We start from the raw sequence: 56,929 nt of genomic DNA, 5'->3' as shown, positions 1-56,929 counted from the left end.
CATCAATGCACTCCAACTCAACCCCCGCGCGTCGTGGACGCAGTTGTCCTCGGTACTCGACATGGATTCGACGACGATCGCCCGCCGGTGGCGTCGCCTCGTCTCGAACGGTCATTCGTGGGTCAACGCGGTCGCAATCGGTCGAACCCACATATTCGGCTATCTCCTGATCAGGACGACTCAGGATGCGGTTGCCGACGTGGGGGAGCGGTTACGTGAGCTGGCTTGCGCTTATCTGTTGGCCAGGACGGAAGGTGAGTACGAGTACTTCGTCGGAGTTGTGGCCGCCGACCAGAAGAGTTTGGACGCCTTGGTGTGTGAGCACCTTGCTGCCGATCCTGGAATCTTGTCGATCAGAAGCCGGGTCGGGGTGAAGGTGTACCGAGACGGCTTCAGTTGGGAGCCGGGCGCTCTGGGGCAAGCAGGTCGCGCTCAGCTGGCAACCGCTGCGGCGCCGGCAGATCCGACAGTGTTCCGTGAGTCCGACGGTGCCCTGTTGGAGGCGCTCGGCCGTGACGGACGTGCCAGCTATGCGCGTCTCGCCGCGATTTGTGGAACGAACGAGACTGCGATTCGACGGCGCTTGGCCCAGTTGACTGCATCGCGACAGTTGATTTTCCGCTGCGATGTCTCGCAACAGGCTGTCGGTTCACCGTTCGAAGTGATCTTCGATGTCGCTGTGGACGGTTCCACCGACGAACTCGGCAATCTTGTGTCGAGTTGGCCGGAGATCAGATTGTTGGTGGCGACTACCGGAACAGCGAACATGTTGATCAGCGTGTGGCTGAGCAGCCTCGCGCAGAGTCTTGTCGTCGAGGATCGACTCCGCCGAATCGGTAGTGTGCGGATCCTCGATCGACGTGTCTCGCTGTACCCGATGAAGCGGTTCGGGCAGCTACTCGGACCGAGCGGAGTGGCGGAAGGTCATGTCCCGGTCGCAATTTGGGGCGCCGGCGACGTTATTCGTTGAGCGTCAGTCGATCGGCGTCCGATTGTCGTCGACGAGGTGTGTATCGGAGTCGGTCGCACGGGAGCGCTTCCAGATCATCCGAGCCAGCGCACCCAGTACGGACACTGCCAGGACAACGCCACCGCCGATGATGCCGGCCGACGAGTCGGGGAAGATGCCCTCGAGCAGCAGCCAGACACCGAAGACGAAGAACAGCACCGCGGCGCCGATCTTGATGAATCCGTCCGGGAGGTGCTTGCCCAGTACCGAGCCGACGATGATGGCGAGAGCGTCGGCCGCCACCATGCCTACCGTCGACCCGATCCAGACGCCGATCCAGTCGTTGTCTGTCGCAAGGGTGATGGTGGCGAGCATGGTCTTGTCGCCGAGTTCTGCCAGGAAGAAGGCCGACGCGACGGCGATGAAGGCGGATCGCGTGACGCGACCGGCCTTGTTCTGCTCGTCGTCGGTGAGATCGTCACCGCGCAGGGTCCAGAGGCCGAAGATCAGGAACGCGATACCGCCGACGATGGAAATTGCCGCGGTGGGGAGTGCGACGCCCAGGTAGTGGCCAACGGCGACCGAGACAAGGTGAACAAGGGTGGTGGCGACGGTGATTCCGCCGAGGACGACCCACCAGCGATATCGCAAGGCAAACGTCATTGCCATCAGTTGCGACTTGTCGCCGAGTTCCGCGACGAAAATGACGCCGAAACTCAAAAGTATTGCGGCAAGCAAGGTTTACTCCTCCGGTCGGTGTAGGTCGGAGGAAAAATGCGAGCCTCCGGCCTGGGCAGGCGCATAGTGCGCTTGTCCGGCCGAAGGTCTCGCCCACCGAGGCCACAGGACCTTCGGTTCGCCAGGCCGGGTGCTTCGCGATCCGCACCAGGCGGAGCGCGTCGAACCAGTATGTCGACACAGGCGATTGGGGGCTACTCCCCTTCGTTGCTCCCCACGTTAGCGCGCCTGAAACGAATTGGCAAAGCGCACAGCAAGTTTGGGAGTCCGAACTTATCGCTTACCGCGGCCGTCACGAAGCGAGGAGCATGGCCAAAACAGCGGTGTCGGGATCGCTGATCAAATCGATGCCGACGCGGCTGATCATGGAGACGACCGTGCCGTCCGGCTCCGCCTCCACCCAGGCCGCACGATGCTCCAAGCCCAGGTAGGGAAGTCCTGGCAGTAGTACGCACCCCGACGCGCTTCCTTCGCATTCCGGCAGGCTGGGGGTAGTTTCCGACGGCGGGTGCAGCATGATCAGTGCCGGCGGCTGATGGTCGGAGAAACGGCCGGGTGTCAGTGCAAAATCGCCGAGCACCGGACCTTCGGCAACCACCAGACCGACAGTGCCGGGTTGCGGATCCTCGGGAACGTCCTCACGCACTCCGAAGACCGTCGTCGTCGGCAACAATCCCGGCATCGAGGCCACTCGGACAGCCAGGGCGAGAAGCTGCGCCCACTCCTGGGTGGTGTCCGGCCAACGGCCGGAAATGACGAAACCCTGCAAAGACCCAGCGGCTTGGAACGGAGAAATGCCTATTGCTTCGTTTCTGTTCATTTCTGTTCCTCCCTCGGTGCTGGGGCAAATCTCGGTCTGACGCGCATGCGTCGGTCCGGCACACCTCGTTGGGTAATCGAAATATGCACCTATTCGGTACTGGCACACAAGACAGGGAGAGTGCCAGCCAGGTTTGCGCTGGTGAGAGCGGTGGTATGCGCAGGCATGACTCTGTCGAAGAACCGTTCTCGGCTAGAAGACCTGGCAACGCAGGCGTGGATCTTCGGGTATCCCCTGTTGATTGCGGCGGTATCGCGTGACGTCATGACGGCGACGCCGACCCCGGTGGCGATGAAAGCCCCGCTCAACCAGTTCGCTTATGCGCGTACGACGCCCGACGCGAGCTTCACCGATGTCGTCTCGCCGAACGCGGACACTCTCTACTCGTCGGGGTGGCTGGACGTCTCGACGGAACCGCAGGTGCTCTCGCTGCCGGACTTCGGCACCAGGTACTGGTTGGTCCCCATCCTCGACGCGTGGAGCGACGTCTTCACGGTGCCGGGATCTCGGACGGTAGGACGCACCGGGGGGCCGTACCTGGTGGCCGGACCGAATTGGAAAGGCAACGTGCCCAAGGGTTTGACGCTGCTGCGGTCTCCGACGGCGATGAATTGGATAGTCGCCCGCTACGCGACGTCAGGGGGAACAGACCTGGCCGAAGTGCACAGCCTGCAGGACCGGACGCGACTCACACCACTGTCGGAATGGACGGGTGACCCGCAGGACTACACGCCCGGAGAAGTTCCGGTGAACTCTGCTGTCGACACGCGCACACCGCCGGTGGACCAGGTGGCCGCAATGGACGGCGAGGCCTTCTTCACCACGCTCGACGCACTTCTCGACGACAATCCTCCGCGTCCGGAGGATACCGAGATGATGAAACAGCTGTCCGACATCGGAATCGGCTCCTCGCTGCCCTGGAAGTCGCGCCCGCAAGAGGTGCGTGATGCCCTCGACCGGGCTGCGAGGACCGGAATGGACGTGCTGAGCGAGATCGCCAAGGAGGCGGAAGGCAATCCGAAGAACGGCTGGACGATGCACCGCGGCTTGGGGCATTACGGGACTCATTACGCTCAGCGGGCTCTGATCGTCTGGCTCGGTTTCGGGGCCAACCTCGACGCAGATGCCGTGTACCCGCACGCCACCACCGACGTCGACGGTAAGCCTCTGACCGGTGAGAAGAAGTACGTACTTCATTTCGAGAAGGACGAGCTCCCGCCGGTCGAGGGATTTTGGTCGCTCACGATGATGAACGAGCGACAGTACTTCGTGGACAACCCGATCGATCGATATGCCATCGGCGATCGAAGTGATCTGGTGTTCGCCGACGACGGCTCGTTGGACATCTATCTCCAGCACGAGTCGCCTGGTGGCGAGAAGGAGCGGAACTGGCTGCCGGCTCCGTCCGGTGACTTCAACGTCTTTCTGCGCCTGTACTGGCCGAAGGCTGCAGTGCTTTCGGGATCGTGGACTGCGCCCGGTATTCGGGAAGCAAGTATTCGGGAAGCAGGCTGAAAGTCCCCTCGCTTCGTACCCGAAGAGCACAACTCGGTATCAGCCGCGCGTTTCGATGGGCGGAAAGGTCACGATAGCCATACGATCTGTCGGTATTGCCCTGTTTGAAAAGCTGTTGAATCGGTCAGAGACACCCGCTTGCTTCGGAGGCTACTGATGGTCACGCAGAATCCGTTCGTGCAGTACGGCAAAGAGATCTGGTGGATGATCCTGATCCGCGGAATCTTCGGCGTGATCTTCGGAATCATCGCGCTCGTGTGGCCGGGAATTACCGTGGTGGCCTTGGTTTTCCTGTTCGGTATCTACTCCATTGTCGACGGCTTGATCACGCTCGTTCGAGCCATCCGGGACCGCGAACACCTGAGTTCGTGGGGATGGTGGGTGTTCACCGGCGTCGTTTCGGTGGGAGCCGGTATCGTCGCGCTGGTCTGGCCAGGCATCACGGCGCTGGTACTTCTGTACATAATTGCCTTCTACGCCATCATGTTCGGAATCTTCGGAATTGTCGGCGCCTTCAAGATGAAAGCGCTGCCCGGATCCAGTTGGGGATGGCTGCTCGCCGCGTCGGTGCTCGCGGTCATCTTCGGCATCATCCTTCTGATCGCACCAGGCGAAGGCATCATCAGCCTCATCTGGCTGTTGGGTTGGTACGCAATCTTGTTCGGCCTCTTCATGATCGTGGGCGCATTCCAGATCAGAAGCCGGGCAAAGGAAGCCGGTGTTCTCTAGGAAGGGCAAGCCGGCCGCCGCGGCTCCCGCTCCGATCCCCACGCTTTCCGGTAGTGAGAACTGGTCGATCCCGCGCGGTCTGATCGTCCTGCTCGGTCTCGCGGCCACCGTGGTTGCCGTCGGCGGAATGAAGGTGTTCGGCGGCATCCTCGGACCGGTATTCCTGGCCCTCGTGCTGACGATTGCCGTTCAGCCCATTCAAGATTGGTCACAGCGCCGAGGGTGGCCCAAGTGGGTCGGGATGCTCGGCTCACTGGTCACCGTGTACCTGATTCTGCTCGGGTTGGCGGCGTCGTTGATCGTGTCGACGGCCCAGTTGGCGACAATCCTGCCTCAATACTCCGAGGAGATGACCAACCTCCTCAACGAGGGCCGCGACAAGTTGGCCGACTTCGGAGTCAGCACCGAACAGATCCAAAGCACACTCAGCAGTATCGATCTCACGAAGGTCGTGGGCGTACTCGAAAGTGGGCTGGAGGGTCTGCTCGGCATTCTGTCGGATCTGGTGTTCATCCTCGCGCTGTTGCTGTTCATGGCTTTCGACGGCATGAGTATCCGCTCACGGTTGAATGTGCTGTCCGAGCAACGTCCCGAAATCTCCTACGCGCTCTCCACCTTTGCCGCCGGCACTCGCAAATATCTGGTCGTCTCGACGGTCTTCGGCCTCATCGTGGCGGTACTCGACGGTGGCGCGCTGTGGCTGATGGGCATTCAGCTGCCCGTCCTGTGGGCGTTGCTGTCCTTCATCACCAACTACATCCCCAACATCGGGTTTGTCATCGGCGTCATCCCACCGGCGCTCCTGGGACTCCTGCAGGGCGGGCCGTGGCTGATGCTGTGGGTGATCGTCGTCTACTCCGTCATCAACTTCGTGATCCAGTCCATCATCCAACCCAAGTTCGTCGGCGACGCCGTGGGGCTGTCGGTGACGATGACCTTCCTCTCGCTTGTCTTCTGGGCGTGGGTTCTCGGAGCACTCGGAGCATTGCTGGCGATTCCGCTCTCGTTGCTGGTGAAGGCCGTCCTGCTCGACATCGACCCGGCCACACGCTGGGCGGACATCCTGATCAGTGGTCCTCGAACCGAACCGGATGAAGACCCGAAAGAAGAAGCGAAACCGACCCCGGCGCCCACCTAGAACTTCTCAGTGTTTCTACAAGTTGTTGCTTTATCGTCTCGCCCATGAGCGCCGAGAACACCACCGAGAACTCCCACCGCCAGCCGTCACGCCTCGGTCGACGGCTGGCAGTGGGTGGTGTGGCCGCGATTGTCGCGGCTGCGGTGGCGGGGATCGGGTTCGTGATCTTCGCGGGCGGTGCCGATTCCTCGAACACCGTCGCGATCGTGAACGCCGACGCGGGAACCACGCTCGACGGCAAGGAACTTCGGGCCGGCGACACCCTGGTGGACACGTTGGGCAAGAACGAAGACTTCGACTTCCAGGTGGTCGACAACCCCGGCGGGAACTACTTCGCGACGTTGACGGTGCCGGAAGACTTCAGCGAAACCGTCGCGTCGATGTTCGGCACTGATCCCCGCCAAGCCAGTGTCGAACTGGCGGTGAATGGCTCGGACTCGGAGAAGTCCGCCGAGTTGACTCGGGCCGTATCGGCGCAGGTCGGCGCGGACGGAATCAAGGGTTTGCTGGCTCAGACTTCGGCCGCGCGGCGCTCGATCGATCAAAACCTCACCACCGCACAGATTCTGGTCGCCGGCACCAATGAGGCCGGAAAGTCCATCGATCAGGTGAAGGCAGGCGCAGGCACTCTGCTGCCGTATCTCGAGACCGCACGCTCGGGAGCGTTGGAGTTGATGAGCGTGGCGGACCAGGTATCCGGCGTGGTCGATCAGGCGTCGGGGTCGGCGGAAGAGCTGGCCACGCGCGCTGACTCACTGGGCCTGACGCTGGGGGAGGCGTCGTCGTCGACCGCGGAATTGAAGACACGGATCGACACGTTGCAAACTGCGTTGAACGGCCTTCCGATCCCGCCCGACGTGACAGCGCAACTGGCCGGTGTGAGTTCGGATCTCGGTGCGCTGAATGCGCAATTGGGCACCGTTCCGGCACTGTTGGGTGGCTCGGTCGGACCCGATACGGAGCTCGGTGATCTAGTCCGCACCGCTGTCGGGCAGCTGCAAGGCGCGAGCGATCAACTGAGCAGTGCTGCCGGACAATTGAACGACGGACTCATCCCCATCGCCGATCAGGCACCGCAGATGCTCGGCGACGTGACCGATCAGATCACCCAGGGATTCACGACGCTGCAAGGGATCGCCAAGTCATTGGTCACGGGCCTCGACGGCGCAAAATCCGGTATTCCGGCGATGACCACTCCGCAGCAGGTTCAGTTGACCTCGGTGCTGTCGGATCCGGTGGCCGTGAATCAGACCAGCGCGAACAGTGGTGACTCCGGAACTCGCACACTGGCATTGGTCTTCGGAGCCACGACGGTCCTGCTCGGTGGCGCTCTGCTGACGCGAACGGCGGCGCCCCTGGTGAGGCGCCGCCGTTCGCAAGAAGAGCTGTGACTAGACGATCAGACCTGCGGTCTGGGTACGTGCACGGTCGAAGCGAGCCGAAACGTCGTTCCAGTTGACGATGTTCCAGAATGCCTTGACGTAGTCGCCCTTGACGTTCTGGTAGTCGAGGTAGAAAGCGTGCTCCCACATGTCGAGGAGCAGCAGCGGCGTGAGGCCGATGGAGATGTTGCCCTGCTGATCGTAGAGCTGGACGATGATCAGACGCTGTCCGATCGAGTCCCACGCGAGGATGGACCAGCCGGAGCCCTGGATGGCGTTGGCGTTCGCGGAGAAGTGAGCGCGGAAGAGATCGAACGAACCGAAGTTGTCGTCGATCGCTGCGGCGAGCTCGCCTTCGGGCTTGTCGCCACCGTCAGCGCTGAGGTTGTTCCAGAAAACGGTGTGGTTGGTGTGGCCACCGAGGTGGAACGCCAGGTTCTTCTCGAGCAGGTTAGCCTGCGCTGCGATGGTGTCGTTCTCACGAGCCTCGGCCAGCTTCTCGAGTGCAGCGTTGGCGCCGGCAACGTAAGCCGCGTGGTGCTTGTCGTGATGCAGCTCCATGATCTTGCCCGAGATGTGCGGCTCGAGGGCTGCGTAGTCGTAGGGGAGTTCCGGCAGCGTGTAAACAGACACGAGGGTCCCTTCTTTGCGGGCTGGTGAGCCCTGGTGCTTTAGAGTGCGTCGATCACCGGTCACGGCGTGACGTCACTCGCGTGTGTGCAAATCATTCTTCGGGTTTCCACCCAATAACATTCGTACACCGTCCGCAACAGTCCGGCTCAGGTAGTAATCACCAAAGAATAAAGTTTGGTTAACCGAACTTAGTCGGATCTAAGGGTAAGCTAATATGCGCAAATTCGTCGTAAAGGTAAACGGAACCTTAAACTTGCGCGATGCCCGCACCAGTTTTCCTCCCGGAATCACCAGAGGCGGCCGCGCCTCGGGTGAATCTTCCGGGCGCTGACCTGCTGCGAGCACTGGCGGTTGCCGCCGTGATCTACTCCCACATCTCTTTTTACGTCATCGACGATCTCGGCTCGGGCTGGTGGGTGATCGACGTCGTTTACGGCGTTCTGATCGAGCCCGCCGAACTCAACCAGCACCTCTCTTTTGTCGGCGTCGCGGTATTCATGATGCTGACCGGCGCTCTGGTGACGCGGTCCGCGATTCGTGACGGCCCCGGAAAGTTCTTGACCAACCGATTCAGCCGCCTGCTGCCCGCATTCTGGGTGGCAACCGCGATTGCCATTCTTCTGGTCCGCCTCGGAATCAACGGAATGTTCAGCGGTCAGGAAGGTATTTCCGATACCGAAGCGTTGATGAGCTTTTTTCTCGGCGGATTCTTTCTCAAGCCCGAGGTAGCGGTTCTCGGAGTGACCTGGACGCTCACCGTCCAGTTCCTCTTCTATCTCGCCTGCGTCGCGGCTCGACCGATATTGCGTCTGCGTCCAATCGTCATGCCGCTCGCCGGCGGAGCACTGTGCTCACTGGTGCTGCTCTACAACGTCTACGCGCCGTTGCCGTACACCGTGCCGATGCTGTCCAAGATCGCCGCGACGCTGCCGGCTGTCTTCCTCGGTCAGATCATGTACCTCGCGTGGGCCAAGCTCGCTCCCGGCCGCTGGCTGATCGTTGCCGTCCTCGTTCAGATGCATGTCATCATCGTGGCGACCCAGTTCCGCGTCTACTGGGCCGGCGAGCACTACCTGTGGACCATTTCGGTAGTCGCCGCAGCGGTAGTTCTCATCGGCCGCTACGACGGTGTCCCGACGCGCTGGTCAGTCGTGAAATGGCTTTCGACGCGCAGTTACATCATCTATCTCGTGCACACCCTGATCCTGTACCGCGTTGTCGAGAACACCGTTTTGCACGTCGGACCGACGCTGGCGTTCGCGCTGTTCCTTCTGGCAACGGCCGCGGTAGCAGAAATCGGCTACCGGTGGGTGGAGCTGCCCGGCGCCCGCGCGGTCACGGCGTGGCGAAACAGCCGCTCACGCGTAGCATCGAAGCATGAGCTGGTACGACGACATTCTGGGACGAGCGTCCGCAAAATCCACGCTGATCGCGCCTGAGGACGCCCTGCCCGGGCGAGAGCAGAAAATGCCGGTACCTACCGCGCACTACGTCAACGGGCATCCGTTGACGCCGCCGTTTCCGGCCGAACTGCAGACCGTCGTCGTCGGGATGGGTTGTTTCTGGGGCGCCGAGAAGGAGTTCTGGCAGCTTCCCGGTGTGTACACAACCGCTGCGGGTTATGCGGGAGGCTTCACCCCCAACCCGACGTACGAAGAAACGTGCTCCGGACGTACGGGTCACACCGAAGTGGTGCTGGTGGTCTTCGATCCCGCAGTGATCGCCTACGAGCAGATCCTGGCGCACTTCTGGGAGAACCACGATCCGACGCAGGGGATGCGTCAGGGTAACGACCAGGGCTCGCAGTACCGTTCGGCGATCTTCACGACGTCCGCCGAGCAGGAAGAAATCGCTCATGCGTCGGCCGTCGCTTTCGGTGAACGACTTGCCGAAGCCGGATACGGCGCGATCACCACCGAAATCGGTCCGCTGCGCGACTTCTTCTACGCGGAGGATTACCACCAGCAGTATTTGGCGAAGAACCCCGGCGGCTACTGCCCGGTGCATGCCACCGGCGTCAGTTGCCCGGTCGGATTGCTCCGTCAGGATCAGGTTCCGGCGCAGACGGACATCCTTCCGCCGAGTGAATAACTGGACAGGTGTTGGAGGACACATGTGATTCAGCTCGTTAACACTTGCAACTAGATCGAAACAAAGGGAATCTCGATGTAAGAGTGTGTCGTCGAGAGAACTGAGCTAATAATGTCAGGTAGTACGCGAGGAACTGCGTCGCTGCTCCGACGCACCATTCATGTAGGCCACGATCCGATGGTTCGCCGCAGTGATCGGATCGAAGGATTCATGTCCTTCGGTCTGATCATTTTCGCGATTCTTCTGCTGCCTCTCGCGGTATGGGCAGGGGCTGCGACGGCTTCGAGCCAGAACGCACTGATCGCCAAACAATCCGCCGAACTACACAGCATTTCGGCGACGACGACTGCAGACTCGACGCAGACCACCCCCTCGACAGCCGATTACATTGCACCGACCACCGAAATGGCCAGCGCGCAATGGAACTGGAACGGTGAGGTTCACACGGGTGATGTCACTGTCGACTCGGCGACGCCCGTCGGCACCGAGGTCCCCATCTACGTCAACGATCACGGCGACAAGACCGTAGCTCCGATCACGCAGAGTGCTGCCGACGTCGCAGCCGTGGTCACCGGGGTTTTCACCTGGTTCAGCGTGATGTCCCTATTGGTCATCGCGTTCATGCTGGTGCGGGTCTTTCTCGATCGTTCCCGCTCGGCCCAGTGGGACCGAGACCTACGCGCGTTCCTCGACGCGAACGCGCTGTAGATCCCGGACCTTTCCTCACTGCAGTTGGGGCATGACCTCGCTTGCGACGAGTTCGAGATGATCCAGATCGGCCAGATCGAGAGTCTGCAGATACACGCGCTGTGAACCGGCCTCGGCGAAAGTGCCGATCTTGTCGACCAGCTCCGAAGGTGTTCCGGCCAGACCGTTCTCACGTAGCTCGTCCACGTCGCGTCCGATCGCTTCGGCGCGCTTCTTGATCTCCGCCTCGTCGCGGCCGCAGCACAGGACGAGAGCGTTGGAGTACACCAATTCGTTCGGATCGCGCTCGTGCTCGACGCAAGCCTGACGAACCCGCGCAAAGATGTCCTTCGTTTCCGCGAGGGACTTGAACGGGATGTTGAACTCGTTCGCGAACCGAGCGGCGAGTGCCGGAGTCTTCTTCTTGCCCGTGCCACCGATCAGGATCGGCGGACCGTCGACCTGGTGCGGTTTGGGAAGCGCGGGAGAGTTCTTGATCTGCACGTGCTTACCGTCGTAGTCGAACGTGTCGCCGACCGGCGTACGCCACAGGCCGGTCACTACGTCGAGAGTTTCCTCGAGCAGTTCGAAGCGATCCTTGAGCGCCGGGAACGGGATGCCGTACGCCTGGTGCTCTTCCTCGTACCAGCCGGCACCGATGCCGAGGTCTACGCGGCCACCACTCATCTGATCGACCTGTGCGACCGAGATGGCCAGCGGTCCGGCGTGACGGAACGTAGCCGACGTCACCAGAGTGCCGAGGCGGATGGTGGATGTTTCGCGGGCGATTCCGGCGAGCGTGATCCACGCGTCGGTGGGCCCGGGAAGGCCGTCGGAATTCATGGCGAGATAGTGGTCCGAGCGGAAAAATGCGCCGTAGCCGAGTTTTTCGGCGGTCTGGGCAACAGTCAGTAGTTGTTCGTAGGTAGCGCCCTGCTGGGGTTCGGTGAATATACGCAGCTCCATGACTTCCACTCTGCCACTATTTTGTGGAGGTCGGGACGACGGCACCGACTTGTCCGGCGCCGAAACACAGCGTCAGTCCCGGCGTTGTCGGCGTGATCTTCACACTGTTTCCGTGGCCGACCAGGCGCACGAATGCCGAGTGCATACCCTGCGTCACGGGTACCGATACTGCGTCACCGGACTCCAACGCAACGTCGATCGTTCCGTCGGTGCTCGCGAGGTAATTGAGCTGCACCGTCCATTCCCAGCCGGCCAGGGGGCCGTCGAGGGGGAGTTCGGTCGGGCCTTCGGCACGGGTGCCGCAGTTCGGTGCTGCTCCTTCGGGAATCCTTCTCGTCCAGGTCACTTCGGCATCGACAATCCGTCCGCTGTCGTCGATGGTGCGCAGAATCGGAGTGCTGGAAGAGAATTCGGGGCGATCAGGCAGTGGCGCGAGAACATTGCTTGCCAAATTGTTCGGAAAGGCGACGGGAAGGAGCACTTCGATCGCGACGGGTTGCTCGAGCAGTGGAGCATCCTGATTCTGTGACAACGACATTCGCGCGTTGGCGAGGTAGTCGCGAGTCGGGTTCTCGCGCCAGATGTCGACGAACGTGACGGTCGAGACGAGCGAACTGACCACGAAGAGCGCCGACAGGCCGGCGGCGACTGCGACGGGTATCCGGGCCGGACGCCGCCGAGGTGCACCGAGAATCAGAGCGGCGGCGAGGGCGAACACCGTCGCCGAATCCGTGAAGTACCGCAAGGTCTGCGCCAACTCGTACGTGGTGTCGGCGTCGGATCGGGTAGCGGTCATCGCCACGACAGAGGCCAGGAAGTACAGCGCAGCGGCGGCCCAGATCCAGGCAGCGCCGCGTCGGGCACGCACGGTCATCACGACCGTCGTCAGCAGCGCGGCCCAGGCCGCGGCCACCAAGACCGTCGGCGGATCGGCCCAGGCGGGGCTGGGGATCCACCGCTCCCAGCGCCAGGGGCCGCCGAGAAGGGTGGGAAGCATCCCCAAAGACGTGCCGTGATGCAGCAGTTCGGTGGACATGGAACGGCCGTTGCCGGTGATCGGAGATTCGACAGTTGTCAGATACACCGGAATCCAGATCGCGAGCACGGCGGCGCAGGCCGTCCACAGGCGTCGGCACTTCGTGACCGCACTTCGTATCGGCGTTCCTTCACCTTGTGTGCGCAAGTACAGCACCAGAAAAGCGAGTGCCACGAACGGAACGAGCACTGCCTTCTCGAAGAACAGCAGAGAGACGACAAAAACCGCGGTGCCCGAGAACACGTAGCGCACATGTCCGGTGCGGTACAGCTTGATCGCGTCGCCGCATGCCCAGGCAAGCGCGATCTGAAGCGGCAAGGCGTTGAGTGCGGCCGCCCACCACGAGAACGACGGAAGGGTCAGCGGGACGAAGAGATACAGGATCAGCGGAATCAACAGCGCCGGTCGCCAACCAAGGACCAACCGAAGAGTGCGCAGAAGCGCCAACGACGCCGCGGCCTGGCCGATGACGAGCAGCGTTGCCGACAGCGCCCAGTTGTACGGCGCGATGCGGGTGATCAACCCGGTGAAGAAGAAGGCCGCGGGCATGAAGTGACCGTCGTGGTCGTAGAGCAGGAGTTCGCTCGAGAAGAGAGGGAAGCGTCCTCCGCGGCCCATCAGGATGAGGTCGTCCCAGTAGAAGTAATTGCTCGCGGCAACCCAGGCGCGAATGACGAGCTGACATCCGATCAACACGAACGCGAGCTGCGCGACCCGTTTCGGGGTGAACGTCAGAGTTGGCTCGGGCTGTGGAGAAGTCATCGACGGTGATGCTTCCAGGTGTGTCAAAAACCGACTTCCCGCAAAAAAGGGATAACGGTCTTTTCTGTCTTTTCGGGAGCAATTTCTGAATGGATTGTGAACTTTGCCGGGATAAATGACGCCGACGCCCAAAAGTTCACTGACCTGCGGTGTCAAATTCATCCTCGAGCCTGTGCATCGTTCGCTAACACCTGTCAGCAAATTCTCAGGGTCTTGCCCGTGACCTGTGGATAAAGCCCGATTCATTCATCCAGAACTGTGGATGAACCTGTGGAAACTGTGGATAACTCGAGTTTTTAAGTGGCGGAGGTCACATTATTCGAACAATGCAGGTGAACGCGGTGGAGGTTCGATCACAAATCGGGAGTGAATCCATTTGCTGCCGTTACCGATACGGCGTGACAGAATCGAAGTTGTGAGTGTCGTTCAGGTCTGCGCCCGGTGCGCCGCACGCTGGCCCGTAGTCGGCGGCCCCACGCAGTGGTGCCCGCGCTGCAGCGGCGTCCTGCTGATCCCCACCCGCACCGAGATCTACCAACCACCCAACCGTCGAGGCTTCCGCTGGATCGCGCGCTCACCGTCCGACCCACGCGGCGTGGGGGACGCACCAGTGCGTCGTAGCCTCACCACCCCGCGCTACGACGCCGTCCCGCAGTGGGGACTGCAGGACGTCGTCGACACCTCACCGGTGCCGCCCTCGCGAGCGGACCGGATGGCCGACCGAGTCGGGCCGTTGCTGACACTCGCGACAATCCTCTACGGACTCGCTGTGTTCGCCGAACTGGGCAGATACGCGATCCTGGTGCGTAACCGCACCACGCTGATCCCGCAGTGGCTTCTCACGGTCTCCGACGCCGCCGTGTACTTCACTCAGTTGGGTGGACTGCTGATCTCGGTCTTCGCGGCTGTCGCCGGTGTGTGCTGGCTACTTCGTCGGCGTCATGAACACTTCGCAGGTGCCGGGGAATCCGATCCGCGCACAGCGTCGGAAGTTGTCGTCGGCTGCGCTGTGCCGATCCTCAACCTCGTGATGCCGGCGGTTTATCTCTTCGAGTTGGTCCGCCGCGATCCGCGCGGAACTCTGCTGGTGAAGATCTGGTGGGGCTTCTGGGGATTCAGCGCTCTGCTGCTGGTGGTCAACGCGTACTGGCGATCACGCCCGGGGATTCAGGCAATGGCCGACGGGGTTCTGCTGAACGCGTTCATCGCATTGGTCGCAGCCGTCACCGCGGCGTTGACGCTCGTCGTGATCCGACGGATCGAGCGCAGGGGTTGGCGCGGCGAACCCGAATCGGAAACTCGATGGGTGCCAGTGCCGCGCTCGGTGTTGGAAGAGAAGACGGTGTTGGAAGAGAAGGAGACCGCTGCCCTGTGAGCCCAGATCGTCGAGGTCCACTCGTCGTTGCGCACCGAGGTGCGTCGGCTGCGCGGCCGGAGCACACCCTCGCCGCCTACGAACTGGCCCTCGAGGAGGGTGCCGACGGGCTCGAATGCGACGTCCGCCTCACCCGCGACGGGCACCTGGTCTGCGTTCACGACCGCAAGGTCGACCGCACCTCCAGCGGCACGGGGATCGTCAGCGAGATGACGCTCGATTCGCTGAACGCTCTGGACTACGGGTCGACGAGCGAACCGGCCGAACTGCTGACTCTCTCCGACCTCATCACTCTCGCCCTGGATTTCGCGCGCCCGGTGAAGCTGTTCATCGAAACCAAACACCCCGTGCGGTTCGGCGGCCTGGTCGAAGCAAAACTTCTCGCGGAACTGCACCGCTTCGGGATCGCGTCGCCGCCGTCGGCCGATCACTCTCGCGCGGTGGTCATGTCTTTCTCGGCTACTGCGGTCTGGCGAGTGCGTCGTTCGGCACCGCTGCTGCCGACGGTCCTGCTCGGTGACGCGTCGCGATACCTCGGCGGTGGTGCGTCGACGGCTGTCGGCGCCACTGCGATCGGGCCGTCGATCAAGGCGCTGCGCGAACATCCCGATCTGGTCGATCGGGCTGCCGCTGCGGGTCGCGCGACGTACTGCTGGACCGTCGACGACAAGGCGGATGTGGACCTGTGTCGTGAGCTCGGGGTCAGTTGGGTGGCCACCAACCATCCCGGGCGCACGAAGCAATGGCTGAGCAGCGTGTAGATTTTGCCCTCGTGGCCAAGAAGAGCAAAAGAAACAGTGGACCGAAGCAGGGCAGCGCACGCGCAGAGAAGCTGGCGGCACGCCAAGCAGAGCGTGAAGCCGCTGCCGGCGCAGTGAACCGCCCGTTCGAGGGCCTTGCCGCCGAGTGCGATCTGGTCGCGCTGCGCGAATTCGTTCCGTCCGCCACGGCACCGTTGCCGGTCATCGGCTCCGACCGTCCCGTCACGTTGGCGACGGTCCTCCCCGGCGCTGTTGCCGCCCTCGTCCGCGACGAGGGCGAGACGGCCACCGGATTTGTCGGTGTCCAGGTTCAGGCGCACTCTGCCGACCTCGGCGCAGACCTCGCCGCTTCGGTGAACTGGATCAAGGACGCGGCCCCCGGCGACGCGCTTTCTGCCGCGAACCCCGATTCCGAGACACCCGCCGTCACCGAGGTTGTCGATCCCTCGGCTCTGCTCGACATCACCGTGCACCAGAACTTCAACTGGTGGATTCCGGAAGGCGTCGAAACCGATCCTGAGGTTGCCGCCACCGTGCAGCACGCCAACTCGGCGATCATGCCCTCTGCACGCCTCGAAGGCGACGGCCTCGTTGCCGCGTGGTGGGTCGACGCCGGCGAGAAGGCGCACCTGCGTTGGGTTCGCCCCGAGAGCGAAGACGACCTGATGCTCGCGTTGGCGCGCGTGCACGCGACCGGTGGACTGCACCTGGGTGAGGGCTCGCGCTACGCAGGCTCGTTCCGCACCCACGGCCTGTTGGTCCCCGTCTTCGACCTCGACCGCGAAAAGCATGCAAACGAGTGGGTAGCGGCAACCGTCGAGCTCGGTGAGCGTCTTGCCGAGGCTCTGGCTGTCGATGCTCCGCTGACCTCGGCCGAGCTGCGCTCGCGCGACGGCCTGCGCGGACGCCAGGTCACGCTGCGCTGATTTTTTCGCCAGAACTATAGGCGTTACGCAAAGTTACGGTTAATGTTGGCGGCATGACTTTGTCGCACGACATCTCCGGTAGCGGTCCCACGCTTGTGCTCGTCCATGGCATCGTCCATCGACGGCAGGCGTGGGATTCGCTTTTGGACCAGCTGACGCCGTATCGCCGTGTGGTCACGGTCGACCTGCCAGGTCACGGAGAGTCCTTGCTACCCGAACTCGGTCCGGACGTCATGGGACAGCTGATCGACGACGTCAGTGAGTTCGTCAAGGAAGTGACTCCGGCGGGGGAGCGTGCCCACGTCGCCGGAAACTCACTCGGCGGATGGATTGCACTCTCGCTGGCAGCGCGCGGAGACGTCGCGTCGGCGACAGCTCTTTCGCCGGCCGGGTTCTTTGTCAATCACCTCGATCAGGTGCGGGCGATCAACACGTTCCGTGCACTGCGCGGCACGGCCAAGCTCATGGGCGATGGTCTGCCACGTGCATTGCGGTACAAGCTGATTCGCTATCCGGCGCTCGCCGCGTTCTTCGCTCATCCGAGTCATGTCGGTTATGCGGCGGCGTTGGCCGACTGCCGTTCGCTCGTGTCCAACGAACTCGTCGATCTCGGTCTCGAGATGGACTTCGTGTTGCCGCCCATCGTGGATCCCACTGTGCCGGTGACGGTTGCGTGGGGTCGACGCGATCTCATTCTGCCCGTGTACCAAGCGCAGCGCGTGAAAAAGCCGTTCCCGCAGGCGAAGTTGATGGTTTTGCCCGGACTCGGGCACGTACCGATGACAGATGCCCCCGAGCTGATCAGTTCGATCCTGCTGGCAGGAAGCGAACCGTTCGGCTCGAGGGCAAAATCCGTGAGTGCTGCAGGCTAGATGGTTCCGCCTGCTGCGTTCGGCGCACCGGTGGTGTCACCGACGGTGCTCATCTCGCGGGACACGAAGTCTTCGAGGTCGAACAGGTTGGCGCCTGCGCGGTCCGCGATGGTGAGAAGTGTTGTCATGCTGGCAACTTCCTCGACCTGCTCCTTGAGGAACCACTGCATGAACTGCTCGCCGAGGTAGTCGCCTTCTTCGCGGGCAGTGCTCGCGAGCTGGACGATCTGCTCGGTGACCGTCTTCTCCTGCGTCAGCGCGAGAGCGATGGGCTCACGGGCATCCTTGAAGTCGGCCTTCGCGGCGTCGACGCCGGTGAGTTCGACGTTGATGTCGCGATCGAGGAAATACTGAACGATCATCATGGCGTGGTTACGCTCTTCCACAGCCTGCTTGTAGAAGTGCTTTGCCAGCTGTGGCAGGTCCGCATTGTCGAAGTAAACCGCTGTCGCGATGTACTGATGCGAAGCGTTGAACTCGTTGCGAATCTGGTCTCGGAGTAGTGCGTGGAATTTGGTCATGTGAGTCTCCCCAGAAGTCATGAATTCCAAGATAGTGCAGGTCAGAGGCCCTGTCATCCCAGTCTGACCTTATTGTGGTAAGCGTTCCCAAACTAAAGAAGACCTAATTTCTTTTCGAATTCGATGCGGTTATCCATTGGCCCGAAAGCGAATGTTTCATTTAGGAATGTCCTTTTCACCAGGCGAGTTCCGTGCATTTACCGTCACTTCCCTGGAGTTCCACCTGCACGGTGGCGTGCTCCAGTTCGAATACCTCGGCCAGCAAGGTTTGGGTGGCCGCGAGCACCGTAGTGGGATCGGCGTCACTGGCCGCGGTGACGTGAACGGAAGCAACTTCCATCCCCGAGGTGAGTGTCCAGACGTGCAGGTCGTGCGCGTCGACGACTCCCGGGAGTGTGTTGATCTTCTCGAGTATCGAGGTGACGTCGATGCGATCGGGAGCCTGCTGGAGCAGGATGCGGACGGCATGGCGGCCCAGGTTGAAGGCGCGCGGCAAGACGAAAAGGCCGATGGCGACGCCGATGACGGGGTCGGCGTAGCGCCAACCGAAAGCGAGCGTGACCAAGCCGCTGACGAGGACGCCGATGGACCCGATCATGTCCGCCATGACTTCGAGGTAGGCGCCGCGGATGTTGATGCTTTCCTTCGCGCCGCTGCGGAGCATCAGGAAGGCGATGACGTTCATCGCCAAACCGACGACGGCGACTATCGCGACGGGGAGGCCTGGAACCTCGGGCGGATCCGAGAATCGGCTGGCAGCCTCGTAGAGCACCCACCCGGCGACTGCGAAGAGCAGGATCGCATTGGCCAGTGCCGCAAACACTTCCGTGCGGTACATGCCGAAAGTGCGATCCGGGCGCCGTGCTGCGCGCTGTGCGACGAGGATCGCGGCGAGCGCCATGAAGATGCCGAAGATGTCGGTGAACACGTGCGCCGAGTCCGAAAGCAGCGCCAGTGACGAGGTGAAGAAGCCGACCGTCACCTGCAGCACGAACGTCACCAACCCGAGGCCGGCGGCGATCCACAGTTTGTTGACATGCTTGCCGCTGTTGCTGGTCGCAGCCTCGGCGGGAGAGATTCCGTGCCCGTGTCCGTGTGACATCGAAGGTCCTTTCGTCGACGTCAGCCTAGACACATATGCATATATGCGCAATAGTGCATGTCTTAAAAACTATGCAACATAGTTGTAAGGTGGCGGCGTAGACCTTCATTTGTCATCGACGCGAGGACCGAGAAGTGGGAAGACATCGAAAATCCGAGCCGACCAGACCCGGCGGGCGCATGGCCGCGGTTTCCGTGGCGACGGGTGCAATCCTGGCGTCCGGCACTTCCATCGGGCACGCATCGCCGCTTCCAGTTGCAACGGAAGGTCCAGCGCTGGTGTCGGTGCCGGAGATACTCGACCTTGTTCGGACGACGGATCTTGCCGGGATAGCCGAACAACTCGGTAAAACGAGACAACTCGAAGCCGAACGGGCGGCGTTGGCGTACGAGGCAGAAAAGCCGCGGGTGATGGCCCCCGTCAGCGGGACGATGACGTCCAACTTCGGTCCACGCTGGGGAACAACCCATTACGGTCTGGACATCGCAAACTCGATCGGTACGCCCATCGTCTCGGCGACCGACGGTGTTGTGATCGAATCCGGTCCCGCCGCGGGATTCGGGCTCTGGGTCCGCATCCAGCAGGACGACGGGACCGTCGGCGTCTACGGGCACATCAACGAGGCGCTCGTGGTTGCCGGTCAGAAGGTGCGGGCGGGTGAACTGATCGCGACCGTCGGCAATCGTGGACAATCGACGGGACCGCACCTGCACTACGAGGTGTGGCAATCTGACGGGCAGAAGACTGATCCGCTCGCGTATCTGAATTCCCGGGGCGTGTCGTTCGGGGAGAAGGCCGCGAGCGGCTGAAGTTCTGTCACGACGCGATGGAGGAGCAATGCAGGGGCTGGGCGGACTCGAAGCCGAGGTCATGGATGTGCTCTGGCAGTCCGACGACGCGCTCTCGGTCAAGGATCTGGTCGAGATCTTGGGTGAGCGTCGACAACTCGCGTACACCACCATCCTGACCGTCGTGACTCATCTCTACGACAAGGGCTGGGTGAGTCGTGAGAAGAAGAGTCGCGCCTACTTCTATCGGCCGAGTCGCAGCCGTGAAGAGGCCACATCCAGGGCACTGCGCGAATTGTTGGACAGCAGTTCCGATTCCGCTGCCGTGCTGTTGCACTTCGCGAAGACAATGACGGACGCTGAGAACGAGGCCCTGCGCCGAGGACTTTCCGGGGAAGGTGCGCAATGACACTGGCCTTGCCGATGCTTCTCGGTGCGGTATTCGTCGGATTTTTGGTTCCGAGAGCGTTACGGGCCGTTTCCTCGACGTTGTCACCGACGGTGCTGCTCGCGGCGTGGCTCGGCAGTATGGCGTCGGCTCTGTATCTCGCTCTCTCCGCGGTCTTGGTTCTGGTGTGGCCGAGCCACGCGCCGGTCGAGGGGCTGGTCGACGGTATCGCTCGGTGTTTCAGCGCCTTTGCGCACGGCACGAGTTCATGGGTGGGTGAACTGATCACCGGCACAGCCGTTGGTGTGGTGGGTTTGATCGCCGTTCGGATCGTGCTGGCCGGCCGCAAACAGGCACGTGAGCACGCGAGAGTCCGAGATTTCCATCGTGATGTTCTCTCGATCGTCGCGCGCCGCGACAACTCGGAGTCCGACGTGTTGTGGTTGGATCATCCGCTGCCGATGGCCTACAGTGTCGCCGGAAAGCCTGGATTTGTTGTTGCGACACAAGGCTTGTCATCCGCTCTTACCGGGGGCGAGCGTGACGCGGTCCTCGCGCACGAGCGTGCGCATCTGAGCGGCGGTCATCACCGAATCGTCGGTGCCTGTGAAGTCTTGGCCGCTGTTCTGCCGGGAGTGCCGTTGTTCGCGGCGGCACCTGCTGCCGTCGGCGCGATCGTGGAACTGTCGGCGGACCGGCACGCCGCTCGCGTCACCAGCCCGGCTGCAGTGCGTTCCGCCCTTGCCGTGGTGTCGAAATCGCCGCTTCCTCAGCCGGACTGGAGCTTGGGCGATCGCGGCGGCGCGACCGCAGTGCGATTGCGTTCCCTGGTCGACGGCGACGTGGCGTCGCCTCGGCGACTGACCTGCGCGGTTGCGGCGTGCGTGCCGGCGGCCGTAACGACGGCCGTTGCCGCAGCCGTGACGGTGGCCGTCTCCGCGGGTATCTGCGCTGTTCTGACCTGATCATTGCTCCAACGCTGAGTCGATCTGGGCTTTCAGATCTTCGTAGCTCGGCATCTGGGCCAGCTTCACGTCGTTGAGGAACAGCGTCGGGGTGCCCTGGACGCCAAGGCGTTTGCCCTCGTTGAAGTCGCGCTCGACCCGCTCGCGGACGCCGCGACTGCTGAGGTCGGATTCGAATCGGGTCATGTCCAGGCCGAGATCTTGTGCGTAGGCGCGGAACAGTGCCTCCTGCGATTCGGCGGATTCACCCCACTGCGACTGAGTCTCGTACATCCGCCGATACATCTCGACGAACTTGCCCTGGCGAGATGCGGATTCGACGACCTGCGCCGCGAGAGTGCTGTTGGTGTGACTCGGAATCGGAAAGTATCTGATACCGAATGTGATTCGATCCTCGTACTCGGCTCTGATTCGCTCCATCGTCGGGTACAGCGCGAGGCAGGCCTCACATTCGAAGTCGAGGAACTCGACAAGATTCACTTTGTCGTCAGCGGCCGAGGTCAATCGGTACGCGTCGTCGGTCAGGACGGCGGTGGATTGTGCTGCCCGATCGGTGCTCTCGTTGTCCGCCCTGATCGGATCGACGGTGATGAACGTGATCAGTGCTACCGCGAACAACGCGATCAGGGCGGCGGATATCTTCATGCTTCTGGACACTGCTGTGTACCTTGACCTTCCGTCGAATACTTAAATACTATCCAACATAGTATTTAGGTGTAGAGTCGACGGTACCCGAAAGGATTCGAAGGAGGGTTCGCCCGTGAATCGGAGGTGAACGGTCTGGCGCCGCCGTCGATCGGACAGATGTTGACCTGGGACTCCTCGTCCCTGTCACCTCTTGTTCTACTGGGAGCTGTTCTGGCGCTTTGGTATTGGTGGTCAATGCACCGTGTGCGTGCGCGGGGACGGCTATGGCCCTGGTATCGAACTGCGTGTTTTCTGGCCGGATGCTTGCTGTTGATCGCCGTGACCGGTTCGAAGGTCGAAAGTTACGGGAACGAACTCTTCAGTGTCTGGATGTTCCAGCATTTGACGCTCTCGATGGCGATCCCGCCGCTGTGGGTGCTGGGCTCGCCAGGACTGCTGCTACTGCGTTCGACGTCGCATCGAGGTCCCGGGAGAAATGTTCTGGCGCTTGCACTGTCGGCGTTGCGCAGCCGTCCGGCACGGTGGATGTTGCACCCCGGGTTCACGATCCCGGTCTTTCTGTTCAGCTACTACGGGATCTACCTGTCGCCGATCTTCGACGCCGTCTCGGGATTGCCGGCCGGACACGTCCTTCTCGAAATCTTCTTTCTCACCAGCGGTCTGCTCTTCATCATGCCCGTGCTCGCCACCGGACCACTGCCGGTGCGGCAAAGCTATCTCGGCCGGTGTTTCGACCTTTTCGTGGAGATGCCGCTGCACGTGTTCATCGGAGTCGTTCTCATGATGGCGACAAAGCCGCTGCTGACCACGTTCGTGAATCCGCCTCCCGAGTGGGGCGTGGACGTGATGCAGGACCAGCAGTTGGCCGGTGCCCTTGCGTGGTCGTACGGAGAGCCCGTCGCGCTGGTGGTGGTCGTGATCTTCGCGATGCGCTGGAACCGGGACGACAAACGGATGAATGCCGCCCAGGACCGCCGCGCCGAGATCGACGGCGACAGTGATCTGGAGGCATACAACAACTTCCTCAGATCACTGAGCGCCGCCGAGCGGCCGGAGACTCGGTAGGCCGGTGGCCCTCAGACGCCGCCGCCGGCGGGCGTCGGCGCCATTGCGTCGGCAGCTGCCGGTGTGTTCATCTCGCGTGCGACAAACGTTTCGAGGTGGAAGAGGTTGTCGCCGGCGCGGTCGACGATGGTGAGAAGTGTTGTCATGCTTGCAACTTCCTCGACCTGCTCCTTGAGGAACCACTGCATGAACTGCTCGCCCAGGTAGTCGCCGGTATCGCGCGCGGTGCGCGCCAACTGCGTGATCTGCTCGGTGACCGTCTTCTCCTGCTCGAGTGCCAATTCGACCGGGGCACGGACGCTGTCGAACTTCGTCACGACGTCGTCGACACCCGGTACGTCCACGTCGAGGTCGTTGTCGAGCAGGTACTGGATCATCATCATCGCGTGACCGCGTTCCTCGGTGGCCTGGCTGTAGAAGCGCGCGGCCATCTGCGGAAGATCGTGTGCATCGAAGTACACCGCTACCGCGATGTACTGCTGCGATGCAGTGAACTCGTTACGGATCTGCTGACGCAGCAGAGTGGTGAATTCGCTCGAGTTCTTCGCCTGTGTCATCCCAACAGATTACTGGGTCGGCGGCACGGACAGGGAGCTACTTGTTGTCGAGCTGATCGATGATGAAGTCGAGAGTTTCCGGCCGGTATCCGTAGACGAACGAGTCCTTTTCGCCGACGTACCAGTCGCCGCACTGGAAAGAACTGCCCTTCTCGACCCCCGTCGGCCACCACTGTGCGGACAGCGATGCCGGACGAGTTTCGACGGTAGGTTGTGCGATGCAGCTGTTGTGATCTATCTCCGTGATGTTCGCAGTCATGCGCAGGATGCGTTCGTTGCCGGTGGTGCGGATGACCTCGTCGATACCCGTCGCGCCGGCGGGAACCCAACTCGGCAGTGTGTCGATTCCGTTGGATGCTTGTGCAAAAGAGAAGGTTTCGGTTTTCTTGTATGCCTTCGACTCGTCGAACTTGTCGAAGGTGCCCGAGCAGGACGTGGCCAGTAAAGCCGCTCCGGCCGAGGCGGCGATGACGGCGGCGGTGCGGAATCGGCGGTGTGCTGTGTTCATACCTTCACGGTATTTTTCCGCCGGCCGTTCCGCGTCCTGCCGGAAAGCGATTTGTTCGCTCGGCCTGTCCTCCCGGGGTACTACCGAAACTCAGGGCGATCACCCCGTGGTGATCAGATCCTGCGGAATCTGCTGATCGTTGGCCAGGGCGTCGAAGAACTGCGAAGCGCGTGCCTTGTCCCACAACAACACGTTGCCCGACCCGTCCACGTCCTCGAAACCGGCGACGGGAACCGTCGTGGTGGTCATCCCGCCGCGAAGCGCCCAGGCGAGTGAGGCCAGATTCCAGATGTGATCGCCCTCGTCGACCTGCAAAGACTTGGCCGTATCGGAGACGAGCGGCCACAACCGGAACGGATTGAGGAACGTACTCGGACTCGTCGCCTTCGACAGCAACGCCGACATGAACTGGCGCTGGTTGTTCATGCGGTCGAGGTCGGCGAGCGCGGTTGCTCGGGTCCGTACGAACCCGAGTGCATCCGAACCCTTCAAGTCTTGGCATCCGGCGGGGAGGTTGATTCCGGCCAGCGGATCGTCGATCGCCTGCGTCAGGCATACATTGACGCCACCGACGGCGTCGACGATGCCGGCGAACCCGCTGAATCCGATCTCGGCATAGTGGTCGATGCGAAGTCCGGTTGCCTCCTCGACGGTCTGCACCAGCAAGGGGGCACCACCGAAAGCGAAGGCGGCGTTGATCTTGTCCGAGCCGTAGCCGGGAATCGGAACGTACGAATCGCGGGGGATGCTGACCATCGTCGTCTTCCCGCTCTTGGGAACGTGGACCAAGATGACCGTGTCAGTGCGCTTGGGGCCGGTGTCACCACCTGTCGCAAGCGCTTGCTCCTGCTCGGGTGTGAGCCCCTCACGACTGTCGGAGCCGACGATCAGCCAGTTCGTGCCCGGAGTATCGGCGACGCGTCCCGCGTAGTCGGGCAGCGCGTCGATTCGATTGAGCGAACTGTCGACGTAATAGACCGCGCCGGCCAGCGCGAGCAGCAAGACCAACAACGTGATGCCGATACGTTTACCCCAGCTACGACGCTTGCGTGGGCGTCGCTGCTTCGGGGGTTCAGGAGGGCGCGGCGGGGCGTTCGGCGGGGTTCGGCGCGGCGGCGCGGGTGCGTACTTCGCCTGACGCGGCGGCCCCTGCCTGCGGGGGTCGTCCTGGAACGGCTGCGGGCGTTGGGTCGGCGCCCAGTCCTCACGCCTGGGTTGCTGCGGCGCTTCTGGTGGGACCTGTGACCAGGCCTGATTGGCCGGATTCTGCTGCGGTGGACGTCCGTCGCGGCGAATGACCGTCGGCCCTTCCGGCGGCATCGGTGGGCGCCGCTGCGGGGGTGGGCCCTGACGGGGTGGCATCGGTCCACGCGGGGGCGGCTGGCGCCGCGGAGGTGGCCCTGGCGGCTGGCGCCGCGGAGGGCGCTGAGGGTATTCGGAGTCGCCGGTCACCAGTTCACGGTACCGGTCACGGCAGCCAGGAGACGTGATCGCGCAGGAGGGCGTAACCGATGAACGCCACCATGTCGATGAGCGCGTGGGCGATGATCAGCGGCCACAGCTTGCCGGTGCGCTGCCAGTATCGACCGAACACGAGCCCCATGATCACGTTTCCCACACCGCCGCCGAACCCTTGGTAGAGGTGATAACTACCGCGCAGGAGCGAGGACGCGAGCAGTGACTTGTTCTCACTCCAGCCGAGTGTCCGGAGGCGAGTGATCAGGTAGGCGACGACCAGTACCTCTTCGGCGCCCGAGTTCGCGATTGCGGACAGTACGAGGATCGGAACCCGCCACCAGTGGTCGTCGAGCGCGCTGGCCTGGACGGTGAGGTTGATGCTCAGTGCCTGAGCGACGAGGTAGAACAGGAGGCCGGGGAGGCCGATCACAGCGGCGAGGCCGAATCCCGGAGCGATGTCGCGCCCGAATCGAGGCTTGGGAGTCAGGCCCGCAGCACGCGGACCGATCCCCGAACGCCACAGTAGATAGAGTCCCAGCGCTGCCCACGCGAGAAGCTTTGCGACGCCCAGTAATTGGCGCGCCAGGTCGATCCAGTCGATGGCGGCCCGCGACGGGTTGAGTGCAACCGTCTGATCCGAGAGCGCAACCGGCGTCGCCAAGGATTCGGCGAGCGAAAGGATCCCGGACAATCCGCTGAGCCCGAAGGTGACCAGCAGAACGATAGTGATCTCGATCCGGATTCCGCGTCTGGCGGCGGGATCGAGTTCCGGGTCCGTTCGAACGGGAGACGGCGGCCGCAACCAGGTGCGGACGGTTTCGCGGGCATTCACCCGCGCAACGCTAGCCGTTTGCAGCGCCACCCGATCGGAGGCCGTTGAGGAAAGGGCACCCGACCAGCATTCGGATGGCGCGGCTCAGCGCGGGAGCGTCGTCGACGGGGTTGGCGAACGGCATCCACACGTCGCGGTCGCCGGTGTGATCCTCGACCCGCAGGCGCAGTCCGTAGCGGTCGATGCCGAGTGGGCGAACGCGTCCGGTGCGCATGTACGGGGGAAGCTTGCGCACGAGCAGGTCCACGAGATCGCGGTGGTCTTCGTCGAGATGCTGCAGCCACGCCGTCTCCATTTCCCAGAAGGGATCGGGGCTGGCGTTCAGCAACTCGTCCACGGCGACGGGTTCTGCCCCCGTCGAGTCGGCGACAACGGCCGAGGCCAGGCTCAGGCGAAGGAGGACCGAGGTGTGGCCGATGTCGAGGAGCCCCGGGTGGGGATGTTCGGATGCGACGTCGTCGGCGAGAACGCGTGCCTCGTAGTCGGGCACGGCGTGCAACGAGCCGCGAAGCCATACGAGGGAGCGCACGGGCTCACGCAGCCGCAGTGGTGCGTGATCGGTGATCTCGAGGACGGCAGGCAGGCCGCCGCCGCCGGAGTTCCAGGCCAGGGCCGCAGCTGCGGAGGCATGTGGGACTGCAACGACGACGTCACCGTTCGAACGCAGGTGATGCACCGACGTGACGGTGGGATCGCTGCCTTCGATGGCGAGAACTGCGTCCTGTGCGCGCACACAGGCGCTGCGGACGCGTTCGGCGGTGGACGGGCCGGTGCTGGTCTTCGTTGCCATGCTGCCCCCTTGGCGGGTGTTCTCTCGAACTCCATCGGATGATGAGGTAACCCTAACCTAAGGCGCTTCGGTGTGAATCGCAAGACTTTTGCGCAACTCGCGTGGAATCCGCCGCCTGCGCCGGGGTTACGGTTTGTCTGTGGCCATTCCTCTTTCACTCGGGCTGCCCGCCCCGAGAAACTCGCGCGGACTTCTCGAAGCACTCTTTCTCCCGGTCGTTCCGGCTTCGGCGCTGATCGGTGGCGAAGCAGCAGGCCGGGTTGTCGTTCGCCTCGATATCGATCCGGAAGAACTGCGTGCGGACACGGAAGCGTCGTACGAGGCCGTCCGTTTCGACGTCGACGTCACCACCGACCAGATCGACGACGCGATCGCGCTACGTCTGCCCGCTCCGCTCGCGGTGTACGTCGACGGCGGCGAAGAGGATCTGACACCCGCCGAAGCGGCGCTGCGCCTGTGCGAAGGTGGACGGATCCCCGGACTCGCCGCCGGTCGCACGCCCACCGAAGTGGCTGATTTCCTGGCGGTACTCGCGCACGAGTCCGTCGGTTTCGTAGCCCGCGCAGCCGACGGCGACGAGGTGATCGCCCTACTGTGTGGCACCGTCGCTGCACTGCGCGGCGACGACGTGCGCGCCGCGATAGTCGATCCGAAGCCCGAAAAACTCGCCGCGCTGATCCCGGAAGCCGCATCCGCGATGCGCGAGGTGCTGCTCACGATCGAGGTTGCAGATCTGCCTGCGGTGGAAACGGCTCTGCGTGCCGCGGGTTTGCAGTGACCGGCGTGGGTCGATGCGTAATCTTTTAGGCGTGCCAAGAATCGCGTATTTCGGTCCGTCGGGAACCTTCACGGAGATAGCTCTCGCCCAGTTGGAGGCTGAGGGCGCGTTCGGCGAAACCGTCGAGCGAGTACCGGCCGGCAGTCCGCCGGCGACTCTCGACATGGTTCGCGACGGTTCCGTGGACGGGGCCGTAGTTCCCTTCGAGAACTCGGTGGAAGGCGGCGTAGCGCCGACGCTCGATTCACTCGCTCTCGGTTCGCCCCTGCAGATCGTTGCCGAAACCGATCTGGACGTGAGTTTCTCCATCCTGGTTCGGGCCGGGACGACCGCCGACCAGGTCCGCACGATCGGGGCCTATCCGCATGCGGGCGCACAGGTCCGCGGATGGATCGCCGAGAACCTGCCCCAGGCCGAGGTGGTGTTGGCCTCGTCCAACGCCGGTGCGGCGCTGGACGTGCAGGCTGGAACGGTCGACGCCGGTGTGTCCACGGCTTTGGCCGGTCAGATGCTCGGACTCGACAGCCTGGCGGACAACGTCGCCGATGTGGGCGGCGCCCGTACACGTTTCGTGCTGGTCACCAAGCCGGCTCCGGTTCCCGAACGGACCGGTGCCGATCGCACCGCGCTGGTGCTTCACCTCGACAACGCTCCAGGCTCCCTGGTGCGCGCACTCTCCGAATTCGCCGCTCGCGGTATCGATCTGACTCGGATCGAATCGCGTCCGATGCGAACGGAATTGGGTACGTACCGGTTCTTCGTGGACTGCGTCGGACACGTCGAGGACTCGCTGGTGGCCGAGGCGATGCGTGCACTGCATCGGAAATCCGGAGTCCGCTTCCTGGGGTCGTGGGTGACAGCGAATTCGACCGGGCCACAACCTCCTTCGGACGAAGAAGCGATTCGGTGGATCGACGAACTCAAGCATGGAGGGGGAGAACGATGACCGGAAGGCTCATCCTCGTTCGGCACGGTCAGACGGAGGCGAATGTCGCCAAACGTCTCGACACCGCTCTGCCCGGAGCAAAGCTCACGCCGGAAGGGTTGGCGCAGGCCGAGACGTTGGGCATCGGCCTGGCTTCGGCTCCTCCTCTGGCGCTCGTATCGTCCTTGGCTTTGCGTGCCCGGCAGACAGCAGGTTTTGTGGAGCAGGCCGCCGGTGTATCCCTGGATGTGCGGGACGGACTGCACGAGGTCCAGGCCGGTGACCTCGAGGATCGCACCGACGAGGCCGCGCACCGACTGTTCATGGAGACGTTCCATCACTGGCACACCGGCAACCTCGGCGCTCGCATTCCCGGCGGTGAAACGGGATACGACGTCCTGGAACGGTACGTCCCCGTCGTCAATGCGCTGCGCGAAGAATTTCTGGAAGGCTCACGAGACGGCGGCGACATCGTCGTGGTGAGTCATGGTGCTGCGATTCGTCTTGTCGCCGCCCAGCTTGCCGGTGTCCCCGGACTGTTCGCAGCCAACAACCACTTGGCCAACACCGAGACCGTCGAACTGTTGCCCTCAGCTGATGGCGGCTGGGAATGCCTACGCTGGGGAGCCGTCAACCCGCCGTTCGAGCACCGACTCATCCCCGGCGCCGACGACGTGATGGGCTGACAGCCGGTTTCACCACCAACCGGTCTGGACGCTCAGTTGGCGCCCCAGTTCAGCCGACAGTGTGCTCACGTAGCTGGCTGTCAGGTGGTGGGAATCGTGATACACCAACACATTTCCCTCTACGACGCGGCACAACTCCGGTCCGCACACACCGTCGCTGAGATCGAGTAGGCGGACGTTGGTCAGATCGGCAATTGCCGACGGCGCCGGATTGACGTCGCTGAGCATTTCGGACCGTGGCATCGCGCAGTGATCGGGTGACGTGGTTGTCGCCAGACAGTCGATCGCGCGGTAGGCGACGCCGTCGTGGTGCAGCCAGGGGGTATCGCGAATGGCGAGGACGTCGATACCGTCGCGCCCCAGTTCCTCCCATACGTGAACGTACGATTCGGGCGTCACGTCACCAGGGCCGTCGGAACTCGGCCTGGTTGCCGTCGTGAACACGAAATCGGGTGAGGCGTCGGCCAACTCGGTCAGCACTCCACGCGACCAGTCGACACAATCCGGATAGTCGTTGTCCGACAACGTCTGCATGGAGTCGACGGTGAGCGGGCAGCCCATCTTCAGATACGTGTCGACGCGGAACCCGTGACTCTTGCCGAGTTCGTCGAGCGCAGTGAGCCAGTGCTCGGAGTGCGAACCACCCGCGAGCGCGATGGTTCTGTCTGCATCGGCGTCGCCATAGGTGCAGTGGACGACGTCCCGCTCGAGAAAATCGGCGATACAGCCGTCGAGCGTGCTGGCCGGAAGGTCCAGTGGCGCATCGAAGATCGAGGGAACCATCGACGCCTTGGGTACTTCGGCACCGTCGGTGAGCGCGAGTGCGCCGGGATGGGTCGGGAGGTCGAGGGTGTCGACCGCCCGCTGGCCCGTCGTCTGGCTGCTCGCGTACGACTGCCAGGCGACTGAAGCGGCGAGGACCGCGGCAGCGGTGACGACGCATGCCAGGACGGTGTACCGGCGCGAGCGGCCTCCGCGCTCCACCGGAACCTCGACGAGGCGCCGGAGTGCAAGCGCCCCCGCGACGGAGAGGGCGATGATCAGTGCCCCGCCGAGCAGGCCGGCTTCGGGGCGTCCGGTGATCACGAGTGCAAACACCAGAATCGGCCAGTGAATCAGGTACAGCGCGAATGCGAACGAGCCGAGCCACGTCAGTGCCGGATGGGCGAGCGTCTTCGACGTCCAAGGTGTGTCGTCGCCGACTCCGGACAGTATCAACGCAAGAGTGGCCAGCACCGGTACCAGCGCCCACGGGCCGGGGAACTGCTGGGCGCCGTCGAGCACTATGCCGCACAACAGGATCGACGAAAGCCCCGCCCAGCCGATCGTCGCTCTGACCGAGAACGGCAGGGATGCGATCTGCCGACTGCGCGTGCTGGTCATCAGAACGGCCAGCAGACCACCGAGGGCCAATTCCCACAACCTGGCGCCGGAGTCGTAGTACGCCCAGGCTTGGTGACGCGAAGATTTGGCGAGTGCGTAGAGAAAAGATCCTGCGGTCAGAACCAGAAGGGTGGCCGCGAGTGACGGGCGGAAATAGTTGGGATTCACGCGTGAAGCCACATAAGCGATCACGGAGACGAGTGCGATGGCCAGGAGATAGAACTGACCTTGCACGGCCATCGACCACAGGTGCTGCAGGGGAGTGACCGAGCCGTCGGCGGCCAGGTAGTCGCTTGCGGTGCTGGCGAGCTGCCAGTTCTGGAAGAACCCGAGCACCGCGATCAGTTGATCGCCCAGATCGGCCCAGCGTGTGCGTGGCAGCAGCAACGCGGTCCCCAGTGCGGTCAAAATGCTGACCACCGCGATCAGGGGGAACAGCCGCAGAAACACCCGCCGCAGTGCCGGGACCGGGTTGAGTGAACCCCCGGCTTCGGCGCGTCGAACCAGTGAGCCGACGAAGAAGTATCCGGACAGAACCAGGAAGACGTCCACCCCGCCCGATACCCGTCCGAACCACACGTGGAATACGACCACCAAACCGATGGCGAGGCCACGCAGTCCGTTCAGGTCTTGTCGGTGCGGTGTTGTTGCCCGTTCTTCGTTCGGCCGGTCGATCGTGGCGACCGAGCCTTGTTCGCCCGGTGACGACGGTTGACGCGAGAACTGCATGCTGAAGTAAGGCTCCGGGCGTTGAAGGGACGCCCCGAGGTTACCCGGAAGTCTCCGGCGTCGATTCCTCGAGTTCGGTTACCAGCGCGTTCACGGCTTGTCGCAGGCGATGCGGTGTTCCGGAACTGATGGACGTCCACTCGGTGCCGTCGGCAGCCCGAGTAGTCGAACCCACGAGCCGGCCGGCCAAGGTGTCGTACACAGTCACTGCGCCGGTCATGAGCGTCGCCGCTCCCAAACTGTGTGGTATTCCAACCAATTCGGCGAAGGCAGTGCATGTGACGATTGCCCTACCCAGTTGGCGCGCGTCGTCTTCGGGTATCCCGGCGTTGATCAAGGCCGAGGTCACGCTGTCTGCATCCGGGCCGGCGCCGAATGCCAGGCTGAGCATCTCGGTCGGTGCGTTGATCACGGCAATCGGCATTGCTTCGGCGCTGCCGAGCGCGGTGACAACGGGTGCAGCTGGTTCGGCGGTGACGCTGCACAATGCGAACGAAGAATCGGTTGAAGTTGCTTCGACACAAAGGAACTCGCCCTGTGCGACGCAGAGGCGTGAAATCCTTCCACCGACATGCCGACGCAGCGCCAACTCCCATTTGGGGTGGGTCAGGACGCGTAGGCGGGCGCTGAGTTCGTGATGGATCTCCCCGCCGGGGAGGAGATCGCGCTCGGAGAGCGAATCTGCCGCGGACTGCATCGCCGTATGGTGAGCGCTCGCACTGGCGTGAACCGTCGCGCCACCGAGAACCACCGGAAGCGCATCGAGCCCGAGTCGCTCACGTACATAGTCGATTTCGTCCTGTGAGAGGGCGACGACAGGCAAATTCCACCCATCAGGTGAGGTGCCGAGGTCCACCATCAACGCTCTGCAGTTTCGAGTGCGCCACCGATCACGGACGGGATGACTGTTCGGCCGTCGGCGAAGTGCTCGAAGTGCTTCAGATAATCAGGTGTGTCGTGCTCGGTGTCGTCTTCAGATTGGGCCGCATGACGGCCGCCGGCGATCGGCGCAGATCCGCCTGCGGTTCGGGCCGGATCCACTTTGACGGTATCGACGGTGCCCTGAACCGGCGAGGTCACGGGGTTCTGGCGCGCGGCGCTCTGGCCGGTGGAGGGATCCGGAAGAGCGTGCCGGCCGGTGCTGCTGCTCGACGACGAGCCCGCGAATGCTCCGGCTCCGGTGGTCGCGGAAGCTGCGCTGACCTGTGCCGTTGCCCGACTTGCCGACGGGGTGCCGAACAGTGATGGTGTGGAAGCGCCGAGTCTCGCGCCGCCGAGTCCTGCGCCACCGAGCCCTGCGCCGCCCAGTCCGGTGAGTCCTGCTCCGGCCGTCGCGAGAGTTGATGCGGCAGTGGTGGCGCCCGTGACGGCGGTGGTCGCGGCACTGACGGCGGCCGACGCTCCACCGGAGATGGCACCGGCCTGTGAGGCAGCGGCGGCAAATACCGGGTTGGAAACTACGGATGCGACAGCAGCGGTTGCGGCGCGCACGGGATCCGCGATTACGTCAGCGAGCGTTGATGCCGCTTGCGCGACGGACTGTCGTGCGGCGTTGCCTGGGCTTTCGGCCGAAGCGGATGCCCCAGCTGTGGGTTCCGCGATGGACGGTGGTGAGTCGAAGTTCTGCTGCACGGCCAGATGCGTCGTTGCGGCGTCGTACGTTTCCATCGTCACCGCCGCTCGAATTTTGAGTGCTTCTTCGGCAGCCTCGGCGGCAGCGGCCCCGCCGACCAGGGCCCCGCCGATGGAGTACGCGGCGACCTTGGCCGCTTGAACCGCCGCGATCTCCGCCAGGGACGGCATGGCCAGGGTGGCGACGGTGTAGGAACCGGACTGCACTTGGGCTTTACCAGCGGTTTCTCCGGCGAGCAGCGCGGCCGCGGCAGCCCATTCCTGGAACGGTGCGAACTTGCTCAACGCGGCATCCGCGGCTTCTCCTGACCACCCGGTGCGAAGGTCCGCCATCACGCGAGAGATGGACGCAGCGGTGTCGGTCAGTCCGGACGACACGGTGGACCAGGCCCCGGCCGCCACACCGAGAGGGACCGGCCCGGCCCCGGCGACCAGTGCTGCAGAGTTGGGTGCTGCGCCCCGTGGATACCAGATGACGCCGGTGATGCCGACCATTGTTCTTCCCCCCAGGAAGTGTGACTGTGTTGCCGAGTTGCCGAGTTGCCGAGTTGCCGAGTTACCGTGTTACCGAGTTCGATTTCTGTCGATCAGATCGGTGCGGCTGCCAGGCTGGACTTGGTGAGCTGGTCTTCGAGCTCGTAGGCAGCTGCATTCTTGCGCAGAGCTGCCGCAGCCGCGGTGAGCTCCTCGATTGCCCGATCGGTGGACGAGGCAAGGCTGCCCGAGATGGTGTTGAAGTAATTTGCCGCGCTACCGGACACTTCCTCGGATCCGGCTGGGAGAACGCGTAGCGTCGGCTGCGCAGTAGAGACGATTCCGCGCAATCGCGTCGCCGCAGACTCGAGTTCCATTGCGGCGGCAACTAGGGCTTGAGGGTCGACGTACATAGTGCCGAACTCCTTCCTGACCAGGGCGGATAAGTGGCCGGGAGGTCGTGCACACAGCCGTAGAAATCCCCCCGCACATAGTTTGATGCATACCGGCCGCTTTTGGTTCCCCCGAAATCGGACGACTTTGCCCTCAGCCCCAGCCGAGTTCGTGCAATCTGTCTTCTTCGATGCCGAAGTAGTGCGCGATCTCGTGGATGACGGTCACGGCAACCTCGTGAACAACCTCGTCCTCGGATGCACAGATGTCGAGTATCGAATCGCGGAAAATAGTGACCGTGTCCGGCAGGTACCCACCGTAATGAGAATCCCGCTCGGTCAGAGCGACGCCCTGATACAAACCGAGCAGCCCCGGTTCTGCCTCGTCACGTGCTTCGACAAGCACCACGACGTTGTCGATGGCCTTGGCAAGTTCGGGCGGAATCAGATCGAGCGCCTCGCCGACCAGTTCCTCGAACCGGTCGGGCGTCATAGTCACCGTCATGGCTTACGACGGCGGAGCTGCGCCGGGCAACGGCGTCGGCAGCGACCGACCTTCCGGTGCAGCGGGTGGCGGGACCGGAGCGGCGCCGTTGATCAGGATTTCGCCCTTGGCGCTTCCGGTGATCGCGGCAAACCCGCCGGTTTCGACCTCTTTGCCGATCGAACAATTGACTCGGCGGCTACCGGCCAACCAGCTTTCCAGTGAAATGTTGTCCCAGAACAGCGTCAGCGTCTTGTCGCGAAGCGCGTCTGCGGAACCAAGGTACTCGTTGGACGCCTGAGTGCAGACGCCCTCGAGGTAACGGTCCTGATCTTCGACCGACGGCATTGCGCCCGGGAATTGAGTGCCGAGGTCGATCACCGAAATAACCTCGTATGCATGCGGTTTCGCGCAATCGACCGGATCGGTCGGGAGGTTCTGGTTGATGCCGATGCACGTGCCGACGTCCCACACGTTCGACTGGTCCTGGTCCGCCACGCGGCCCACGAACGGTTGTAGTTCGCCGGTCGTGGTCGAGAACTGCAAGCCGCAACGCAGTGCGCGCTCGCCCGAAGCCCAACCCGATTCGCTCGGGAACATCAGGCCGACGCTGAACTTGCCCTTGGGATCGAACTTCGAATCGAGGTAGGACATGACGATGGGTGTGCAGTGCTCGTCGCGGAGTTCGGCGAATCGAAGGGCGCCCGGGTACCGGGAACCGGGGCCGAACTCGGCGCCGGGGAACACCGAGAGGTCGAGTGGTCCGGCAACCTCGAAGCGGTGTTCAGTTCCGCACTGAACCTTTGACATGTCCGTGCGGTCCCCGCCCGACTCGGTCGCAGGCGTCCAGTTGAGGCAGTCGCCGGCCGCAGCCGCGGTGAAGGCGTCGTCGCGAGTAGATCCCGTCGCTGCTGGACCGCCACCACTGACGCTGACCGAGGACGAGTCGTCCTTGTTCAATCCACCGGAAATCGCGATCGTTGCGATCGCGGCGACCACCGCACCTACCGCCACAGCAGCCAGGACCCGACGGGTGCGACTCGCTGAGACAGTTTTCTTCGCCGGCGTCCCCTGGGGATCTGCCGGATCTGGCGACTTCTCGATCTTGTCTTCGGACATCGATTCCATCATGCCTGTTGCCGTGGCGATATCGAACCTTCACTACAAAACTCACAAACGCGTCTGTGAGTATTTTGTAGTCATGAGCGAAAACACCCCACTCGATCCCGAGGCTGTCGAGCTGGCGGGCCGGCTCTTCGACATGGCACGAACCGGCGACGCGGCCGGGCTGGCGTCGTACGTCGATGCTGGAGTTCCCGTCAATCTGACCAACGAGAGTGGCGACACGCTCGTCATGTTGGCGGCGTATCACGGTCACGCTGACGCCGTCGTTGCCTTGATCGAGCGCGGCGCCGACGTCAACCGGCCCAACGACAAGAACCAGACACCCCTCGCCGGAGCCGTCTTCAAGGGCGAGGATGCGGTGGTGAAAGCGCTGGTGAGCGGGGGAGCCGACCCGAAAGGTGGACACCCGACTGCCGTCGACGCGGCTCGGATGTTCGGACGCGAGGACTACCTGAGTCTGCTCGAATCGTGATCTCCCCCTCTCCGACGTGGACGTGACCGTCGGCGAGCTGCGGTGAGTGGGTAAAGTTCGAAGTCGTGATTGACCTCAAGTTTCTCCGTGAGAACCCCGAAATCGTCCGCGAGTCGCAGCGCACCCGTGGAGAAGATCCAGGACTGGTCGACGCTCTGCTCGAAGCCGACGCGTCCCGACGCGCTGCCGTTCTGACCGGAGACAACCTCCGCGCAGAGCAGAAGGCCTTCGGCAAGAAGGTCGGACAGGCATCTCCGGAGGAGCGTCCCGCGCTGCTCGAGGGTTCCAAGGAACTGGCGGCCAAGGTCAAGGAAGCCGAGGCCGCGCAGCACGAGGCGCAGGCCGCGCTCGACTCCGCACACCGCGCGATTTCCAACGTCGTACAAGAAGGTGCGCCGGCCGGCGGCGAGGACGATTACATCGTGCTCGAACACGTCGGTGAGATTCCGAAGTTCGACTTCGAGCCGAAGGATCACCTCGAGCTGGGTGAGTCGCTCGGCCTGATCGACATGGAACGCGGCGCCAAGGTTTCGGGTTCGCGCTTCTACTTCATGACCGGCTACGGAGCCATGCTCCAGCTCGGACTGCTGCAGTTGGCTGCGCAGAAGGCGATCGCCAACGGATTCACGATGATGATTCCGCCGGTGCTCGTACGCCCGGAAATCATGGCGGGTACCGGCTTCCTCGGTGCTCACTCGGACGAGATCTACCACTTGCAGGATGACGACCTGTACCTCGTCGGAACTTCCGAGGTACCCATGGCCGGCTACCACTCGGGCGAGATCCTCGAACTGAACGAAGGCCCTAAGCGCTACGCCGGTTGGTCGTCGTGCTTCCGCCGCGAGGCCGGAAGCTACGGCAAGGACACCCGCGGCATCATCCGTGTACATCAGTTCGACAAGGTCGAGATGTTCACGTACTGCCGTCCCGAGGATGCCGACGCCGAACACCAGCGTCTCCTCGGCTGGGAGCGAGACATGTTGGCCGCCATCGACGTTCCTTACCGCGTGATCGACGTCGCCGGCGGAGATCTCGGTTCTTCGGCTGCGCGTAAATTCGACTGCGAGGCATGGGTTCCGACGCAGGGCACCTACCGCGAGCTGACATCGACGTCCAACTGCACGACTTTCCAGGCCCGCCGCCTCGGAGTTCGGTACCGCGACGAGAACGGCAAGCCGCAGACGGCTGCCACTCTCAACGGCACCCTGGCAACGACGCGCTGGATCGTGTCGATTCTCGAGAACCATCAGCAGGCCGACGGCTCGGTGCGAGTGCCCGAGGCATTGGTGCCGTTCGTCGGCACGGATGTGCTTCGCTGACACACTGAACAAACACAATCAGGGCCGCGACGGACTCCGTCGCGGCCCTGATTCGTACTTTCGTACTGGTAGGTTTGGAACCTTTTCCGAACTGGCGGAATATCAAATTTTTCCCGCCGATTGACGAGTTGACCACCAAAAGCGTTGTCGATAGACCGCTTTGGCGTTAGTTTTGCGTTCAATCGGGCTTCCATACCCTGCTTTTCCATCCCCCGTCAGGTGATGTGAGGGTGAGTCCGGGGTGAATTGGACAAGTGTCTTGCCAAAAGTAGTACGCGTACTAGTTTTTTCGTTATGTTGTGACGGCGCGCACACGTTTTGTCCGAATCCACTGCTCATGTTTGCCCTTCCGAAGGAAGTGCCCATGCCCCAAATCTCTCAGTTGCGGCGATTCGCCGTGCCCATAACCGGAACCGCCATGGTCGCGGGGATGCTGCTGATCGGCACGCCCGCATCCGCCGCGATCTCGACCACCGGTTTCAAAACAGCGTGTGTCGCAGGCTCCATCATCGGAGACGTCCACAAGGTCACCGACAACCTCATCACGGTCGACGCACCCGCTTCTGTCCAACCCGGCGAGACTTTCACCTACCGAATTCAGCCGAGCGGAACGTCGTATCCGGACAAGGATTCCGGCGCGACGACTACGAACCTGTCACGTCTCAAGGTCGACTACGCAATCCCGGCCAACGCGACGTTCGTTTCCGCGGCCGTCGTCGCGGGCACCTCGGTCGGACTCGACAGCGTCGCACCGAACGTTCTCAGGGTCAACGACTCTGGCAACGTCGACGGTAGCGGCGGGATCCTTCGGCTGTCCGGAAACAACCAGGTGATCGGCAACAGTCCGACGACGAGTACCAACTCGGAGGGAGGTATTCGAGTACCGAAGTCCAAGAAGAACCTCGATGGCTCGACAAACGGCAACGGAGACACCTGGTTCCGGCTTCCCGCAGTCGACGTAACAATGGTCGCTGGTGCGACGGGAGTGATCCAACCGAAGGTGAGGACCGCGGGTACGGCCGGCAACCTCGGTGCCAGCGAAAACTTCAGCACTCAGCTCGCAAAGGCGAGTTTCCTTGGTACACAGTGGGCGCCGACCCGTTGCTCGCCCCGCGAGAACAAGGACACCACACCGCTCAATGCCGGCGCGGGTCCGCTCGCGACAATCAGCATTGCTTCGGCTCCGGTCGATGTGGAGACCACGACGTCGCTCTCGGTTCCGGCGACGGCGATCACGGGCAGCGCGGTTGATCTGACCGCCACGGTTGCTCCGAACAACGCTGTGGGTTCGGTGCAGTTCAAGTCGAACGGCGCGGCGATCGGTTCACCGGTGACAGTGACCGCGGGTGTTGCGACGCTCTCACATTCGTTCGATGCTGCTGGTGCTCAAAGTGTTACGGCTGATTTCACTGCTGGTGCTGGGTTTGTCAGTTCGTCGGCGTCGGCTCAGACGGTGACGGTGTCGGATCCGGCTCCGGTCGATGTGGAGACGACGACGTCGCTCTCGGTTCCGGCGACGGCGATCACGGGCAGCGCGGTTGATCTGACCGCGACGGTTGCTCCGAACAATGCTGTGGGTACGGTGCAGTTCAAGTCGAACGGTGCTGCGATCGGTTCGCCGGTGACGGTTTCCGGTGGAACCGCGACGCTGTCACATTCCTTCGATGCTGCTGGCGCGCAGAGCGTTACGGCTGACTTCACCGCTGGTGCAGGGTTTGTCAGTTCGTCGGCGTCGGCTCAGACGGTGACGGTGTCGGATCCGGCTCCGGTGGATGTGGAGACGACGACGTCGTTGTCGGTTCCGGCGACGGCGATCACGGGTACTGCGGTTGATCTGACGGCAACGGTGGCTCCGAACAACGCTGTGGGTACGGTGCAGTTCAAGTCGAACGGTGCTGCGATCGGCACTCCGGTGACGGTCACGTCGGGTGTTGCGACGCTGTCGCATTCCTTCGATGCTGCTGGTGCACAAAGTGTTACCGCTGACTTCACTTCCGGTGCAGGGTTTGTCAGTTCGTCGGCGTCCGCTCAGACGGTGACGGTGTCGGATCCGGCTCCGGTCGATGTGGAGACCACGACGTCGCTCTCGGTTCCGGCGACGGCGATCACGGGTACGGCGGTTGATCTGACGGCAACGGTGGCTCCGAACAACGCTGTGGGTACGGTGCAGTTCAAGTCGAACGGTGCTGCGATCGGCACTCCGGTGACGGTCACGTCGGGTGTTGCGACGCTGTCGCATTCCTTCGATGCTGCTGGTGCACAAAGTGTTACCGCTGACTTCACTGCCGGTGCAGGGTTTGTCAGTTCGTCGGCGTCCGCTCAGACGGTGACGGTGTCGGATCCGGCTCCGGTCGATGTCGAGACGACGACGTCGTTGTCGGTTCCGGCGACGGCGATCACGGGCAGCGCGGTTGATCTGACCGCTACCGTGGCTCCGAACAACGCTGTCGGTACGGTGCAGTTCAAGTCGAACGGCACTGCGATCGGTTCGCCGGTGACGGTTTCCGGTGGAACCGCGACGCTGTCACATTCGTTCGATGCTGCTGGCGCGCAGAGCGTTACGGCTGACTACACCGCTGGTGCAGGGTTTGTCAGTTCGTCGGCGTCGGCTCAGACGGTGACGGTGTCCGATCCGGCTCCGGTGGATGTGGAGACGACGACGTCGCTGTCGGTTCCGGCGACGGCGATCACGGGTACGGCGGTTGATCTGACTGCGACGGTTGCTCCGAACAATGCTGTGGGTACGGTGCAGTTCAAGTCGAACGGTGCTGCGATCGGTTCGCCGGTGACGGTTTCCGGTGGAACCGCGACGCTGTCACATTCCTTCGATGCTGCTGGCGCGCAGAGCGTTACGGCTGACTTCACCGCTGGTGCAGGGTTTGTCAGTTCGTCGGCGTCGGCTCAGACGGTGACGGTGTCCGATCCGGCTCCGGTCGATGTCGAGACCACGACGTCGCTGTCGGTTCCGGCGACGGCGATCACGGGTACTGCGGTTGATCTGACGGCAACGGTGGCTCCGAACAACGCTGTCGGTACGGTGCAGTTCAAGTCGAATGGCGCGGCGATCGGCACTCCGGTGGCAGTCTCCGCGGGTGTTGCGACATTGAGCCATTCGTTCGATGCTGCTGGTGCTCAGAGTGTTACGGCTGACTTCACCGCTGGTGCAGGGTTTGTCAGTTCGTCGGCGTCGGCTCAGACGGTGACGGTGTCCGATCCGGCTCCGGTCGACAAGGCGACGAAGACGGTTCTGAGCGTTCAGGGTGAAGCCAAGGTCGGACTGCCTGTTGATCTCTTCGCGACAGTGTCCGAAGATCCCTCGGACGCCCTGGTGCCGTCCGGCGGAACGGTTCAGTTCAAGATCGGTGGAGTCGATCAGGGTGCCCCGGTTGCGGTTGTTGACGGAGTTGCCAAGCTGCCGCACGTGTTCGGAGCAGAAGGCAACTTTGTAGTCTCGGCTGTATTCAGTGGCTCCGGCGTGTTCACGTCGTCCACCGCGGAATCCGTCGACGTCAATGTCACGGTTCCGACCCCGTCGGATGTCGAAAGCTCTACGTCGTTGACGGCTCCGTCTTCGGCAAAGGTCGGCACGTCGGTGCAGCTGAAGGCTGTGGTCAGTTCTTCCGGCGCGACGTCGGGAACCGTCCAGTTCTTCGATGGAACGACTCCGATCGGAACGGCCGTCGATGTTGTCGGTGGGCAGGCTGTGTTGAGCCACACCTTCACCACGACCGGCAACCATTCGATCACCGCGGTCTACAGCGGAGCCCAGGGCGTCACGGGTTCCACGTCGACTGCATCGGTTGTGAACGTCGGTAACGGGGGCGGTGACTTCGGTTCGCTCGGATCGTTGTCGCTGCCGTTCGGGTCCTGATTCTCCGATGATGTGATGCCCCTTGCGCCCGACGGGTGCAAGGGGCATTGCTCTTCGCGAATCGATGATTGGTCGTTAGCAGAACTATCGGCAATTCGTGAATATTTGTCTGAAATAACTGATACAAGTACTACTTTTGACGGGTACTGTACGAGCGTCCAGCTCCATTCTGATTTCCGCTCTGTTCGAGTGACCTCCTTCCGTGCGGTTCCCGATCCACGTCTGTTGCTAGCTGAGGAGAGTTCGTGTTGGTGAGAAGAAGTTCCGCGGTTGTGGTGGCGGCGTTGGTCGGTGGCGTGCTGGTGGCAGGTGGTGTTGCTTCGGCTGCTCCGACGTCATCTCCCGCGGTGGAGAACACGATCGGGTTCAAGCTGGGTTGCGATGGTTATGAACATCTGGCTGTTGATATCGCGGATGTGTTTCATTCGACGGGTGTGACGGTGTCTGCGCCGGAGAAAGTGGTGGCGGGGTCGACGTTCACCTATCGGGTTCAACCGAATGCGATGTCGGTGCCGACGGGTGGGCACGCAGGCCGCAGTGTCGGTAAGTGGACGCGGCTCAAGTACGACTTCGATATACCTGCAGGGGTGTCGTTGGTGGATGCTCAGGTAGTGGCAGGTACTTCGTCGAATTTGTCCGGTGTGACTCCGTCGGTGATTCGGATCAACGACGGCGGTTCGCCGGATGGCGCGGGTACGCATCTGCGTATTTCGGGGAGCAATCAGACTGCTGACTCAAACAACAAGGGCGGTAACGGCCCGAGCACGAGCAAGAACAGTGACGGTGGAATCGAGGTAGGGGCAGGGAAGACCTTCCGGTTGCCCGCGATCGACGTGACGGTGGTTGCCGGTGCTGCGGGAAGTACGGTGCAGCCGAAGTTGCGTGCCACAGATGGTGATTCGGGTGCGTTCAATTCCCCGAAGAATGCGTTCACGTTCTTGCAGTACGAGACCCTTTGGCCGGGGTACTGGGAGCGGTACAACTGCTCTCCGCGCGATTCGAGTGGTGGTGGGTTGAATGCGGGTGGTCAGGCATTGGCCACCGTCAACGTCGTCTCGCAGGCGGCGACCACGACCGCAGTGACGTCCGGCGCGTCGGCAACGATCGGTCAATCGACGGATTTGATTGCGCAGGTCTCCCCGGCGCCGACAGGCGGCACCGTTCAGTTCAAGGATGGCGGGACTGACATCGGCGCCCCCGTGGCCGTCGCCAATGGCGTTGCCACACTGCCGCATACATTCACCGCGGCGGGAGATCACTCCATCACCGCTGTGTACGACGGAGTTCTCGAGTTCCTGACCTCAACGTCACCGGCGCGCACAGTGAGCGTGGCTGCTGCCGATGTACAGACGACCACGGCGCTGACAGTTCCGAGCAGCGCCGTCGAGCAGACCTCGGTCGCGCTGACCGCAAACATCTCTCCGGCAACTGACGGCGGAACGGTCCAGTTCAAGGACGGTGGCACAGACATCGGCGGATCGATCGCGGTGACTGCCGGCGGAGCGACCCTGGATCACACGTTCACTACGACGGGATCGCACTCGATCACTGCGGTCTACTCAGGCACTGCAGGTTTTGGTGGTTCGACCGCGCAAGCTCAGACCATCGAGATCTCGAGCTCCGCGCTGAGTACGACTACAACGCTTCAAGTCCCGGCTGCTGCGATCACGGGCAGCGCGGTTGATCTGACTGCGACGGTTGCTCCGAACAATGCTGTGGGTACGGTGCAGTTCAAGTCGAACGGCACGGCGATCGGTTCACCGGTCACGGTGTCCGGTGGAACCGCGACGCTCTCGCATTCGTTCGATGCTGCTGGCGCTCAGAGCGTTACGGCGGACTTCACCTCCGGTGCTGGCTTCGTCAGCTCGTCGGCATCTGCTCAGACGGTGACGGTGTCCGATCCGGCTCCGGCGGATGTCGAGACCACGACGTCGCTCTCGGTTCCGGCTACGGCAATCACGGGTACGGCTGTTGATCTGACCGCGACGGTTGCTCCGAACAACGCTGTGGGCACGGTGCAGTTCAAGTCGAACGGCACTGCAATCGGCACTCCGGTGGCAGTCTCCGCGGGTGTTGCGACGCTGTCGCACGCGTTCGATGCTGCTGGTGCTCAGAGCATTACCGCGGACTTCACTGCCGGTGCTGGGTTTGTGAGTTCGTCGGCATCTGCTCAGACGGTGACGGTGTCCGATCCGGCTCCGGCGGATGTCGAGACCACGACGTCGCTCTCGGTTCCGGCTACGGCGATCACAGGTACTGCGGTTGATCTGACGGCGACGGTGGCTCCGAACAATGCTGTCGGTACGGTGCAGTTCAAGTCGAACGGCACTGCGATCGGTTCGCCGGTGACGGTCACGTCGGGTGTTGCGACGCTGTCGCATTCGTTCGATGTTGCTGGTGCTCAGAGTGTTACGGCGGACTTCACCGCTGGTGCAGGGTTTGTGAGTTCGTCGGCGTCGGCTCAGACGGTGACGGTGTCCGATCCGGCTCCGGTGGATGTGGAGACGACGACGTCGCTCTCGGTTCCTGCTACGGCAACTACGGGTGCGGCGGTTGATCTGACTGCGACGGTGGCTCCGAACAATGCGGTGGGCACTGTGCAGTTCAAGTCGAACGGCACGGCCATTGGTTCACCGGTGACAGTTTCCGGTGGGACCGCGACGCTCTCGCACATCTTCGATGCTGCTGGTGCTCAGAGCATTACCGCGGACTTCACCGCTGGTTCCGGATTCAAGAACTCGGTTGCGAGTGCGAAGTCAGTTCAGGTGAGTGTTGCCGACCAGGAATCCGTCGTCGAACTGAATATCCCCACCGATGCCAAAACTGGTGTGGCGACCGACTTGTGGGCAACAGTCCGAACGTCGTCGGATGACGCTGTCGGCGTCGGAACCGTGCAGTTCTACGACGGTGGCGTCGCGATCGGCGGTCCTGAAGCGGTTACGGCCGGCGCTGCTGGTCTGTCGCATACGTTTACCTCTGCGGGTGCGCACAGCATCACGGCGGTTTACTCGGGAGGAGCCGGTGTAGTCGGGTCCTCGGCCCAGGCGCGGACGGTGAATGTAACGGACCCTGCGCCTTCGGATGTCACCACGGAGACTGTGGTGACGGTGCCTGCCGATGGTGTGGTGAACAAGTCGGTGACCCTGTCGGCGACTGTCAGTTCGGTGCAGAACGGTGGAACGGTGCAGTTCATGGATGGGGACACCCCGATCGGTGACGCTGTGCCAGTGGTCAACGGGATCGCGGCGCTGAACCACACCTTCACCACAACCGGTGCGCATTCGATTTCGGCAATCTACAGCGGCGCAGCCGGATTCACAGGCTCCACCTCGGCGGCCCACGCAATTCAGATCAAGGCTGCAACCGGCGGTGGCACGGGCAGCCTCGGTTCAGGCAGCGCTGGCTCGAGCGATTTCCTTCCCTTCGGTTCCTGACCGAAGCGGTTCAGGTCGCGGCCCCGAGGCAGTATCCCTCGGGGCCGATCGACAGGGTGAACTGCATCGGGCGTGAGTTACCGGTTCCGTCGCTGACGGGCAGGGTGACACGGACGTAGTCGCCGCGAACCGGAGTGACTGTTGCAGCGTCGGCGTCGAAAGACTTGATACCGGCCAGCTGATTCGGATCGAGCTTGAGTGGCGGCTGGCCGGTGGCGCCGGTGCCGTCGGGATCCCACGGGCTGTTGCCGGGGCAGATCAGTGGATAGAACGTCTCGACGTCGCGGGTATTGACCGGCCGTCCCGTGGCGCGTGAGAGAAACCGGACGACGGCGTGGGAAGCGTCGGCCGCGGTGTAGAAGTTTGATTGCCCCGCAGGGAAGACGAACGGGCACGCATAGCCGGAAGCGATCTCCGAGCGCTTGGCGGCGACGGAGAGTCCGCCGCCGCTCCAGGTGACCGCGTACTGGCCGTCGACGCCTGGTGCGGCGATGGCCGTCAAGATGGCGGGCACATCCGAGTATCGGTCGGCAATTGTTGTGGGCGGCATCGTCCAGCATGCGTTCGTGAGCGCGTCGACGTCCAAAGACACCAGGTCCGTTGCCCAGGCCGCCAAGGCCGGCGCAGCAGCCGGATTACCGGGCACGTCACCAACCGGAGGTGGCGCGACCGGCGTGGCGGGCGCAGTGGTGGTCGTGGGCGCGAGAGTGGTTGTCGTCGTGGTTTCCGTCGTAGGCGGAGACGGTTCGTCCGTCAGGATTCCTGTCCGTCCGTCGTCCTCACATGCGGTTATCGCCAACGTCATGGCGAGTGCGACTGCCCCCACTGCCGCTCGTCCTGCCGACTTCATTCGTTCTTACGCCCCTTTTGCGACATTCTGACCAACATCCACCCCATAACTGCTGCGGGTCAGATCACGGATTCCCGTCTACGCTAGCGAACTGTGGATCCCGTTTACAGAACAGTCATCGGCATCGCCCGCACCGTCTTCGCTTTCGAGGGCCTGAAGTTCTCCGTCAAGGGAGAGCAGAACATCCCGGCGTCCGGTGGCGCCGTGATCGCGATCAACCACACCGGATACATGGACTTCACGTATGCGGGACTGCCGGCGCGGACCCCCAAGCGCTACATCCGGTTCATGGCGAAGAAGGAGGTCTTCGACAACAAGATCTCCGGACCGATCATGCGGGCCCTCAAGCACATCCCGGTCGACCGCGGCGCGGGCGCCGACTCCTATAAGGCGGCCGTAGATTTCCTGAAGCGCGGTGAATTGGTGGGCGTGTACCCCGAAGCGACGATCAGTCGGAGCTTCGAGATCAAGGAATTCAAGTCCGGAGCCGCCCGGATGGCGATCGAGGCGGGCGTACCGATCGTTCCCGTCGTCATCTGGGGCGCTCAGCGCGTGTGGACGAAGGGTTATCCGAAGCGGTTGGGCCGCACCAACACTCCCATCTCGATTGCCGTCGGCGAGCCGATTGCACCTTTCGAGCCGGCGAGTGAGCTGACGGCGAAGCTGCGGTCGACGATGCAGGAGTTGCTACTCGATCTGCAGAAGGACTACGACCATCCCGCCGGCGAGTACTGGGTACCGGCCCGCCTCGGTGGCAGCGCGCCGACGCTCGAGCAGGCCGACAAGATGGATGCCGACGAGGCCGAGGCGAAAGCCAAAGCACGTGAGGCGCGGAAGTCCGAAGGCTGACCCATGTCGTTCGAACCCGTTTACACCGCCGTCGAGGTAGTCGCGCGTGGTCTGAGCGGTTTTCAGGGCGTGAAAGTCACCCGCACCGGGACGGAACACGTCCCGGTGTCCGGCGGTGCCGTCATCGCGATCAACCACACGAGTTACCTCGATTTCATACCGGCGGCCCTGGCGGTCGGCACCGCGAAACGCAAGCTCAGAGTGATGGCCAAGGCTGAGCTGGCGGACAACAAGGTCCTCGGCTTCCTCATGCGTGGATGTGGCGTCATCGAAGTGGACCGCTCCGCCGGAGCGCAGGCGTATCGAGCCGGAGTCGACGCCCTCAAGCGTGGCGAATTGGTGGGCGTCTATCCGGAAGCGACGATCAGCCGGAGCTTCGAGATCAAGGAAATGAAATCCGGAGCAGCTCGGATGGCCATCGACGCCGGCGTGCCGATAATCCCGCTGATCGTCTGGGGCGCCCAGCGGATCGTCACCAAGGGCGGACCGAAAAATCTGGGCCGCAATCATTTCCCGATCTCGGTGGAGGTGGGTGCACCGATCGATCCGGTCGAGCCCGCCGAAGCGCTGAGCGAGATCCTGCGCATCGAGATGGATGCGATCCTGCGCCACGTTCAGGACGGGTTCGTGCACGAGCCCGGGGCGTACTGGGTGCCTCGTCGACTCGGCGGTGGCGCGCCGACGCCGGCGGAAGCCGCGGCCATGGACGCACAGGAACGCGCGAAGCGGGCGCGCTGAGCGAGACCGTCGTACCGGGCAGGCACAATGGCGGTGTGAGCCCAGACCGTCGTATCAGCCCTGACCGCCCAACCTTGGTTGCGACCGATGTCGACGGCACCCTCATCGATCACGACGAGTTGGTCAGTGCCCGCACCCGCGCCGCCGTGCATGCCGTCGTCGAATCCGGCACGCCGTTCCTGCTGGCAACCGGGCGTCCTCCGCGTTGGATTTCGCCCGTCGTCGAAGGTTTGGGATACGCGCCACTCGCGGTCTGCGCAAACGGTGCTGTTGTCTACGACAGTTACGCCGACCGCGTCCTCAGCGCCGCGACCTTGTCGGTCGACGCACTCACCGAACTCTCCGAGCTGGCTCTGGTTGCACTTCCCGGGTCGGGATTGGCCGCGGAACGGGTGGGGGAGAGCGCACACGACGCCGCCACCCCACAGTTCGTCAGCTCACCAGATTACGAACACGCCTGGCTCAACCCGGACAACACCGAGATGTCCGAGGACGAAGTGCTTGCGGCGCCGGCCGTCAAACTCCTGATTCGCCGTCCAGGCATGACCAGCACGGCGATGTACGACACGCTCGCCCCGCACGTCGGTGCGCTCGCCGACATGACGTACTCCACCGAGAACGGACTGATCGAACTCTCGGCGCCGGGAATCACGAAGGCGTCCGGCCTGGTTGCCGCGGCCGAAAGGTTCGGCTTCGACCTGTCGGGTCTGGTTGCCTTCGGGGACATGCCCAACGACATCCCGATGCTGGGGATGGCACGCCTCGGCGTTGCCATGGGCAACGCTCACCCCGAAGCCAAAGCCGCAGCCGACGAGGTCACCGACACCAATTCGGCGCACGGGGTCGCAAAAGTCCTCGAGCGCTGGTGGTCGTAGAACCCACCAGCGCCCGAGGACGTGTACTGCTCGAGTGTCAGCCGACAGGCGCGCTGTTGGCCATTTCCTGGGCAAAGGTCTCGTTGTAGGTCTTGAGGACCTTCGTGACCATGCCGGTGATCTGGTTGAAGATCAGCGAACCGTTCTCGAAGTCGCTGCGCAGGCCGTCCGGGATCGAGTATTCGTCCGAGATCGGCAATCCGAGTTCACCCGCGTCGGAACCGAAGCTCTGCCACGACTTGAATATCTCGCCGAGCACGGTGAACACTCCGCCGTTGGGTGAGGTGTAGACAGCGCCGTTCTGGAACAACGCACCCTGGTTGCCGAGCTTCGCCTGCAGGATTCCGGACAGCGCCTGGCCGAGGCGTCCGAGGTCACCACCTTCGGCGATCCACTTCTGCGCGAGCGGTGAATTGTCGGTGATCTTCAGAATCTGGGTGACCAGGTCCGGGATCGACGATCCGGTGCCACCGGTGACCGTGTCGACCGGAGTGGTCGGCTTGGGCGCAGGCGTCGACGGATTGGAGGGGTTCGACGGGTTCAACGATCCCCCGATATTCGCGGCCGCGATGTTCCGGATGTCGTTCATGTGTGCGTATGCGGCATCACCAGGGCAAGCCGTGTTTCCGACGTCGCGGTGGGCGAAGATGATCGGCAGATCCACTGCTGCGCCCTGCGGGTACGGAGTGAACTCCGTGCCCTCGGAGTACATCGTCGTTCGGCCCTTCGGGTCGAGGCCGGCAAGGCCGAGCTTCCATCCGAGGAACTTGCCGACGGCGTTGAGCGTCGCCTGCGAAGGCTCGACGGTGGAGTAGTCACCCATCATCGCGATACCGGTGGTGTTCTCGTTGAAGCCGCCGGCGTGCGCGCCCTGAACTGCCTTGTCGAGTCCGCCTGCGCGGCCTTCGAAGGTCTGACCGTACTTGTCGACGAGGACGTTGTATCCGACGTCGCACCAGCCGAGAGTGCGTGCGTGGTAGGCGTAGATCGAGCGGACGATGCCGGCCGATTCTTCCTTGGTGTAGTTGTTGCTGCCCGCGGTGTGGTGAACGGTTGCTCCACCGGTGAAGTCGTCGTACGTGGGGGAATGGCAGCGAAGTGACTCGTCGGCTCCCCACTGTGCGCGGGTGATGACGGAGGGTCCACTGCCGCCGAGCGGTGCCGCGACTGCCTGCAGATTGCTGTCCGCGTCGCTGGTACCCGGATCGATCAACACTGCGGTAACGGCATCTGCTGCCGTCGTCGCCTGGCGAAGCGGCTTGGACACCGAAGCCGGGGTGTACCCGAGTTCGCCGGTGGCTGCGGGTGCTTCCGCAGGCACAGGTGCTTCGGCCGGCGCTTCGGCAGGCACAGGCGCTTCAGCAGGTGCTTCGACAGGTGCGGGTGCGGCTTCCGGAGCCGGCACAGCTTCGGCCGCGGGGGCAGCGACACCCTGCGGGGTGAGGATCTGGATGGACTTGGTGGCGCCGACGAAGACAGGTTCGGTGGCGGTACCGGCGTTGGTGGCCTGATCCGAACTGGCGGAGTCGATGGCGTCAGGGGTGAACCACGGACCCCAGGTGCCGTCTTCGGCCAGGGCGCGGACCTTGGACTGCGCCGAGGCGAGCGTGTCCGAGGTCAACGCGACCATGCTGAACGGAGTGTCGCGGGTGACTTCCTTGACCACGGCACCTGGCTCTTCCTCGGAGGGAACCGGAGCGGTTTCGGTCGGGGCCCCGGGAGCAGCGGGTGCCGGGAAGAGCTCGGTCGGCAACGTGATCCCTGGAGGTAGCGGGATTTCGGTCGGGAGCTTGAGGTTTCTGAGATCGCCCAGGTTGATGTCGGGGAGATCGAGACCGGTCAGCTCCTTGACCGGAATGATGATGTCGGGCACCGACGCGAGGAGCACCTCTGCGATCTGGGTCGGCACTGCTACTGACGTCGTTTCGTTCGCGGAACGTACATCGGACGTAGTGCTCGTGAAGCCGTAGACCGCAAAAGGACTTGCGACAGCCACTGCGGCTACAGCCCCGAGTACGAGCGAGGGCTTCGGTCGACGGTGTGGCAAGGGATTACTCCTCGGTTGTAGTTACTTGCGAGCGAACTTCAGGGCCGATGACGGCCGTGAACGGAATCCTTCAAAACCGGATCCGAGCAGGTCGGATGCCATGTTCTGGGGTTGAACTCCAGTTTTCGGACGCGTACGTCTGCAACTCGTGATGCTGATGTGACTCGTGTGACTGGTGTTGCTAACTCCAAACACTCTTGCCACACTAGTCACAAAAGTCCATAACGCTCAACCTTAGGGTGAGACTTTAGTTAAATCGTTGTGGACTGGCCTGCGCGCGAAGTACCGACTTCGCGGACTCGTGAGGCCGGTAGCGATGAGGAGAGCATTGATGGCGAGAAGCGGAAGAAGCGGAACTGCAGGTAAGAAGCCTGTGTCCGGTCGCGCAGGTCGCTTTCTGGTGGGCGGACCCGGGAGGCGAACCTCGCTGATGCGGGTCTCGGTCCTCGGTCTCGTTCCGGCTCTTGCGCTCGGCGTCGCGATCGGAGGTTTCACGCAAATCCGCGCTGACGAGCCGTCGATCCTGCACGCCGTCGCCGCCGATACACAATTCACGCTCTCCGGTCATGGCAACGGACACGGCCGCGGAATGGGGCAGTGGGGCGCTTACGGCTACGCCAAGAACGACGGCTGGTCCGGCGAGCGAATCCTCAGTCACTACTACGGCGGAACCGTCCTGGACTCCTTGCCGCCCGCCCAGATGAGTGTGCGGCTCACAGCCCAGGACAACTCGACGCTCGACGTCTACTCCGACGCCGGCCTCGTGGTCAACGGTCAGCGCACCGCGCCGGGCGAGGCTGCCCATCTCACTGCACTGCCCGGTGGCGGTGCGCAGGTGGTTGTCACCAGCGGGTGTGGTGGCGGGGTTGTCTGGGAAGCGGTCACCGAGCATCCGTGGGTGGATCCTGTGGATCTCGGTCCCGATCGACCCGCCGACCAGTTCCTGAAGCTGTGCAACAACGACGCGCCCTATCGCGGCGCCCTCGGCGTAGTGCTCGACAACGGCTCGGCTCGGACGGTCAATCTCCTCGACATGGAGGACTACCTGCTCGGCGTGGTGCCGGTCGAGGCGAAAGCCGAATGGGCCGATTCCGGTGGGGCCGAAGCACTACGGGCGCAAGCCGTGGCGGCGCGCTCGTACGCTGCGACCGAGCATCGCAGCTCGTACGCCGACACGTGCGACACTCAGGACTGCCAGGTCTACGGCGGAGCTGGCAAGGAAGATCCCCGGACCACTGAAGCCGTTCGGTCCACCGCCGGCGCCGTTCTGTCGCGTGACGGCAAGATTGTTGCCACCGAATTCTCTTCGTCCACAGGAGGTTACAGCTCCGGCGGTGAATTCCCGGCCGTCGAGGATCTCGGTGACGCCCTTTCGCCCAATCACGACTGGACAGTGAATCTGACCGCGGGTGAGATTGCGGACGCCTTCGATGTGGGCGAGCTGCAATCGCTCAAGATTCTCTCGCGCAACGGATTCGGTACCGACGGCGGGCGAGTGACGGCAGTCGAGGTGGTCGGAACAGATGCAACTGTTGGCGCCACCGGAATGCAGTTCCGTCAGAAACTCGGCCTGAAATCGGACTGGTTCACCGTCGGCGACGGCGCTGGTGTGGTAGTGGCACCGGATTCGGAATCGACAGTGCCGGAATCTAATTCGCCATCCGGCGATCCATCGGGTACGGTTACGGAGACGCAGATCGAGAAGAAGTATCGGGAGCTCGGCGGTGAAAGCGGCTCTCTCGGTGCTCCTGCCGGCCCGGAGATGCAGTTGCCCTCCGAAGCAGGCACTTTCCGTGTCTACGAAAACGGAACCATCATCTGGACAAAGGTTTTGGGTGCGCAGGTAGTTGATGCCAACGTGCTCCGCGAGTGGATACCGACGGGCGGAAGCTAGGGGAAGGTCGGTCGGTAGCGACTCGCACGTATCGACTCTGAAGGGTCTCTGCCGTAACCCGGCGGAGGCCCTTCAGGTCGTTCAGGGCTCATTGGTTGTCGGTCAGATGGTCGGAGCGTCGCCGAGCAAGCGGTACTCGAGCCACAACTCCGCACGTTCCGTGGGGGAGCCGAGGTCCAGTTGGAGAAGGCTCTCGATCCGAGCGAGTCTGCTGCGCAACGTATGCCGATGAATATTCAGCGCTGTGGCTGCGGCGTCGCCCACACCGTTGTGTGCCAACCACATGGCCAAGGTTCGGTAGAGATCGCTACCGCCCTTCGCTTCCAGAAGCGGGCGCAAGTGTGCCGCCGCGAATGCCGTCGAGCGATCCTGATCGAGAAACGCGGACAATCCGCTCTCCGAGAGTTCGGCGAACCGCATCGAAGGCAGGTTGCGGGCGCCGGCCTCGGCTGCTGCCTGCGCGGCTTGGCGTCTGGCGCGCGAGAGATCGTCCCACCACAGCATGTCCGACACGCCGACGGTTACGTCGATTTCGTTGACGCGGGCGAGGATTCGCCCGCTGTCGGTAGCCGAGACGACGGCAATCAGCGCACCGTCGGTGATGCCGAACGCCAGATCGCGGCTGAGACCGTCGAGCAGTGAGACGGACACGCTCTCGAGCAGGCCACTCGGGCCCGCTACGTGGAAGACCTGGAAAGGTTCGACCGGAAATCCTCCCCACAGTTCCCCGGAGATGTTGCGGGCGAGCGCATTCTGTCCTTCGAACAGCTGATGCATCGCCACGGTACGCAAGTGGTTCATCGTCAACTGTGCATCTCGGGTTCGAGCCGTCATCAACGTGAGCAGAGACGCGGCGGCGATGACGATGCCCTGATTCAGAGAGCCGACGGCGCCGGGGCAGCCGGCGACGAGATACCCCATCAGCTTTCCCCTCGACGTCATCAAAGGGTGCGAGATGACGTCCTCGTTCTCACTCGTGAGGAAACTGACTTCCATCGGGCGGGCGTCGCGCTCGGGAGCCGTTCGCTCGATTCCTGCGGCAGCGGCGGTGTGTGAGATCTCGACGGTATGGCCGGCCGAGTCCAGCAGGGCCGCCCATCCGCCGATCAATTCCGCCACCCGTCGTACGACTGCCCGGGTGCCGTTGACCGTCACTGCAGCTTGAAGCAGTCGCCGCAGGCTCTGGTAGTTGCTGCGCAGCGCTTTCATGTCGTCGTCGGATTGCGCCTTCGACACCGCTTTGGTCAGGGCGATGAAAGGTGTTCGCAATGGGACGTCGAGTAGGGGCACACTGAAACGGGTGGCCGCATCCACCAGAGTCTGCGGCGCCTGCTCGTATCCGAGGCCGGTCCCGAAACCGATTCCGGCAATTCCGGCCGCCACCAGGGTCCGTACGAATCGGGTCGTTTCCGCGGCCGTCGTCGGTAGCGACACCCCGGTGATGAGTAGTAGTTCGCCGCCGTCGAGGAAGGGCGTCGGGTCGGGAAGTTCGGACACATGTGCCCAGGTCAGGGTGCGATCGAGCTGGTCGTGCCCAGCCAGGACGCGAAGGCCGAACTGTTCGGTCGCACAAAGCTGGCGGAGCGTGATGGGCATGGGTCCAGTCTGACACCTCGGACTCGCCACTTTGTAGTGCCTGCGGTCACGTTTGTACAAAGTGGAGCCTGACGCGAGCTTGCCGAAGGTCCGACACTGGCGCTATCGAAAATGCGCTCCAGAAGAGCGTCACCGAGATCCACCCTCCCGAACAGCCCACAAGGAGTACTGATGTCCAGTACAGACCAGCCGGCACTTCAGCACACGCTGAAGAAGCGGCATCTGTCGATGATTGCGATCGCGGGCGTCATCGGCGCCGGACTGTTCGTCGGCTCCGGTGTGGCGATCCAGGAGACGGGACCGGGTGTCCTGGTTTCCTACGCATTGGCCGGCGTAGTCGTCATCCTCGTGATGCGCATGCTCGGCGAGATGTCGGCAGCGTCGCCGGAAACCGGCTCGTTCTCGTCGTACGCCGACAAGGCCATCGGCCGCTGGGCGGGCTTCTCGATCGGCTGGCTGTACGCGTGGTTCTGGATCATCGTGCTGGGCATCGAGGCCACCGCCGGTGCCCTCATCATGAATCGTTGGGTTCCCGGCGTTCCCCAGTGGACCTGGGCTCTGATTCTGATGATCGTGCTGACGCTGACCAACATCATCTCGGTCAAGTCGTTCGGCGAGTTCGAGTTCTGGTTCGCTTCCATCAAGGTCGTCGCCATCATCGCGTTCCTCGGCATGGGCATCGTGGCGATCTGCGGATGGATGCCCGGCGTCGAAGCACCGGGAATGACCAACCTGACCGGTCACGGCGGTTTCCTGCCGAACGGAACAGGAGCCATGCTCGCCGCAGTCCTTGTGGTCGTGTTCTCGTTCTTCGGCGCTGAAATCGCCACCATCGCCGCCGGTGAATCGGCCAACCCGCTCGAAGCTGTTCGCGCTGCCGTCAAGTCCGTCGTCTGGCGAATTCTCATCTTCTACATCGGCTCGATCGCGGTGGTCGTCACCCTGCTTCCCTGGGACAGCGCATCGGTCGCGCTCAGCCCGTACGTCGCCGTCATGGACTCCTACGGCATTCCGGCCGCGGGCAACATCATGGACGTCGTCGTCCTCACGTCGGTTCTGTCCTGCCTCAACTCCGGTCTCTACACCGCGAGCCGCATGATCTTCTCTCTCGCCGGCCGCGGCGACGCCCCCAAGTCGCTCTCACGTATCGAGAAGACCGGCGTCCCGATGCGCGCTGTCCTGGTCTCGACGATCGTCGGCTTCCTGACCGTCGGCATGAACTACCTCTCCCCGGACAAGGTCTTCCTGTTCCTGGTCAACTCCTCCGGTGCGATCGCACTGTTCGTCTGGCTCGTCATCTCGGTGTCCCAGCTGCGCACCCGCCGCAAGCTCGAAGCTTCGGGCCAGGAGCTGGAACTCAAGATGTGGTTCTTCCCGTACCTGACCTACGCGACGATCGCCGCCATCATCGCGCTCTGCATCGGCATGCTCACCCTGGACTCGACGCGCAGCCAGATGATCGTGTCCCTGGGGCTCGCAGCGATCCTCGTGGGCATCGGGCTCTACCGATACCGGAACCACAAAGAGACCGAGGACGCCGAAGGCGCCGACGCCGAGGTTGTACCCGTGTCCGAGAGCGCTCCCACACCCTGACACCAACGTCCCCATCTGCGAGATACTTAGATGTCCTAGTATCGGCCACGGACAGAGAAATCGACGTGAGCACAGCAGATGGGGACAATCATGACCACACCCGAACCGATCGTCATCGTCGACGGGGCCAGGACCCCCGTCGGTAGCTTCGGCGGCGTCTTCAAGGACGTACCCGCACACGAGCTGGGTGCCGCAGCAGCCAAGGCCGCGCTGAGCCGCGCCGGCGTTGCACCCGAAGACATCGACGAGGTCGTCATGGGCTGCATCGGCCAGGTCGGCCCCGACGCCTACAACGCACGCCGCGTGGGCATCGCCGCCGGACTGCCCGAGAACGTTCCCGCCTACACCGTCAACCGCCTCTGTGGCAGCGGCCTGCAGGCCGTGTGGTCTGCGGCGATGCAGATGCGCTGGGGCGCAGCTGCCATCACCCTCGCCGGCGGCGACGAGAGCATGTCCCGCATGCCGTTCTACGATTTCGCCGCCCGCTCGGGCTACAAGCTCGGCGATCGCAGCCTCGTCGACGGCACCGTCGCCATGCTCACCGACCCGTTCAGCAAGGCTCATATGGGCCGCACCGCCGAAGCCGTCGCCCGCAAGTACGGCGTCAGCCGCGAGCAGCAGGACGAGTTCGCCGTGGAATCTCAGCGCCGCGCTGCTACCGACGCAGCCAAGGCAGCATTCGCCGAGGAAATCACTCCCGTCGAGACCGGTGGTCGGCGCTCCGTCACCGTCACCGAAGACGAGCACCCCAAGCCCGGAACCACTGTCGAAACCCTCGCCAAGCTGCGCCCCGCATTCGAAGAGGGCGGATCCGTCACCGCCGGTAACGCGTCGGGCATCAACGACGGCGCCGGCGCCCTCGTCCTCGCTACAGGAACCGAGGCAGCCAAGCGCGGTCTCACCGGACTCGTCACGCTCGAAACTGTCACGACGGCAGCCATGGAGCCCGGCCTGATGGGCTACGCTCCCGTGCTCGCTCTCGAAAAGCTTTTTGCGCAAACAGGATTGAAGCCGTCCGACATCGGCACCGCCGAGGTCAACGAGGCCTTTGCTTCGCAGGCCATCGCCGTCATCCGTGACAGTGGCCTGGATCCGGAAAAGACCAACCCGTACGGCGGAGCAATCGCCCTCGGACACCCGGTCGGCGCTACCGGAGCCATCCTCACGCTGCGCGCGGCACGCGACATGGTCCGTCGCGACCTCGAATTCGGCATCGTCACCATGTGCATCGGCGGCGGTCAGGCACTCGCTGCCCTGCTGAAGCGGGTCTGATCATGGCGACCAAGCGCAAGCCGTCGTGGCATGACGACGAGATCACCGCAGTAGCCGAACTGGCCCGTGGTTTCTTCGATCGTGAACTGATCGCCAAGCGTGAGCAGTGGGACGCTCAGCATCGCGTCGACCGGTCCGTGTGGCTCGAAGCCGGCAAGCTCGGCCTGCTGTGCTGCTCGATTCCCGAGGAATACGGCGGGGGCGGTGGAACTTTCGCGCACGATCTTGCAGTCTTCGAGGCGCAGGGCTACTGCGGGGACTATGCACTCGGGAACTCCGTGCACAGTGGCATCGTCGCCCACTACGTGCTCGAGTACGGAAGCGAAGAGCAGAAGAAGGCCTGGCTGCCAGGTATGGCGACGGGTGAAATCCTCGGCGCCATCGGAATGACCGAGCCGGGAACAGGTTCCGACCTCAAGGCCATCACCACGTCCGCGATCCGCGACGGTGACCACTACGTCGTGAACGGGTCGAAGACCTTCATCACCAACGGTGGCAGCGCAGACATG

52 protein-coding genes (2 of these 52 running past the window's edge) are annotated in these 56,929 nt (G+C 63.1%); 30 read left to right on the top strand and 22 right to left on the bottom strand.

Going from position 1 to position 56,929, the window contains the following annotated elements:
• Window positions 1-970: the 3' portion of an Lrp/AsnC family transcriptional regulator gene (locus EEB12_RS14475; RefSeq protein WP_019746357.1), read on the top strand. The gene continues 50 nt to the left of window position 1, outside the view; only the last 970 of its 1,020 coding nucleotides appear in the window; the start codon falls outside the window, past its left edge; it ends in the stop codon at window positions 968-970.
• A 3-nt stretch (window positions 971-973) separates the two neighbouring features.
• On the opposite strand, the gene EEB12_RS14470 is transcribed toward EEB12_RS14475, so the two are convergent.
• Window positions 974-1,687 (bottom strand): TMEM165/GDT1 family protein, encoded by a 714-nt coding sequence (locus EEB12_RS14470; protein ID WP_019746358.1) that lies wholly within the window; start codon window positions 1,685-1,687, stop codon window positions 974-976.
• Between the two features lie 292 nt (window positions 1,688-1,979).
• Window positions 1,980-2,507 carry a hypothetical protein gene (locus EEB12_RS14465; protein ID WP_019746359.1) on the bottom strand — a complete coding sequence of 176 codons (528 nt, stop codon included), beginning with the start codon at window positions 2,505-2,507 and terminating at the stop codon, window positions 1,980-1,982.
• Between the two features lie 165 nt (window positions 2,508-2,672).
• Here EEB12_RS14465 and EEB12_RS14460 point away from each other — a divergent pair, with 165 nt between their 5' ends.
• From EEB12_RS14460 to EEB12_RS14445, 4 genes are all read left to right on the top strand, one after another.
• The gene (locus tag EEB12_RS14460) at window positions 2,673-4,022 is read left to right on the top strand and encodes a DUF1254 domain-containing protein (RefSeq protein WP_046377720.1); all 1,350 of its coding nucleotides are present in this window, start codon (window positions 2,673-2,675) and stop codon (window positions 4,020-4,022) included.
• Window positions 4,023-4,178: 156 nt separating this feature from the next.
• The gene (locus tag EEB12_RS14455; protein ID WP_019746361.1) at window positions 4,179-4,751 is read left to right on the top strand and encodes an HdeD family acid-resistance protein; all 573 of its coding nucleotides are present in this window, start codon (window positions 4,179-4,181) and stop codon (window positions 4,749-4,751) included.
• Entirely contained in the window at window positions 4,741-5,889 is a 1,149-nt protein-coding gene (locus EEB12_RS14450) for an AI-2E family transporter (protein ID WP_019746362.1), read from the top strand. The genes EEB12_RS14455 and EEB12_RS14450 overlap by 11 nt, the downstream gene beginning before the upstream one ends.
• Before the next feature lie 44 nt (window positions 5,890-5,933).
• A complete protein-coding gene (locus tag EEB12_RS14445; RefSeq protein WP_021342413.1) occupies window positions 5,934-7,280 on the top strand; it encodes a hypothetical protein in 1,347 nt (448 codons plus the stop codon).
• Here the strand turns inward: EEB12_RS14445 and EEB12_RS14440 are convergent, their stop codons facing one another.
• Window positions 7,281-7,904: a superoxide dismutase gene (locus tag EEB12_RS14440; RefSeq protein WP_003944189.1), complete on the bottom strand. Its 624-nt coding sequence runs from the start codon at window positions 7,902-7,904 to the stop codon at window positions 7,281-7,283.
• 260 nt (window positions 7,905-8,164) lie between these two features.
• Between EEB12_RS14440 and EEB12_RS14435 the strand changes: the two genes are divergently transcribed.
• The 3 genes from EEB12_RS14435 to EEB12_RS14425 all read left to right on the top strand — a co-directional run bounded on the left by EEB12_RS14435 (window position 8,165) and on the right by EEB12_RS14425 (window position 10,703).
• Window positions 8,165-9,343: an acyltransferase family protein gene (locus EEB12_RS14435; protein ID WP_166655136.1), complete on the top strand. Its 1,179-nt coding sequence runs from the start codon at window positions 8,165-8,167 to the stop codon at window positions 9,341-9,343.
• Window positions 9,282-9,995, top strand: coding sequence for a peptide-methionine (S)-S-oxide reductase MsrA (gene msrA / locus EEB12_RS14430; RefSeq protein ID WP_141487985.1), 714 nt, complete (start codon window positions 9,282-9,284; stop codon window positions 9,993-9,995). Before EEB12_RS14435 ends, msrA begins: the two co-directional genes overlap by 62 nt.
• Before the next feature lie 111 nt (window positions 9,996-10,106).
• Window positions 10,107-10,703, top strand: coding sequence for a hypothetical protein (locus EEB12_RS14425; protein ID WP_223257952.1), 597 nt, complete (start codon window positions 10,107-10,109; stop codon window positions 10,701-10,703).
• A 15-nt stretch (window positions 10,704-10,718) separates the two neighbouring features.
• Here EEB12_RS14425 and EEB12_RS14420 read toward each other — a convergent pair whose 3' ends face one another.
• Both EEB12_RS14420 and EEB12_RS14415 read right to left on the bottom strand, forming a co-directional pair.
• Window positions 10,719-11,648 (bottom strand): LLM class F420-dependent oxidoreductase, encoded by a 930-nt coding sequence (locus EEB12_RS14420; RefSeq protein ID WP_070384785.1) that lies wholly within the window; start codon window positions 11,646-11,648, stop codon window positions 10,719-10,721.
• A gap of 16 nt (window positions 11,649-11,664) precedes the next feature.
• Window positions 11,665-13,446, bottom strand: a complete 1,782-nt coding sequence (locus EEB12_RS14415; RefSeq protein ID WP_141487984.1) for a hypothetical protein — start codon at window positions 13,444-13,446, stop codon at window positions 11,665-11,667.
• A 415-nt stretch (window positions 13,447-13,861) separates the two neighbouring features.
• Here EEB12_RS14415 and EEB12_RS14410 point away from each other — a divergent pair, with 415 nt between their 5' ends.
• From EEB12_RS14410 to EEB12_RS14395, 4 genes are read left to right on the top strand one after another with little or no spacing between them, the layout of a single operon-like run.
• Window positions 13,862-14,821 carry a DUF4328 domain-containing protein gene (locus EEB12_RS14410; RefSeq protein WP_047889369.1) on the top strand — a complete coding sequence of 320 codons (960 nt, stop codon included), beginning with the start codon at window positions 13,862-13,864 and terminating at the stop codon, window positions 14,819-14,821.
• Window positions 14,818-15,582, top strand: a complete 765-nt coding sequence (locus EEB12_RS14405; RefSeq protein WP_020968088.1) for a glycerophosphodiester phosphodiesterase — start codon at window positions 14,818-14,820, stop codon at window positions 15,580-15,582. Before EEB12_RS14410 ends, EEB12_RS14405 begins: the two co-directional genes overlap by 4 nt.
• Window positions 15,583-15,593: 11 nt before the next feature.
• On the top strand, window positions 15,594-16,508 hold the full coding sequence (locus EEB12_RS14400; RefSeq protein ID WP_021342421.1) for a DUF5926 family protein: 915 nt from the start codon (window positions 15,594-15,596) through the stop codon (window positions 16,506-16,508).
• A gap of 53 nt (window positions 16,509-16,561) precedes the next feature.
• Entirely contained in the window at window positions 16,562-17,380 is an 819-nt protein-coding gene (locus tag EEB12_RS14395; RefSeq protein ID WP_003944129.1) for an alpha/beta fold hydrolase, read from the top strand.
• Here the strand turns inward: EEB12_RS14395 and EEB12_RS14390 are convergent.
• Complete coding sequence (locus tag EEB12_RS14390) at window positions 17,377-17,922, bottom strand: ferritin (protein WP_024487904.1); 546 nt, start codon at window positions 17,920-17,922, stop codon at window positions 17,377-17,379. The genes EEB12_RS14395 and EEB12_RS14390 overlap by 4 nt on opposite strands.
• A 154-nt stretch (window positions 17,923-18,076) precedes the next feature.
• A complete protein-coding gene (locus tag EEB12_RS14385) occupies window positions 18,077-19,003 on the bottom strand; it encodes a cation diffusion facilitator family transporter (RefSeq protein ID WP_019746373.1) in 927 nt (308 codons plus the stop codon).
• A 179-nt stretch (window positions 19,004-19,182) separates the two neighbouring features.
• Between EEB12_RS14385 and EEB12_RS14380 the strand changes: the two genes are divergently transcribed.
• Genes EEB12_RS14380 through EEB12_RS14370 form a run of 3 tightly spaced genes read left to right on the top strand, consistent with a single transcriptional unit; the run spans window position 19,183 to window position 21,144 of the window.
• Window positions 19,183-19,812, top strand: a complete 630-nt coding sequence (locus EEB12_RS14380) for a M23 family metallopeptidase (RefSeq protein ID WP_020968091.1) — start codon at window positions 19,183-19,185, stop codon at window positions 19,810-19,812.
• Between the two features lie 28 nt (window positions 19,813-19,840).
• Window positions 19,841-20,200, top strand: a complete 360-nt coding sequence (locus EEB12_RS14375) for a BlaI/MecI/CopY family transcriptional regulator (RefSeq protein WP_019746375.1) — start codon at window positions 19,841-19,843, stop codon at window positions 20,198-20,200.
• Window positions 20,197-21,144 carry a M56 family metallopeptidase gene (locus EEB12_RS14370; RefSeq protein ID WP_021332702.1) on the top strand — a complete coding sequence of 316 codons (948 nt, stop codon included), beginning with the start codon at window positions 20,197-20,199 and terminating at the stop codon, window positions 21,142-21,144. Before EEB12_RS14375 ends, EEB12_RS14370 begins: the two co-directional genes overlap by 4 nt.
• Here the strand turns inward: EEB12_RS14370 and EEB12_RS14365 are convergent, their stop codons facing one another.
• A complete protein-coding gene (locus EEB12_RS14365; protein WP_060938691.1) occupies window positions 21,145-21,789 on the bottom strand; it encodes a DsbA family protein in 645 nt (214 codons plus the stop codon).
• A 126-nt stretch (window positions 21,790-21,915) separates the two neighbouring features.
• Here EEB12_RS14365 and EEB12_RS14360 point away from each other — a divergent pair, with 126 nt between their 5' ends.
• The gene (locus tag EEB12_RS14360) at window positions 21,916-22,857 is read left to right on the top strand and encodes a cytochrome c oxidase assembly protein (RefSeq protein ID WP_141487983.1); all 942 of its coding nucleotides are present in this window, start codon (window positions 21,916-21,918) and stop codon (window positions 22,855-22,857) included.
• 11 nt (window positions 22,858-22,868) lie between these two features.
• Here the strand turns inward: EEB12_RS14360 and EEB12_RS14355 are convergent, their stop codons facing one another.
• From EEB12_RS14355 to EEB12_RS14335, 5 genes are all read right to left on the bottom strand, one after another.
• Entirely contained in the window at window positions 22,869-23,414 is a 546-nt protein-coding gene (locus EEB12_RS14355) for a ferritin (protein WP_020905744.1), read from the bottom strand.
• Window positions 23,415-23,451: 37 nt separating this feature from the next.
• Complete coding sequence (locus EEB12_RS14350; protein WP_141487982.1) at window positions 23,452-23,922, bottom strand: hypothetical protein; 471 nt, start codon at window positions 23,920-23,922, stop codon at window positions 23,452-23,454.
• 99 nt (window positions 23,923-24,021) lie between these two features.
• Window positions 24,022-25,242 (bottom strand): LCP family protein, encoded by a 1,221-nt coding sequence (locus tag EEB12_RS14345; protein ID WP_181447572.1) that lies wholly within the window; start codon window positions 25,240-25,242, stop codon window positions 24,022-24,024.
• A gap of 148 nt (window positions 25,243-25,390) precedes the next feature.
• Window positions 25,391-26,212: a CPBP family intramembrane glutamic endopeptidase gene (locus EEB12_RS14340; RefSeq protein ID WP_020905746.1), complete on the bottom strand. Its 822-nt coding sequence runs from the start codon at window positions 26,210-26,212 to the stop codon at window positions 25,391-25,393.
• 10 nt (window positions 26,213-26,222) lie between these two features.
• Window positions 26,223-27,002, bottom strand: a complete 780-nt coding sequence (locus tag EEB12_RS14335) for a DUF2470 domain-containing protein (RefSeq protein ID WP_019746383.1) — start codon at window positions 27,000-27,002, stop codon at window positions 26,223-26,225.
• A 139-nt stretch (window positions 27,003-27,141) separates the two neighbouring features.
• On the opposite strand from EEB12_RS14335, the gene EEB12_RS14330 reads away from it, so the two are divergent.
• From EEB12_RS14330 to EEB12_RS14320, 3 genes are read left to right on the top strand one after another with little or no spacing between them, the layout of a single operon-like run.
• Complete coding sequence (locus EEB12_RS14330; protein ID WP_021334642.1) at window positions 27,142-27,780, top strand: hypothetical protein; 639 nt, start codon at window positions 27,142-27,144, stop codon at window positions 27,778-27,780.
• A 13-nt stretch (window positions 27,781-27,793) separates the two neighbouring features.
• A complete protein-coding gene (gene pheA, locus EEB12_RS14325) occupies window positions 27,794-28,726 on the top strand; it encodes a prephenate dehydratase (protein ID WP_181447568.1) in 933 nt (310 codons plus the stop codon).
• Complete coding sequence (locus EEB12_RS14320; RefSeq protein WP_019746386.1) at window positions 28,723-29,391, top strand: histidine phosphatase family protein; 669 nt, start codon at window positions 28,723-28,725, stop codon at window positions 29,389-29,391. Before pheA ends, EEB12_RS14320 begins: the two co-directional genes overlap by 4 nt.
• A 9-nt stretch (window positions 29,392-29,400) precedes the next feature.
• On the opposite strand, the gene EEB12_RS14315 is transcribed toward EEB12_RS14320, so the two are convergent.
• The 6 genes from EEB12_RS14315 to EEB12_RS14290 all read right to left on the bottom strand — a co-directional run bounded on the left by EEB12_RS14315 (window position 29,401) and on the right by EEB12_RS14290 (window position 35,616).
• Window positions 29,401-31,503, bottom strand: a complete 2,103-nt coding sequence (locus tag EEB12_RS14315) for an acyltransferase family protein (protein WP_070384789.1) — start codon at window positions 31,501-31,503, stop codon at window positions 29,401-29,403.
• 40 nt (window positions 31,504-31,543) lie between these two features.
• Entirely contained in the window at window positions 31,544-32,362 is an 819-nt protein-coding gene (locus EEB12_RS14310; protein ID WP_141487980.1) for an ESX secretion-associated protein EspG, read from the bottom strand.
• On the bottom strand, window positions 32,362-33,630 hold the full coding sequence (locus EEB12_RS14305; protein ID WP_141487979.1) for a PPE domain-containing protein: 1,269 nt from the start codon (window positions 33,628-33,630) through the stop codon (window positions 32,362-32,364). The genes EEB12_RS14310 and EEB12_RS14305 overlap by 1 nt, the downstream gene beginning before the upstream one ends.
• Before the next feature lie 92 nt (window positions 33,631-33,722).
• Window positions 33,723-34,022 (bottom strand): PE family protein, encoded by a 300-nt coding sequence (locus tag EEB12_RS14300; RefSeq protein WP_029254193.1) that lies wholly within the window; start codon window positions 34,020-34,022, stop codon window positions 33,723-33,725.
• 133 nt (window positions 34,023-34,155) lie between these two features.
• Window positions 34,156-34,506, bottom strand: coding sequence for a metallopeptidase family protein (locus EEB12_RS14295; protein ID WP_070796765.1), 351 nt, complete (start codon window positions 34,504-34,506; stop codon window positions 34,156-34,158).
• Window positions 34,507-34,509: 3 nt separating this feature from the next.
• Complete coding sequence (locus EEB12_RS14290) at window positions 34,510-35,616, bottom strand: septum formation family protein (RefSeq protein WP_019746391.1); 1,107 nt, start codon at window positions 35,614-35,616, stop codon at window positions 34,510-34,512.
• Window positions 35,617-35,686: 70 nt separating this feature from the next.
• Here EEB12_RS14290 and EEB12_RS14285 point away from each other — a divergent pair, with 70 nt between their 5' ends.
• The 4 genes from EEB12_RS14285 (at window position 35,687) to EEB12_RS14270 (ending at window position 44,706) form a co-directional block, all read left to right on the top strand.
• Entirely contained in the window at window positions 35,687-36,082 is a 396-nt protein-coding gene (locus EEB12_RS14285; RefSeq protein WP_003945404.1) for an ankyrin repeat domain-containing protein, read from the top strand.
• A gap of 65 nt (window positions 36,083-36,147) precedes the next feature.
• Entirely contained in the window at window positions 36,148-37,401 is a 1,254-nt protein-coding gene (serS, locus tag EEB12_RS14280) for a serine--tRNA ligase (protein WP_003945400.1), read from the top strand.
• 364 nt (window positions 37,402-37,765) lie between these two features.
• On the top strand, window positions 37,766-41,272 hold the full coding sequence (locus EEB12_RS14275; protein ID WP_258537331.1) for a beta strand repeat-containing protein: 3,507 nt from the start codon (window positions 37,766-37,768) through the stop codon (window positions 41,270-41,272).
• A 251-nt stretch (window positions 41,273-41,523) separates the two neighbouring features.
• Window positions 41,524-44,706, top strand: coding sequence for a beta strand repeat-containing protein (locus EEB12_RS14270; RefSeq protein WP_141487977.1), 3,183 nt, complete (start codon window positions 41,524-41,526; stop codon window positions 44,704-44,706).
• Between the two features lie 10 nt (window positions 44,707-44,716).
• On the opposite strand, the gene EEB12_RS14265 is transcribed toward EEB12_RS14270, so the two are convergent.
• Window positions 44,717-45,556 carry a hypothetical protein gene (locus EEB12_RS14265; protein ID WP_141487976.1) on the bottom strand — a complete coding sequence of 280 codons (840 nt, stop codon included), beginning with the start codon at window positions 45,554-45,556 and terminating at the stop codon, window positions 44,717-44,719.
• 93 nt (window positions 45,557-45,649) lie between these two features.
• On the opposite strand from EEB12_RS14265, the gene EEB12_RS14260 reads away from it, so the two are divergent.
• The 3 genes from EEB12_RS14260 to EEB12_RS14250 are packed head-to-tail and all read left to right on the top strand — an operon-like array spanning window position 45,650 to window position 48,018.
• Entirely contained in the window at window positions 45,650-46,405 is a 756-nt protein-coding gene (locus EEB12_RS14260) for a lysophospholipid acyltransferase family protein (protein ID WP_020905757.1), read from the top strand.
• 3 nt (window positions 46,406-46,408) lie between these two features.
• The gene (locus EEB12_RS14255; protein WP_020905758.1) at window positions 46,409-47,143 is read left to right on the top strand and encodes a lysophospholipid acyltransferase family protein; all 735 of its coding nucleotides are present in this window, start codon (window positions 46,409-46,411) and stop codon (window positions 47,141-47,143) included.
• Between the two features lie 53 nt (window positions 47,144-47,196).
• Complete coding sequence (locus EEB12_RS14250) at window positions 47,197-48,018, top strand: Cof-type HAD-IIB family hydrolase (protein WP_024488043.1); 822 nt, start codon at window positions 47,197-47,199, stop codon at window positions 48,016-48,018.
• 37 nt (window positions 48,019-48,055) lie between these two features.
• Here EEB12_RS14250 and EEB12_RS14245 read toward each other — a convergent pair whose 3' ends face one another.
• On the bottom strand, window positions 48,056-50,065 hold the full coding sequence (locus EEB12_RS14245; protein WP_141487975.1) for an N-acetylmuramoyl-L-alanine amidase: 2,010 nt from the start codon (window positions 50,063-50,065) through the stop codon (window positions 48,056-48,058).
• Window positions 50,066-50,396: 331 nt separating this feature from the next.
• Here EEB12_RS14245 and EEB12_RS14240 point away from each other — a divergent pair, with 331 nt between their 5' ends.
• The gene (locus EEB12_RS14240) at window positions 50,397-51,959 is read left to right on the top strand and encodes a SpoIID/LytB domain-containing protein (RefSeq protein ID WP_070796555.1); all 1,563 of its coding nucleotides are present in this window, start codon (window positions 50,397-50,399) and stop codon (window positions 51,957-51,959) included.
• Between the two features lie 102 nt (window positions 51,960-52,061).
• Here the strand turns inward: EEB12_RS14240 and EEB12_RS14235 are convergent, their stop codons facing one another.
• The gene (locus EEB12_RS14235) at window positions 52,062-53,555 is read right to left on the bottom strand and encodes a PucR family transcriptional regulator (RefSeq protein WP_019746400.1); all 1,494 of its coding nucleotides are present in this window, start codon (window positions 53,553-53,555) and stop codon (window positions 52,062-52,064) included.
• A 171-nt stretch (window positions 53,556-53,726) separates the two neighbouring features.
• On the opposite strand from EEB12_RS14235, the gene EEB12_RS14230 reads away from it, so the two are divergent.
• From EEB12_RS14230 to EEB12_RS14220, 3 genes are all read left to right on the top strand, one after another.
• Window positions 53,727-55,148 (top strand): amino acid permease, encoded by a 1,422-nt coding sequence (locus tag EEB12_RS14230; protein WP_019746401.1) that lies wholly within the window; start codon window positions 53,727-53,729, stop codon window positions 55,146-55,148.
• A 90-nt stretch (window positions 55,149-55,238) separates the two neighbouring features.
• Complete coding sequence (locus tag EEB12_RS14225; RefSeq protein ID WP_007731825.1) at window positions 55,239-56,420, top strand: thiolase family protein; 1,182 nt, start codon at window positions 55,239-55,241, stop codon at window positions 56,418-56,420.
• Window positions 56,421-56,422: 2 nt separating this feature from the next.
• On the top strand, window positions 56,423-56,929 hold the start of the coding sequence (locus EEB12_RS14220; RefSeq protein ID WP_007731824.1) for an acyl-CoA dehydrogenase family protein. 645 nt of this gene lie beyond the right edge of the window; only the first 507 of its 1,152 coding nucleotides appear in the window; it begins with the start codon at window positions 56,423-56,425; its stop codon lies beyond the right edge, outside the window.

The sequence above is a fragment of the Rhodococcus sp. WS1 genome, assembly GCF_003797745.1.
GTDB classification, from domain to species: domain Bacteria; phylum Actinomycetota; class Actinomycetes; order Mycobacteriales; family Mycobacteriaceae; genus Rhodococcus_F; species Rhodococcus_F erythropolis.
The sequence above is the reverse complement of the archived record's forward strand: the minus strand, read 5'-3'. Positions and strand labels throughout refer to the sequence as shown.

Excerpts from the sequence above, each read along its gene's own strand:
- EEB12_RS14310 (WP_141487980.1), bottom strand. The coding sequence starts at position 32,362 with ATGGTGGACCTCGGCACCTCACCTGATGGGTGGAATTTGCCTGTCGTC.
- EEB12_RS14445 (WP_021342413.1), top strand. The coding sequence starts at position 5,934 with ATGAGCGCCGAGAACACCACCGAGAACTCCCACCGCCAGCCGTCACGC.
- EEB12_RS14455 (WP_019746361.1), top strand. The coding sequence starts at position 4,179 with ATGGTCACGCAGAATCCGTTCGTGCAGTACGGCAAAGAGATCTGGTGG.
- EEB12_RS14240 (WP_070796555.1), top strand. The coding sequence starts at position 50,397 with ATGGCGAGAAGCGGAAGAAGCGGAACTGCAGGTAAGAAGCCTGTGTCC.
- EEB12_RS14235 (WP_019746400.1), bottom strand. The coding sequence starts at position 53,555 with ATGCCCATCACGCTCCGCCAGCTTTGTGCGACCGAACAGTTCGGCCTT.
- EEB12_RS14365 (WP_060938691.1), bottom strand. The coding sequence starts at position 21,789 with ATGAAGATATCCGCCGCCCTGATCGCGTTGTTCGCGGTAGCACTGATC.
- EEB12_RS14275 (WP_258537331.1), top strand. The coding sequence starts at position 37,766 with ATGCCCCAAATCTCTCAGTTGCGGCGATTCGCCGTGCCCATAACCGGA.
- EEB12_RS14350 (WP_141487982.1), bottom strand. The coding sequence starts at position 23,922 with ATGAACACAGCACACCGCCGATTCCGCACCGCCGCCGTCATCGCCGCC.
- EEB12_RS14390 (WP_024487904.1), bottom strand. The coding sequence starts at position 17,922 with ATGACTTCTGGGGAGACTCACATGACCAAATTCCACGCACTACTCCGA.
- EEB12_RS14285 (WP_003945404.1), top strand. The coding sequence starts at position 35,687 with ATGAGCGAAAACACCCCACTCGATCCCGAGGCTGTCGAGCTGGCGGGC.
- EEB12_RS14380 (WP_020968091.1), top strand. The coding sequence starts at position 19,183 with ATGGCCGCGGTTTCCGTGGCGACGGGTGCAATCCTGGCGTCCGGCACT.
- EEB12_RS14355 (WP_020905744.1), bottom strand. The coding sequence starts at position 23,414 with ATGACACAGGCGAAGAACTCGAGCGAATTCACCACTCTGCTGCGTCAG.
- EEB12_RS14255 (WP_020905758.1), top strand. The coding sequence starts at position 46,409 with ATGTCGTTCGAACCCGTTTACACCGCCGTCGAGGTAGTCGCGCGTGGT.
- EEB12_RS14265 (WP_141487976.1), bottom strand. The coding sequence starts at position 45,556 with ATGAAGTCGGCAGGACGAGCGGCAGTGGGGGCAGTCGCACTCGCCATG.
- EEB12_RS14425 (WP_223257952.1), top strand. The coding sequence starts at position 10,107 with ATGTCAGGTAGTACGCGAGGAACTGCGTCGCTGCTCCGACGCACCATT.
- EEB12_RS14320 (WP_019746386.1), top strand. The coding sequence starts at position 28,723 with ATGACCGGAAGGCTCATCCTCGTTCGGCACGGTCAGACGGAGGCGAAT.
- EEB12_RS14315 (WP_070384789.1), bottom strand. The coding sequence starts at position 31,503 with ATGCAGTTCTCGCGTCAACCGTCGTCACCGGGCGAACAAGGCTCGGTC.
- EEB12_RS14465 (WP_019746359.1), bottom strand. The coding sequence starts at position 2,507 with ATGAACAGAAACGAAGCAATAGGCATTTCTCCGTTCCAAGCCGCTGGG.
- EEB12_RS14335 (WP_019746383.1), bottom strand. The coding sequence starts at position 27,002 with ATGGCAACGAAGACCAGCACCGGCCCGTCCACCGCCGAACGCGTCCGC.
- EEB12_RS14370 (WP_021332702.1), top strand. The coding sequence starts at position 20,197 with ATGACACTGGCCTTGCCGATGCTTCTCGGTGCGGTATTCGTCGGATTT.
- EEB12_RS14225 (WP_007731825.1), top strand. The coding sequence starts at position 55,239 with ATGACCACACCCGAACCGATCGTCATCGTCGACGGGGCCAGGACCCCC.
- EEB12_RS14415 (WP_141487984.1), bottom strand. The coding sequence starts at position 13,446 with ATGACTTCTCCACAGCCCGAGCCAACTCTGACGTTCACCCCGAAACGG.
- EEB12_RS14305 (WP_141487979.1), bottom strand. The coding sequence starts at position 33,630 with ATGGTCGGCATCACCGGCGTCATCTGGTATCCACGGGGCGCAGCACCC.
- EEB12_RS14395 (WP_003944129.1), top strand. The coding sequence starts at position 16,562 with ATGACTTTGTCGCACGACATCTCCGGTAGCGGTCCCACGCTTGTGCTC.
- EEB12_RS14385 (WP_019746373.1), bottom strand. The coding sequence starts at position 19,003 with ATGTCACACGGACACGGGCACGGAATCTCTCCCGCCGAGGCTGCGACC.
- EEB12_RS14230 (WP_019746401.1), top strand. The coding sequence starts at position 53,727 with ATGTCCAGTACAGACCAGCCGGCACTTCAGCACACGCTGAAGAAGCGG.
- EEB12_RS14420 (WP_070384785.1), bottom strand. The coding sequence starts at position 11,648 with ATGGAGCTGCGTATATTCACCGAACCCCAGCAGGGCGCTACCTACGAA.
- EEB12_RS14435 (WP_166655136.1), top strand. The coding sequence starts at position 8,165 with ATGCCCGCACCAGTTTTCCTCCCGGAATCACCAGAGGCGGCCGCGCCT.
- EEB12_RS14375 (WP_019746375.1), top strand. The coding sequence starts at position 19,841 with ATGCAGGGGCTGGGCGGACTCGAAGCCGAGGTCATGGATGTGCTCTGG.
- EEB12_RS14295 (WP_070796765.1), bottom strand. The coding sequence starts at position 34,506 with ATGACGGTGACTATGACGCCCGACCGGTTCGAGGAACTGGTCGGCGAG.
- EEB12_RS14460 (WP_046377720.1), top strand. The coding sequence starts at position 2,673 with ATGACTCTGTCGAAGAACCGTTCTCGGCTAGAAGACCTGGCAACGCAG.
- EEB12_RS14300 (WP_029254193.1), bottom strand. The coding sequence starts at position 34,022 with ATGTACGTCGACCCTCAAGCCCTAGTTGCCGCCGCAATGGAACTCGAG.
- EEB12_RS14290 (WP_019746391.1), bottom strand. The coding sequence starts at position 35,616 with ATGATGGAATCGATGTCCGAAGACAAGATCGAGAAGTCGCCAGATCCG.
- pheA (WP_181447568.1), top strand. The coding sequence starts at position 27,794 with ATGCGTAATCTTTTAGGCGTGCCAAGAATCGCGTATTTCGGTCCGTCG.
- msrA (WP_141487985.1), top strand. The coding sequence starts at position 9,282 with ATGAGCTGGTACGACGACATTCTGGGACGAGCGTCCGCAAAATCCACG.
- EEB12_RS14345 (WP_181447572.1), bottom strand. The coding sequence starts at position 25,242 with ATGCCGCCGGAAGGGCCGACGGTCATTCGCCGCGACGGACGTCCACCG.